This window comes from Streptomyces sp. NPDC001220, assembly GCF_053597895.1.
The window spans coordinates 1-57,671 of record NZ_JBSFJE010000022.1; the positions used below are offsets into that span (position 1 = coordinate 1).

Here is a 57,671-nt window from a genome sequence, read left to right on the forward strand (position 1 = left end):
GGCAGCTTCCGGACGGGAACATCGAGTTCCTGGGGCGGATCGACGACCAGGTCAAGATCCGCGGCTATCGGGTCGAACTCGGGGAGATCCAGACCGTGTTGACCGAACACCCCGCCGTCCGCGAGGCGTTCGTCTCCGTCCATGAACCGGTTCCCGGTGACCGCCGCCTGGTCGCGTACTGGACGGCGACGACGGGCTCCGCCGAGCCCGCCGCGGAGGAGCTGGCCGGGCACTGCGCGGTGCGCCTGCCGGACTACATGGTCCCTGCGGCCTTCGTGGCGCTGGAGGCGCTGCCGCTCAACCCCAACGGAAAGGTCGACCGCCGCGCCCTGCCCGTGCCCGACCGGGGAGCGCTGCGCACCGGCACGGACCATGTGCCGCCGCGTACGCCCACGGAGAAGGCCCTAGCCGCCATCTGGTCCGGTGTCCTCGGCGTCGACCAGATCGGCGTCCACGACCGCTTCTTCGACCTCGGCGGCCACTCGCTGCTGATGATCAAGGTCCTGGCGGCGGCCCGCGCGGCCGGACTGGCCGTATCGATCTACCGCATGTACCAGCACGACACCCTGATCGAACTGGCGGCAGCGGTCGACGCGGACGCGCGGGCGCAGGACGCGCCCGGGAGCAACCTCACCGCGGCCGGACAGGGCGTTCCGGGCGGCGGCCACGGCGGGTCGGCCGGGACGCGCGTCGGGTCGGGCGGTGAGTTTCCTGGCGGGAGCGGCGCCGACGGTCGGTCCGCCACCGTCGAGGTCCCCGCCGAACTGCTGACCCGCTTGCTGCAGCAGGCCGCGGCGGGCGATCCGGCGGCGTTGGCGACCGGGGCGCCGGCGGAGGCCGCCGCGCTGATCGCGGCGGTGACGTCGGCGCAGGGCGGCACCACGGCCGGCCCGGACGGACCGAGCGCGCACGAGGCCGGGATCGACGCCGTCATGGCCGACCACCGGGTGCCCGGCGTCGCCCTGGCCGTTCTGCGGGACGGCGCGGTCGCGGCCGTGGAAGGCCACGGCGTGCTGGCCGCGGGCGGAAGCGAGCCGGTGACGGCGCGGACCCTCTTCCAGGTCGGCTCCGTCAGCAAGCACGTGACCGCGCTGGCCGTGCTGCGCCTGGTGGACCAGGGCCTGCTCGACCTCGACTCGGACATCGAGACGTATCTGACGTCCTGGCACCTGGCCGACGCCCCCGAGGCCCCCGGACCGGTGACCCCGCGCATGCTGCTCGGGCACCGCGCCGGCCTCGCCCGGCAGCGCAGTGTCGGGTTCCGTCCCGGCGAGCCCGTGCCGGGTCTCCTCGACCTGCTGACGGGCAGGCCGCCTGCGGTCACCTCGCCGGTGCGCCGCGAACTGCCGCCCGACGCCACGTTCCGCAAGAGCAGTACGCACTACTGGGTGCTCCAGCAGGTGCTGGAGGACGTCACGGGCGAGGAGTTCGAGTCGCTCATGCGGCGTCTGGTGCTGGACCCGCTCGGCCTCGCCGACACCAGCTTCGACCAGGACCATCCGCGCACCTCCGGGCTCCCCGTGGCCCTCGGCCACGACGCCCACGGCGCTCCGCTCAAGGGCGGCTGGCGCACCCGTGCCCACCTGGCGGCGGCCGGCCTGTGGACGACCGCGGCCGACACCGCCCGGTTCGTGGTCGCCGTGCGGGACGCGCTGCTCGGAGCGCCGGGCGCCCTGGTGCCGCAGGCCCTCGCCCGAGAGCTGCTGGCGGGTGAGACCGGCACGTTCTACGGGCTCGGCACGATCGTCGACGACAGTGGCGACGACCTGGAGTTCGGCCACGGGGGCGAGCCCTCGGGCTACTGGAACATGGCGATCAGTCGGCTCCACAGCGGTACCGGTTTCGTCGCGCTGACCAACGCCGACTCCGGCAAGGCGGTGGTCAAGCACCTCACCGCCGAACTGGGCCGCGGCGACGCGGCCTTCGGCAGCGGGCGGCTGGCGTCCGAATGGCGCTCCGCCGGCTCGTCCGCCGAACTCCCCGTGGTCCTCGCCCCCGTCGTCACCGACGAGGAGCGGGCATGACCCGCACCCCGCACGTACCCTCCAGGAGGAACCCGTGGCTTCCGTACGGCATCTGATCTCCATCGACGACCTCGACGACGCCGACCTGTACGCGCTGGTCGACCGCGGTGCCGAGTTCTCGGCCGGCGCCGCCGGCCGGCCCGCCCCGCTCGCCGGTGACATCGTGGGTGTCTACTTCAGCAAGACCTCGACCCGGACGCGTACCGCTTTCTCCAGCGGCGCTCTGCGCCTGGGCGCGCGGGTCATCGCGTACGGACCCGGCGACCTCCAGCTCAACACCGGTGAAACCAGTGAGGACACCGGCCGTGTGATGTCCGGGATGCTCGACGTCCTGGTCGCCCGGACCGCGGACGACCCCGCCGAGATGCGCGCCTGGGCCGCTCAGGAGCGCATGGCCGTGATCAACGCGATGAGCGCCGACGAGCACCCCACCCAGGCGCTCACCGACCTGACCACCCTGCGGCGGCGGTTCGGCCAGGTCGAGGGACTGCGTGTGCTCTACGTCGGTGAGGGCAACAACACCGCCACCGCGCTGTCCCTCGCCCTGACCCGGTTCTCGGGCGTCGAGTTCGAACTGCGCACGCCGCCGGGGTACGGCCTGCCCTCGTACTACCGCGAGCGTGCCACCGAACAGGCCGCCCGGTACGGCGCGGTGTTCCGCGAGCGCCACGACATGACAGACCTGCCGGCCGGCCTGGACGTGGTGTACACCACGCGCTGGCAGACCACCGGCACCAGCAAGCCCGACCCCGGCTGGCGGGCGGTGTTCGCGCCGTTCCAGGTGACCGAGACGTTGTGGGAGAACAGCCCGAAGGCCGTCTTCCTGCACGACCTGCCTGCGCACCGCGGCGACGAGGTCACCGCCGAGGTGCTCGACGGCCCCGCCAGCGTCGCCTTCCAGCAGGCTGAGAACAAGATGCACAGCGCGATGGCGGTCCTCGAGTGGTGCAGGACATGACCCTTCTCGAAGGCGCCGGGAGCGGCCCGGCGGCCCGGACCCCCACCGCGCCGCTGCACCGCAACCGCGACTTCCTGCTCCTGTGGTCGGGGGCGAGCATGTCGTTCCTGGCGAACCGGGTCACAGCCGTCGCCTATCCGCTGATCGTGCTGTGGCACACCGGCTCCCCGCTGGCCATGTCCGTGGTGTCCACGGCGGCGCTGCTGCCGCTGCTGCTCGTGCAGTTGCCGGCCGGCGCCCTCGTGGACCGCTGGGACCGGCGCCGGCTGATGCTGGTGTGCGAGACCGGCCGGGTCGCCGCGGTGGGCAGCGTGGCGCTCGCCCTCGCCGCGGGCCGGATGACGGTCGCCCACCTGGCGGCCGTGGCGTTCGTGGAGGCGTCCCTCGCCGTGTTCTACCGGCTTGCCGAGCGGGGAGCCGTACGCAACATCGTGCACCCGGCGCACCTGCCCACGGCGTTCGCGCAGAACGAGGCACGAGGGCGGGCGGCGGGGCTGCTCGGCCAGCCCGGTGGCGTACTGCTGCAGTCGGCGGGCCGCTGGGTGCCGTTCGGCTTCGGCGCCCTGGGCTACCTCGTCTCCGCCGTCAGCCTGCTGCTCATCCGCAAGGACTTCCAGCAGGAACGCACCGACCCCGGCAGCCGGCGCCGCATGGCCGGCGAGGTCGCCGAGGGGATGCGCTGGCTGTGGCGACAGCGGTTCCTGCGCGCGGCGTTCGGCTATGTCGCCGGCACCAACATCCTGTTCCAGATGCTCGCCCTCGCCCTGATCCTGCGGATCAAGGAGGCGGGGATGCCCTCGGCGACCCTCGCGATCGTCCTGGGTATCGGAGGCGTCGGCGGTCTGTGCGGGGCGCTCGTGGGCGGCCGGATCCAGCGCCGGACGCGTCAGCGCACGCTGCTGATCGGCGGGGCCGTCGTATGGGCGGTGCTGATCGGAGCCATGGGATTCACCCGGGGACCCGTGCCGCTCGGCGCGCTGTACGCGGGCACCGGGTTCGTGGGCGCCGTGTTCAATGTGGCCGCCGCCGTCTACCAGGTGCGCACCACTCCGGACGAGCTCCAGGGTCGGGTCGCCGCCACCGCGGGGCTCATCGGCTCCGGGACCAACGCGCTCGGCTCGTTCGGGGGAGGGCTGCTCCTCGCCGCCTGGGGCGCCCTGCCCACGGTCCGCGCGATCGCCGCCGCCATGGCCGTACTGGCCGTGCTCGCCGCAGTGGCACCGGGCTTGAAAGGAGAGATCCCGGATGACTGGACCGACACCGACGCGGCCGGCTGACCGGCCCGTGCGCAGCGACCCGTGGCTGCGGACCTACCGCGCCGCGTCCGGCCGGGCGCCCCGGATCCGCCTCGTGTGCTTCCCGCACGCGGGCGGCAACGCCCAGCTCTTCCACGGCTGGCCGGCCCGTCTGCCGGACGACGTGGAACTGCTCGCGGTCTGCTGTCCGGGCCGTCAGGAGCGGCTGGCCGAGCCTTTCGTCGAGGACATGGCCACGCTCGCCGACGCCGTCACCGCCGCGCTGCTGCCCCACCTCGACCGGCCCATCGCCCTGTTCGGGCACAGCATGGGCGCGTCCGTCGCCTATGAGACCGCCCTCCGGCTGGAGAACCGGCACGAAGTCGTCCCGCGGCGCCTGGTGGTCTCGGCCCGCTCCGCGCCGCACCGCTCCCGGCGCACCGGGCTGCACCTGCGCCACGACGACGAACTGGTGGCCGGGGTGCGCCGGCTGGGCTCGCTGGGTTCGGAAGCCTACGACATCCCGGAGCTGCGCGAACTGCTGCTGCCCGCGCTGCGTGCCGACTACCGGCTCATCGAGGGCTACCGCCCCTCGGCACCGCCTGTGCCGACCCGGGCTCCGATCACCGCATGCCTCGGGCTCGACGACCCGGGCTGCGACCGAGACGACGTACTGGCCTGGTCCGAGCTGACCCGCGCCCAGGACTTCGCCCTGCGCACCTACCCGGGCGACCACTTCTACCTCGCCGCACGGGAGGCCGAGCTGGTCGCCGACATCACCAAGGACCTGGAGGCATGAACCATGACGCAGACGAACATCTGGACGCCCCTTGAGATCGAGTCCGAAGGCGTCGGCGGCGTCGACGAACTGACCGACCGGCTCGACGACATGGGGCCGGGGGAGCTCACCCGGATGCTCACCGAGGAGAAGGGGCTGGTGTTCCGGGGATTCGAGGTCACGCACGAGTGCCTTGACGAGGTGCTCGACCGACTGCTGCCGAACCGCCTTGCCTATGTGCACGGCAACTCGCCCCGCACCAAGGTCGGCAGCAACGTCTACACCTCCACCGAGTACCCGCAGGAGTTCACCATCTCCATGCACAACGAGATGAGCTACGCCCACTCCTGGCCGGCCCGCCTCGCCTTCTACTGCCAGGTCCAGCCGGGCGGCGGCGGCGCCACCCCGGTCGTCGACGCCGCGCTGTGGCTCGAGTCCCTGGACTCCGAGGTGCGCGAGGCCTTCGCGGCCGGGGTGCGTTATGTGCAGAACCTGCACGACGGTTATGGCCTGGGCAAGAGCTGGCAGGACACTTTCGAGACGACCAGCCGCGAGGAGGTGGAGGCGTTCCTCACCCCGACCGGCGCCGACTGGGAGTGGAAGGCCGACGGCGGCATCCGCGTCTCCTCGGTGCGTCCGGCCACTACCCGGCACCCGGTCACCGGCACCGAGGTGTGGTTCAACCAGGCCGACCAGTGGCACCCCGCCGGCCTCGGCGACGACACGGCGGCCGCCCTGGCGCAGATCATGCCCGAGGACGACCTGCCGCAGAACGTCACCTTCGCCGACGGCAGCCCCATTCCCGCCGAGTACGTCGTCCAGATCCGCGACCGCGGCCTGGACCACGCCGTCGACGTCGACTGGCACACCGGTGACCTGCTGCTCATCGACAACGTCTGGCTCGCCCACGGCCGCCGCCCGTTCACCGGCGACCGCCGGATCCTGGTCGCGATGTCGGACTGAGGCGATGAACGACGTCGCATACGCATCGCTCAGGGACGGTGGTGCGGTCCACGTCTGGCGTGGCCGGACCCCCGACGCGTTCGGGCCGGGCGACACCGCACTGGTGTCCGACGAGGAGTCGCGGAAAGTCCGGCGCCTGCCGGCCACGGCCGCGCTGCGGTACGCGGCCGCCCACACGGCCATGCGCCGGGTGCTCGCCGGATACCTCGGTGTGCCACCGCGCGACGTGGTCTTCGGCAGGCGTCCGTGTCCGCGCTGCGCCCACCCGGGGCACGGCCGACCCCGGATCGACTGGCCGCCCACCGACCTGGACTTCAGCCTCTCGCGCTCCGGCCCGCACTGGCTGCTCGCCGTGGCCGCTGGGCAACGGGTCGGCGTGGACCTGGAGAGCAGCCGTCCGCTGGACGTGGACGGTGCCTCCCGGTTCGTGATGAGCGCCTCCGAACTCGCACACGTACGGGCCGCGCGGGACGACACGGCACGCAGGCATGCCTTCTTCCGGTGCTGGACGCGGAAGGAGGCCGTGGTCAAGGCGGTCGGCGTCGGCATCGCCACCGACCTCACCGGCGTCGACACACAGCCCGCCGAGGACGACCCGGTGCTGGTCACCTGCGCCGAAGGCACCGGCCCCGGCACCTGGCTGGTGCAGGACCTGCCGGTGACCGAGGGCGTCTTCGCGGCACTCGCCCGGGGGACGGGCCGGGCCGGGCCCGTCGTGGTCCGGCACTACTCCGGCACCACGGACGGCTGGGCAGACACCGCGCATACAAGAGAGGCAGGGGTCCGATGACCGCGATCGAGTACACCGGAGAGCCGGGCACTCCGGTCCACGATTTCATTCGCACCCGCCGCGAGAAGCTGCGGACGGTGCTCGGCGAGCGCGGGGCGATTCTGCTGCGCGGCTTCGAGGTCGGAGGCGTCGACGGGTTCGACGCGGTGGTACACGCGTTCTCCGGCAGCGCTCCGCTGACCTACGCCGAGCGGTCCTCGCCGCGCTCCACGATCAAGGGGCAGGTCTACACGTCCACGGACTATCCCGCCGACGAGGAGATCTTCCTGCACAACGAGAACTCGTACCAGGCGGTCTGGCCCAACACGCTGTACTTCTACTGCATCGAGCCCGCGCACACCCAGGGCGCGACGCCGCTCGCGGACATCCGCGAGGTGTACCGGGCCATCGATCCCGGGGTGCGCGAGGAGTTCGTCCGGCGCGGTGGCTGGCGCGTGGTGCGCAACTTCCACGGGGACTTCGGCGTGCCGTGGCAGGAGGCGTTCGGCACCGGCGACCGGGACGCGGTCGTGGCGTACTGCCGGGACAAGGGCATCACGGCCGAATGGCGCCCGGACGGCGGCCTGCGCACCACGGCCGTCCGGCCCGTGGTGCGTCGCCACCCGGTCTCCGGCGAGGAGGTGTGGTTCAACCACGCCACGTTCTGGCACGTCACCTCGCTGGCACCGGAGGTGCGGGAAGGGCTGCGGGAGATCTTCGCCGACGAGGACCTGCCCACGAACACGTACTTCGGTGACGGCGGGCCCGTCCCCGACGAGACAGTGGCGCACCTGCGGGACGCCTACCGCTCGGCGACGACGCGCTTCGACTGGCAGCGCGACGACGTGCTGATCGTGGACAACATGCTCGCCGCGCACGGCCGGGAGCCGTTCACCGGCCCCCGGAAGATCGCGGTGGCGATGGCCGAACTGTCCGACGTGGCGGCCGCTGCAACGAGCTGACACAAGGACCCCGCCGCACGGCGTGGGCCCGCTCGGCACGCGGGTCCTGTTCGCACGAGACGGCCGGGCGCTCCCGAGAGGGAGCGCCCGGCCGTCTCCGTCGTCCGCCCTCTCGCGGCCGGCTGCTCCCCGAAGGACCGGCCCCTGACACATCGGACGGCCGGGACGCTCTGCCAGAGGCGTCCCGGCCGTCGGTGCTCCGCGGCGCGGGCCACGGGGGATGGATGCCGCGCGGCGCGGAGGGCCGGCGCCGGCCGGGGCGGGGGAACGTACCGTCCGGCGCCGGGTCAGCGGGTCACTCCCGGACGCCCGCCAGCTCCACCGCCCGGCGGCGCAGGGCGACCGAGGCGGGGGCGACGGACGAGACCACGGCCAGCAGCGCGCAGGCGCCCACTGCCGTGCCGATGGCCGTCCAGGGGACCTGGATCGTGGTCCACACCGACAACAGGCCCAGGGCACTCCACATGCCCGCCAGGTTGAGCACGGCGACGAGCAGTCCGAGCACTCCGCCGACCGCCACGACCATCAGCGCCTCGGCGCCCACCAACCGCAGTACCTGCCACCGGGTGGCCCCGGCCAGCCGCAGCACCGCCAGGTCGCGCACCCGGTCCGACGTCGCCATGACCATGGTGTTGGCCAGCGAGATACCGGTGTAGAGCAGCGCGATGCCGAGGACCAGCAGGAAGCCCATCCGGGTCGTCCGGTTCGTCTCGGGGTAACTGGCCTGCACCCACTGGCCCTTGGTGAAGACCTGTCCGCCGGAGGCCCGCACCGCGGAACGCAGTCCGGCGGCCACGGCCCTCGCGTCGGCGCCGTGCCGAACGGCCACGTCGACCCGGTCGACGGCCGCGCCCGGGGCGTTGCGCGGCGTGACGTAGACGCCGTTGTCACCGGTCCCGGCGGTCATCACTGCGGCGATCCGCAGTGTCTTCTGCGTACCGTCACCGAGCCACACCCGCACCCGCTGTCCGACGGTGTGCTGCTGCCACTCCTCGTTGACGATGATCGAGCCGTCGTCGAGGTCGCTCGCCCTGCCGGACGCGATCGGCAGCCGGGTGGTGGCGGTGAGCGGACCGGGGTCCGCCGCGTGGGCCTCGTCCCTGCTGAGGGACACGCCGTCCTCCAGGACGTAGACGGCACTCGACGAGGTGGGGGACACCTCGGCGCCGGGCACGGCGCGCAGCTTCCGCAGGCTCGCCGCGTCGAATCCCGCGTCGCCCGCCGGGGTGACGACGAAGGCGGCGGTTGTCTGCTCACGCGTCTCGGTGGCCTTGGCCTCGTTCAGCGTAGCGGTGGCACCGAGCAGCGAGCCCGCGAGAGCGACCGTGACCAGGACCGGCGCCGCAATCGCGGCGGTGCGCCGCACACCGGCGGCGGCGTTCTCCCGCACCAGCATGCCGTCGGCACCGGGCAACTGGGCCGGAAGCCAGGCGAGCAGCCGGGTCAGCGGGCGCACCACCACCGGCGCGAGGAGTGCCACAGCGGTGATCAGCAGCATCGGCCGGCTCACATAGGTCTTGCGGTGCAGCAGGTCACCCGGGCCGCTGAACAGCGCCAGGGCCAGGGTCACGACGGCGGTCAGCAGTAGCCCCGCGCCGAACAGCCAGCGGCCCCACGTCATCGTCCGGGTGTCCACGGACGCCTCGCGCAGCGCCTGGGTGGGCCCGGTGCGGCCCGCCCGCCAGGACGCGGCCACCACGCCGCACAGCGCGACGACCAGCCCCGTCCCGAAAGCCATGTAGTACGGCCAGGTGGCGGCGCCGATCCGGAACCAGCTCGGGGCGAGGCCGCCGTCGACCACCCATGTCGCCAGCCGGGGCGCGCCGTACGCGCCGAGCACGCACCCGGTGGCCGAGGCGAGCACACCGACCAGGAAGGCCTCGGCGAACACCATCCTGCGGATCTGCCCCGGAGTCGCCCCTGCCGTGCGCAGCAGCCCGAACTCGCGGCGCCGCTGCGCGACCGAGAACGCGAAGGTGGACGCCACCACGAAGACCGACACGAAGGTGGTGACGCCGCCCGCGGTGCCGAACATGGCGTTCATCGCGACGAGGGCCTCCCTGTCCCGGTCGGGATCCGCGTCGGCGTAGCGGCGTCCGGCACCGGTGAGAACCCGCACGCCGTCGCTGCCCTGCACCGCCGCGCGTACGGCGGCCGCGTCCGCATCCACGACCAACTGGGTACTCTTCGGCGACAGTTGGGCGGCGCGTGCATCGGCGTAGAAGAGGGCGTGCTCGAAACCTCGCGGGGCGACGGCTCCGACCACCCGCACGGTGCCCTGATCGGTCCGCACCTGCTCGCCGGGTTTCGCCCAGCCGCCGCTGACGACGACCTCGTCGGCCGAGCGGGGGGCGCGACCCGCGTCGAGCTTGTAAGGGGCGAAGGCGGCGGTGGACCAGGGGTGACCGACCAGGTCGCCCGGCCCACCCCGGGCCCGTACGGCGAACGACCGGTCCTGGACGACAGTGCCGAGTTTCCTCAGCTTCGCGACGGTCTCGGGCGGCACGGAGCGCGGCTGGGCGAGCTTCTGCACCCGCTCGCCGATCGAGGTGGACACCCGCAGGCTGTCCGCTCCCTTGACCACGACCGGTGCGGCGGCGAACCGTTCCGGCGCGCGGTCGGGCGCCTTCAGCGACGAGGCGAGGGCCAGGCCCATCACGGCGATCAGCGCGACACCGAGCGACAGCGCGACGAAGCTGCCGACGAAGGTGATCCAGCGGGTGCGCAGGGTGCGCAGGGCGACACTCAGCACGGCGCGGCCTCCAGCTTGGTCATGCGCGTGGCGATGTCGTCGGCGCTCGCCCCGACCATCTCGCCGTTGACCCGTCCGTCGACGAAGAAGACGACACGGTCGGCGTACGACGCGGCCACCGGGTCGTGCGTGACCATGATGACCGTCTGGCCCTCGCCGTCGACCATGTCGCGCAGCAGCTCCAGCACCTCGCGGCTGGTCTGTGAGTCGAGGGCACCGGTCGGTTCGTCGGCGAAAAGCACCTCGGGGCGGGTGATCAGGGCGCGGGCGAGGGCGACCCGCTGCTGCTGGCCGCCGGACAGCTCGGTCGGCCGGTGGCCCGCCCTGTCGTCCAGGCCGACCTGGTCGAGCACCTCGCGCACCCGGGCCCTGGACGGGCGGCTGCCGGCGAGCCGCAGCGGCAGCGCCACGTTCTGCTCGGCGGTCAGGGACGGCAGCAGGTTGAACGACTGGAAGACGAACCCGATGCGGTCGCGCCGCAACAGGGTCAGCTTGGTCTCGTTCAGCTTCGTCAGCTCGGTGTCGCCCACGGTGACCGACCCCGACGTGGGGCGGTCAAGGCCTGCGGCGCACTGCAGCAGGGTCGACTTGCCCGAGCCGGAGGGGCCCATGACGGCGGTGAACGTTCCCGCCGGAAAGGCGAGCGAGACCTGGTCGAGCGCTGTCACCGCGCTGTCGCCCGACCCGTATCGCCTGCTGACGGAGCGCAACTGGATCGCGTCCTTGTTCATCTGTCCCTACTGTCCCTACTTGTTCGGTTCGGTCCTCCCGCGTGTCAGGCGGGACGGATGGGCGTTCGGTACGGCGTTGTCGGGGGTCGCCCAGGGGGTCGGCCCGGCGTGGCGTGTGGCAGCCGGCTGCACGGGCAGCACGTTGTGCGAAGGGAAAGCCCCGCGGGGACCTTGGGCACCGGGGACTCACCCGGGGCCGGCGCCCCCCAGCAGGTAACCGATCAGGACGAAGGCCGGTGCCCACACCGCGCTGCTGACCACTGACCAGAGGAGATAGCGCCGCACGGGCATGCGGGTCGCCCCGCACAGGGTGGGCACGAGCGTGCGCAGCACCGCCGTGAAGCGTGCCACGAACACCGCGCAGCCGCCGTGCCGTTCGATCAGGCCGAGGGCCCGTTCGGTGTACCGGCGTCGGCGGTTGCGGTCCCGCAGGGGAGCCAGCGCCCGCGCCTGCCACCGGCGTCCGACCGCGTATCCCGCGACGTTGCCCAGGACCGCTCCGGCGACCGCGGTGAGCAGCGCCGCCTCGACGGTGACGTGGCCCCTGCACGCGAGCGCGCCGCCCAGGACCACCGCCGTCTGCCCCGGCAGCAGCGCGCCCACCATCGGCAGCGCCGCTTCCAGCGCGGGCAGCAGCAGCACCGCGGCGAGGATGCCGAAGCTCCCGTGCGCCATCATGTGCTCCGCGAGCCATCCCGTCATCAGGGCGCCGCCTCTCTCGTCCGCTCGATGACTCCACGAAACCGCGCCGGGGCACCGCGGCGCACTGCGGCAGGAGCGACACTTGGGGTAGGGCCAGGCCTACCCGCGGCACTCGGTTCAGCTCACCCTGGTCAGCCTCACGTCCGCCCGGCACTCGCGCGGACCTGCCGCGACGAGCCGCATCAGCTCGTGGAAGCGGTACAGGGGCGCGCCGTCCCCGTCGATGCCCGCCAGCTCCAGCACCGATTTCTCGACCAGCCGCTCCAGGAGTTCCTCGGCCGGCTCCTCGGGCAGGCCGAACTCCTCGGCGGCGGCCGCGCCGAACGTCCCTTCGGCCCCCGGTGCCAGGGCGCAGGCCAACTCCTGTTCGACGACCGGCAGGTGCCGTAGGGCCGAGCCGAGACTCCGGGGTACGTCCAGGTCGCCGGTACGCAACTCCTCGACGCGCACGGCCGGATCGGACAGGCGCCGGGCGAGCCGGGCCGCGGGCCAGTGGGGACGCGCGGCCAGCCGGGTCGCGGCGGCCCGCAGGGCGAGCGGCAGTCCGGCGCACGCTTGGGCGATGACACCGGCGGCGTCGGGTTCGACCAGGATGCGCGGCCTTCCGGCGACGGCCGCGAGCAGGGCGAGCGACTCCGAGGTCCCCAAGGGGTCGAGTGCGATGGTACGGAAGCCGGGCATCGTGAAGAGCCTGCTGCGGCTGGTGACGACGACGGCTGCGTCGCTCGTGGCCGGAAGCAGCGCGTCGAGACGGAACTCGTTCGTCGCGTCGTCCAGCAGGATCAGCAGTCGGCGCCCCACCGTACGGGTGCGGTAGCGGCGGATCAGGTCGTCCAGTTGCTCGGGACCTCCGCCGAGCGCCGACGTGTCGTCACAGGGTTCTCCGAGCGCTCGCAGCAACTGCCTGAGGGCGGCGGCGCAGTCCTTGACCGTGCCGTCCTCGCGACGCAGCCGGACGTGGAGCAGGCCGTCGGGAAACTCGTCGGCCACTGCGTGCGCGGCCTGTACGGCGAGCGCGGTCTTACCGACCCCCGCCATACCGGTGATCAAGATGCGGCGCGCCCGGGCAGCGGCACGAGAACGCCCGGGGGCGGGTGCCAGCCGAGCGCACAGCTCGGCCAGTTGGCTCTGCCTGCCGGTGAAGTCGGCGAGTGCGGGCGGCACCATGACCGGCGGCGCGGCGTGTGGCGACCGCAGCGACACACCCGTCGACGCGGGCTCCAGCAGCAGGCTCAACTCCCCGCTGAGCAGCGCCTGATGGGTGGTCGTCAGGTCGTGGCCGGGGTCCACACCGAGTTCCTCGGCCAGCACCTGGCGGCCCTCCTGGAACACCTGAAGCGCATCGGCCTGACGCCCGCACCGGTAGAGGGCGGTCATCAGCTGGGCCCGCAGCCGCTCCCGTACCGGGAACTGGGCCACCAGACCGGTGAGTTCGGGGACGAGCCCTTCGTGCCGGGCGAGTTCGAGATCGGCGTCGATGCGGTGCTCCAGGGCACCGGTCCGCGCCTCCTCCAGCCGCGGCAGTTCCGCCTCGGTGAGAAACGGCGTCACATTGGCCAGTGCCGGGCCGTGCCACAGATCGAGCGCGCGCCGCAGGGCATCGGCCGCCTCCTCGAACCGCCGGTCTTCCAGCGCTTTGCGGCCCAACCGCTCCAGGCGCTCGAACTCGACCACGTCGACCTGCGCGTCGGCGGCGACCAGCTGGTAACCGGGCTGCCTGCGGATCAGGTCGACGTGGGGGCCGAGGTGCTTCCTCAGCCGCGACACGTACGTGTAGATCTGGGCGTTCATCGTCGTGGGCGGACTCCATCCCCACAGCAGCCCGCTCAGTCGCTCGTCGCTCACGACCCGGCCGCGGGCGAGCAGCAGCACGGCCAGCACCGTGTGCACCTTGGAGCCCGAGAGCGGGATGCGCCGTGCTCCGTCTCTTGCCTCCACCGGTCCGAGAAGCCGGAATTCCATGAGTCATCCCCCACCTCGATGCGACCTGGGCCGCACAGGGCGACCCGGTCGGCTCGGAACGCCGAAGCGTCGTTCTCTGGCCAATGGTTGGCCCACGAACTGGCGGAATCCTGCCTTCGGGTTGGCAGCAGGCTGCGCTGGCAAGAGCCTGCGAAGAGTGCGCCGTGACCCGCGGCCCCACCCTCGAAGGTAGTGCTGGCCCTACCCTCCGGGCTCACGCTGAACCGATGGCACCGGCGGTCCGGGCCTTCTACGGTGGCGCTCATGCACCCTCGCAATGTGTGGCAGGCCATGTCCCGGCCGGGCTTCCTGCTGTCGTCGTGGCCGTGGCGTTCGGTCGGCTATCTGCTCACCGGGGTGTCGGCCGGCGTCGTCGCCCTCGTGGGGCTCCTGGGAGCTGTGGCGGTGAGCGGCGCCCTGGCGATCGTGCTGGTGGGGCTTCCTCTGCTCGTCGTCGTGGCCCTCGCCGGAATCCCCGTCGCCTGGGCGGAGCGGCACAGGCTGGCCCTGATCGACCGGGACCCGGCTCAGGACTGGCACCGCACGCCTGCCGCCAGGGGGCTGTGGTCCTGGGTGGCCACACGCCTGAGGGAACAGACGACCTGGCGGGAGCTCGGCTACGCCGTTCTCTTCGCCGGGCTGCTGTGGCCGGTCGACGCCGTCGCGATCACGGTCGGCCTGCTCGTCCCGCTGGCCTTGGTGGCGACACCGCTGCTGATGGCCACGGTCGGTGACGGCCAGGAGACCAAGGTGCTCAAGGCATGGACGGTCACCACCTGGCCAACGGCCTTCGGTATCGCCGTACTCGGGCTGCTGGCCCTGGTCCTGGGCGGCTATCTGCTGGGAGTCGCGGCCGGCGCCCGGGCCGAACTGACGCGTCTGCTGATCGCGCCGCGCGAGGGTGATCTGGGGGCCAGAGTCGTCGAACTGACGCGCTCGCGCGTCCGCCTGGTGGACGCCTTCGAGGCCGAGCGGCGGCGCATCGAGCGCGACCTGCACGACGGGGCGCAGCAGCGGCTCGTGGCGCTGACGATGACGCTCGGCCTGGCCCGCCTGGACGTCCCGCCCGGACCACTCGCCGACCAGCTCGCCAGGGCCCACGAGGAGGCGGGCAAGGCCCTCGCGGAACTGCGCGAACTCATCCACGGCATCCACCCCAAGGTGCTCACGGACTACGGCCTCGAAGCAGCGGTCGCCGACGCCGCGGACCGCTCCACGGTGCCCGTGGACGTCGACCTGGAACTGCCCGGACGGCTGCCCCTGGCGGTGGAGTCGGCCGCGTACTTCGTGGTCTGCGAAGCCCTCGCCAACATTGCCAAGCACAGCGGGGCGAGCCGAGCGGAGGTGACAGGCGGCCACCGTGAAGGGCGACTGCTCCTGCTGGTGCGGGACGACGGCCGGGGCGGCGCGGAGGCCGGAACCGGCAGTGGGCTGACCGGTCTTGCGGACCGGGTGTCGGTGCTGGATGGCAGACTTTCCCTGTCCAGTCCGCCCGGCGGACCGACCCTGTTGCGTGTGGAGTTTCCTTGCGAACGGACCGATCGCTCCGTGTAGTACTGGCCGAGGACAGCGTACTGTTGCGGGAGGGACTCATCGGCTTGCTCCGCCGCTGCGGCCACGAGGTGGTCGCGGCCGTAGGGGATGCCACGACGCTGATCGCCGCGGTCGAGGAGCACCCCCCCGACATCGTGGTGACGGACGTGCGGATGCCGCCGGGCTTCCAGGACGAGGGACTGCACGCGGCGATACGGCTGCGCGAGAAGCGGCCCACCCTGCCGGTCTTGGTCCTCAGCCAGTATGTGCAGCGGACGTACGCCTCCGAACTGCTGGACTCCGGCGACGGAACGGGCGTCGGCTATCTGCTCAAGGACCGGGTAGGACAGGTCGAGGAGTTCATCGACGCCCTGTGGGAGGTCGCGGGCGGCGGCACCGTCGTCGATCCCGAAGTCGTACGACAGCTGCTGCGCCGGCGCCGCGATCCGCTGGAGCAGCTCACCCCACGCGAGCGGGAGGTCCTGGCTCTGATCGCCGAAGGAAAGTCGAACGGGGCGATCGCCCGCGAACTGGTCGTGTCCGAGGCAGCCGTCGGCAAGCACATCAGCAGCATCCTCACCAAGCTGAACCTGCCTCCGGCGGAGGAGACCCACCGAAGGGTGCTGGCGGTCCTCGCTTACTTGAGGGCGTGACGCCGAGAGCTACCTCCGCCGCCCGACCGCTGGCCTCGGTGGTTCCCATACGATGGTCCACCCACCCCCACGGGTTTCTGCCCGTCACATCGACACAGGCCGCGCTTGCCTACGAGGAGCCGGTACAGGCCCAGAGAAGAGGGCTCGGCCGTTGGCTGCTGGTTCGAGTCCTGGGCAGGATTCGAACCTGCGCACACGGCTCCGGAGGCCATCAGGGACCGTTGCGCTTTTGGGGTGCTGACCTGCGGCGGAGGCACGGTCCTGGTCTCCGCTGATGAAGATCATTACGCCCCTATTACGTGGGCGGCCTGTCGGGCAGTGCGTCCGGCCCGTATGGTCGAAGCATGATCTCGGGCAGTAGCGGGGGACCGGACGACGGCGGCACGGAGTTCACGGCGGAGGGCTTGGAGCCCGTACTCCAGGAGGCCTGCGCGACGGCCGGACTCGACTTCCGCGGCGCCGAGTTGCTGCGGCTCGGTTCGAACGCGGTCTACCGGCTCACCTCGTTACCCGTCATAGTCCGCATCGCGCGTGATCGATCCGTCCTCGCGGACATGGACCGGGCTGTGGGTGTGGCCCGGTGGCTGGGGACACAGGACTTCCCGGCTATGCGCGTGCCGGCATCGGTTACGCAACCTCTGGTCGTCGGCGGCCTGGTGGTGACCTTCTGGGAAAGCGTCCAAGACCGCGAGGAGTACGCGACGGTCGCTGAACTGGCCGACCTCCTGCGAAGCCTCCACTGGCTTGAGGAACCTGAATCTCTCCGCCTCCCGTACTTCGCCCCGCTGGCCAAGCTGGCGGCCTCGCTGGAAGGCCTGGACGGCATCTCGGCCGAGGACCGGACGTTCCTGGACGAACGAGCGGCACGCCTCGCCAAGGACTACGACCGACTGGACTTCGTCCTCCCCTTCGGCATGATCCACGGTGACGCCAGTATCGGGAACATCCTGCGTCACCGAGCCGGGCACGCGGTGCTCATCGACCTGGACGGCTTCGCTCTCGCTGCGCGCGAGTGGGACCTGATCCAGACGGCGATGTTCTACGACCGGTACGGCTGGCACACAGAGGCGGAGTACGCGGAGTTCGTTCACCGCTACGGCTTCGACGTGATGAACTGGCCCGGATACGAGACACTCGCGGACCTGCGCGAATTGATGATGGTCGCGTGGCTCGGCCACCAGGTCACGACCAGTGAATCAGCCGCTGCGGAATTCGCTCGTCGGGTGCGGTCCCTTCGCACCGGAGACGGGCGAGATGAATGGGGTCCGTTCTGAAGGTGCGGCGCCTCGTGCTCAGACAACGACATGATCGCCCGAGGCGATCCACAGCCGGTGCTCCCTGACCTGCTCGGTGAACGTCTGCACGTCTGCGTTGCTGCTGGCCACTGCGAGGTTCTGCCGGAACTCGGCAAGGTAGCTGACGCATCGTGCCGATTTGAGCTGTTCGCCCAGGTCAAGCGCATCGAGTGCTACGCGACAGGCTTCCTCGGCGTCCCCGGCGCGTAGGTGGGCGTCGGCGAGAACCATGGTCGCGAAGAAGTCGCTCCGTACGTGGCTGCCACTCATGGCGTTTTCGGCGTGGGCGACGGACTGCCGGGCGCTGTTGACGTCACGGAAGCAGTGGGCGGCTTCTGCGGCAAGCTCGGCCTTGTCGAAATAGCTGATCCACTCGGGCTCGTCGTCGTTGTTCCGGCTCTCCAGCGCCTTCGTGGCGGCACTCAAAGCGGCTTCGCAGGCCCGAATGTCTCCGGTCCGGGCGAGCGCGCGTGCCTCCATGGCGTGGAACTGGGCGCGAAGCGTGGGAGTGGCCACGGGAGAGATGCCCATGAGAGCAGCACGGGCGAGCGTCGCGGCCTGCGTATATCGGCCGAGAAAAGTTGCCTGATGGCTCATGGCCGACAGAATGCTTCCGGCGAGTCGGCGGTCATTGGCGTCCTGGGCCAACCGGAGAGCTTGGAGGAAGTACCTCTGTGCCAAGCCGTGCCGACAGGCGTCGTAGGACATCCAACCGGCCAGGAGAGTTGCCTCCGCGACGGTCGAGAACAGGGCTCGGCCGACCTGCTCGGTGTATTGGCCGCGCAGCAGCGGCGTCACTTCGGTACTGAGGTACTGGATGGCCGCGTGCCGCGCGTGATCGCCACCGAATCGGTCGTCCAATTCGGCGAACAGGTCGGCGGTGGTCTTGATAGCGGCCACGTCTCCGAGGCCGACGCGCATTCCGTTCTGCCGTTGCCTGGGAACGGCTGGCTCGGGTGCCACCAACCACCGGAGCGAAGCTTCGTTCCAGGCAGGTTCGGAGGGCTCGGCCTGGAGCAGGGGCTCATATCGGTTGAGGTCTGCTCGCCACAGTTGACCGACGGCTTCGATGGCACCCTCGGGGCTTGCCGGGTAGCCGGCGTCCAAGAGGTCCGTGTCCCGCTGGCCTTCGTGGTTCAGCCCGAGTTCGGCGGCGTTGAGGTCGTACGCCTCGCACAGCAACGGACCGTAGAAGTCGTCCGGCGCGCTGTGCCCGTTCTCCCAACTGGCGATACGGCGCTTCACGCTCGCATCCGACGGCAGTTGGTGGCCACGGCGCGTTGCGGCCTGGCGGAGTTCGCGCACCAACCGCGGCTGACTCCAGCCTCGAACCACACGGGCTTGCCGTAATCGAACGCTGGCCGGCTCCATCGAAGACGTGACCGTTCCTTCCCCACTGGCCCGTTTGCGCGACTCTTGGGACGCGTGACTCCTCGACCTTACGACCGAATGTACGCGCTGCTCATCGCTGAGCGCTGCAAGTAATCGGAGATCGTGAGCGATTGCAACATGACGGGGGATGACGCGTGCGCGGGTGACGCGTCATCCCCCGTCACCTCTCGTCATCTGCCCTGGCCAGGGTGGTGACCCTGAGTCTGGACTCAGGGCGGCATCGCGGCCGCAACTGAGTCTGACCGAGGTGAGATGACGTGCAGAGGATGACCAGGAGGGGCATCGAGTGGCTCTCCGCGGCGGCTGACGATCCGGAGGAGTGCCGCGCCACCTGGATCGATGACCCCCGTGCACCGTACATGCTGCCGACCGGCCGCTTCTTCGACGTGGTGACGGTGGATCAGCGGGTCGGCATGGAGACCTTCGATCAGCTGTTGCGCCGGGGCCTGCCCTTCGGCCCTACCGTCCTCGATCACAAGGCGCAACGTGTGGGCTTCTTCCTGGGCTCGCGGAGCCAGGAGACTTTCCTCCACTACCTCGCACAGGAAGAGGGCACTGCACCCGCCTACCGCTACCTGAGCCGCGGCTCCGCGGTCGTCGTTCCCGGCCTCATTCCCCTGCGCGGCGACCGTTACGAGTGGCTGCGCGCCCCGACCCGGAGGCCGATGGCCAACCCGCTCCGTCCGGTGGCCCTGGCGACCATGCTCGTCGCCTCCGCCGAGTTGTTGGCTCGGGTGGATCGGTACGGCGATCGCTACCGGGCCGCGGACACCTTCGGCCTCTCCGCGATTGAGGGGGCTGCGATCGATGGGGCGGGATGATGCCACCGACCGGCACGACACTGCCACCTGGTCACCGTTGGACAGTGACGGTTGGTACGCCGCGCGTAACGCCACTACCGCCCTGCGGGACGCTCTGATCCGGGCGGGACTGGAGAAGGACTTCCCTCATCTACGGGCCGAATTGAATGCTTTCGGGCACGGCTTGGTCGAACTCGGGCGGGTGGCGCCGGCCACCGCGGAGCGACTGGCGGAGCTGCTGCGGCTGGCGCTGGGTTCGGGCTTGCAGCGGCTGGCGGAGAGCGGCGATGAGACGACCGAACCTCGTGAGGAAAGGGGCTGAACCATGACCGACCGATGGGGCGTAGTCGCCAAGCGTGCAGAAAACCTGATGCCCGGCGTCCCCTACGTCCGCGGCTGGGCACAGGCCCGACGCGGCGCCGGCACCCTGGCTGAGCAGCTGACAGCCCTGGGCTTGGAGTCGGACTTCCCCGGCCTCACGGCCGACGTGAACCTCTCGGGCGACGGCCTGGTACGCCTCGGCAGCATCCGTCCCGAGGCAGCGCTGATGCTGGCCGAACTGATCGTGTCGGGCCTCACGGCGGAGACGGCCACCCCCGTTGATACGAGGGCGGACGGGACGATGACTGCCCGTCGAACTCCGTCCGCTGCCTGATCACTGCGACTTCGAAACTCCGGCTGGTTGCGGTCCGAGAGTGCTCCTGCGACCAGTCGGCTTGCCCCGTACGTCCCGCTTCCCCCGGCGGATGACGTATGGGGCCACTTGCTACGCGCTATGCCTCTTCGCCGTCGGTCTGCCGCTCGGCCGGGACCGGCGCCCCAGCGCCGCAGCCCGGACGAACGGCAGACCAAACCGCTCGGGGACTGGCTGTGGACGGCTCGTAGCTGACCTGGATGACATGACTTCAGCTGGGGAAGCTGCCGTCTCTTGCCGCTGGGTTGTGTCCTGACCTGCCCGAACGGTGATGTGGCCGCCTCGCCGGGCGGCGCTGTTCTCACCGAGACTCCTCGCTGTTCCCTGCCAGTTCTGGTGCGCTTGTGGTGTAGGCGTTCCACCGGTCAGCTCCGTGGCGTCACAACCTCTACGATGAAGTGCGCCAATTCGCACCATTGCTTGCGCCCTCCCTGCCATCCTTGAGATCCGCGAAGGAGGGGGAAGCCGTGGCGGACGAACGACGGTCGGAAATTCTCGACCACCTCAAGGATCAGCACGGTCTTGCCCAGGTCACCATGGCTTGGGTGCGCAACCGCTATGACACCAGTTGGGACAAGCTCAGTCGGCCGAGAGCAGACGCGATTGCTGCCTGGCTCAAGTCTCAGGGGATCATCCACCAGCCAGCCGAGTTGCCATCTCGCGAAACCGAACGTGTGCTTCTTTACTCCCAGTTCACCAACATCGGCATCGTTATGGCAGCGGCGCGCGGAGAGGGCTTCTTCGAGAACAAGCCGGAGGCTGCACTACTGATGTTGCAGGGCTACGCCGCCTCCTTGGCCAAGCAAGAGTCGAACCGCGTGACAGAGGGCGCGCTCATCGAGTGATCACCTAGCCGCAGAGGACTGTGGTTTGCCTCTCTATCGAGCAAGCCCCCGGTCCTCCGCGGCTGCCGATGGCCTGGTGGCGTTGCTTGTGCCCGCATCCAACCGTCCTCTGCGATGCCCCGCTCGATCGGGCTCGGATGGGGCACAGACCTCTTCGTCCCGAAGCAACTTCGGCTTGACTATGAGTCATAAAGCTTGAAGAAGTGCCCGTGGGCCGCGAACCATCATCGGGCCGGCACGGCCTCCGCACGTGGCGAGTGCACCTGGGGGCACCGTGCCCCAACCCAGCGGCGTGGAGTGTGAGGGTCACTGATGCCAGGGCGAAAGCTGGTGGGCTGCCTGCGCAGAACATGCTGACGCATCAGCTGTGTTGTCCACCGAATCCGGAACCGATTAGTCCACGGCTCCGGTAAGGCGAGCGGTAGCCGGCCGTGCCGGGCCCACCGGAATAATTCCCCTTTTCTGCTTGAGGCGTCGGAGTATAGGAATCGCATGAATGAAGATTGGCACCTCCGTTGGGTTCGAATCCCAGAAGGAACGCATCTTTCGAACTCGAAAGATACTCCCGGCGCCGAGCGTTGCATCCTGCGTGAAGACGGTACCAATAAGTTCCTAGGGCCCACCGAATCAGTTCCGGTTGACGAGGACGCGATTTTTAGGGTTTGCGCGTGTGAAACGCATTCACCGAGATACGCGGACGTGCGGGAGCTATCGCCGGTCCAGCGAGCAATAGTGGAAGCGATAGCGGACAGGGCAGTAGAAGGGCTCGAGAGAGTCGCAAGGGAAGTTGTTGTCCCCGCTTTCAAAAAGACCGTCGCTCCAGCTGTAAAGCGGAAATGGAGCGGGATTACCAAGAGCCTCCGATCTGCAACTAGAGAGGCTAGCGGCCAAGCCGGTACCATCGAAATTTCCATTCCGACAGTAACTCCGCCTGCGGATGCCTTCAAAGAAGTGGCTGCGGTCGACGAGCCAAAAATCATTATGAGTAGTGCGGAATTTCAGCAGCGCCTTTTTTGGGCTAGAGCAGCTGAAAAGTTCGCGGCAGAGCAGAAGGGAATTCTGTGTAACGCCCGCGTCGAGGGCGATGATCTCCCTCCGGAATTGAAGAGCGCAATCGAGTTGGTGATTGAGGGGAATGCTTCCTTGCTCGACGAAGAGACACGAGCGGCAGTCATGAAGTTCTTGACGGGAGCTCGCGATGAAGGCGAGTACGTGCTGCCGAGCAGTGAAGAGACCCAATAGGTGCTACGACTGGTATCACGCACGGGGGATGACTGCGCCGGGGAGTCTGCCGATCGGGCCTCCGGCGTAACGGGTGCCGGTATGCGTTACTTCGGGATGTATACACCTCAACGCGCGGTCGGCGGAGTCTCAATGGACGTGCCAAGTTCCGGCAACCGTGATCGGTAGCCGGTCTACTGGTCACCGGTCCTGCTGACCAGCGGGACTGACGGACGGCCCAGAGACAGCCCAAGAGCCAGTCACGAGAAGCCCGCCGGTTGCTCGGCAACTCTGAGGCCACTGCATCCCAGCCGGTGAGTCAGGCTTCAGTAGCAGCTCGACACCCCTTACCGACCGTGCTGCTTCCTGTGGTACGCAAGGTAGTCACCCCCTATGAAATGCCCTGAGGCCTGCCTGAGGTGCCCGAGGGAACTTTCGGAAGAATGATCGGTGACGATCAAGTCGTCAGAAACGCTCAACATGCCGAAGTCGAAAAGGACGTGATGATTGGGGCACAGGCAAAGCACGTTAGCTGCAATATCAGGACCGGAGTGAGGATGCCCCAGGGGTCGAATATGGGCTCCTTCACTGTAGGCCCCTTTCGAAGTTATGAGTCGAGTGCCGCATATTTGGCAAGTGTGGTCATGAATCGCCTTGACATAATCCGCCACGGCAGTGCTTCGGATTATGCGCTGCGTGGTCACTTCGGCACGCGACGGGGACTCCTGCCCGGCTGGCTCGCTGGAGCGCTGAGTCGGTGAAGAGTCTTTGGGTTCTTCGAGCGCTTCCGCGGCGGGGCCGGCTTTTTGAATTTTGCGATACTCTTCCCATCCCGCTTCGGTCAGTGTCCAAATTCCCCGCGATACGCTAGCCGGAACTAGGAGCTTCGCTCGTTCCATGTTTTTCCGTTCGAACCTAGTCCGGTTCCACCATTTAGACTCATCGCCTCTTTGTGTGAGGGCCCAATCCTCCTCGGAAAGTAGCGCCCCGTAACGCTGCTCCATCACCTTGAGCGCGCGGGCCGTGGGTACGCTGCCACCTAGCTCTCCCAACATGGTCAAAAGCCACTCTCGAAGGACCAGTTGAGGGGTCAACTCTGTTGCCATGACGAGATCTTAGGGTGCAGACACTGCTTTTGTAGATCGCTCGGCGCGTCCTAGACCACAGGGATACGAGGTCGGCCACCTCAGTGGCCTCTGTCCTCGCCGGCCAACCTCGGGCCGCGCGGAGACGGACAGGGCGTCTCAGCCGCTGTGCTCACTGTTTTGCAGGGGCGGAGCTGCCGACCGACGAGCCGACCAGGTCACCACTGGCTTGACGAGAGCCCGGCTCCGCGAGGCACCTCTACTGCGACGAGCCGTCGTTGACCGTGACCGCCCGCACGATGTGGCACAGCTGTGGCACACGACTGCTTCGTCCCGAACGAATCTTGCTGGGCGCTTGACCTCGTGCTGGTGTGCCTCTCACCTGCTGCGACGGTCCCCAGACGTCCGCGGTTGTTCGCTGCTGTGTGTCGGCGTTGTCACGCAGTTAGACACTCACGTCCGCCACGAGGGCTTGCCTACATGGCGCTTAGACCTACACGCGCGTTCCGCAGCGTTCGCAGGGCCGATACCCCGCAGCTTCGGCCTCACCCACTGGAGCCCAGTGCGAGTGCTGCAAGTGCCGCCCCTTGCCGCTAATGAGTCCACATTCGGGGCCCGTGTGGTACGCCTCCCGCTGTCCCGGAAGGCTGGGCCGCAAGAGCACAGCAGAACGCCCGCAGGAGCGGGCAACGATCTGCTCTCTCCGCTCCAGCTCCTGACGACCCTGGGGTAGGGGGTCGTGTGCCAGGCGCAGCTTCATCCGTGCCTGATCGACAAGCCGGTCCCGTTCACCTGAATCTGCCTGTGCTGTGGCCTTCTCCATCAGCTCGCAAGCGGCCTTCCGATACTTCTGGGCTGCCTCCATTCGCGCCCGTTCGTACTCCTCCTGCTGGCGAACCATCCTGTCCAGATCTTCCTCCCACATGTACTCGCCTGCGTCATCCGCGTCAGAGGCGTCGTCGAACGAGAGCCAAGGTACGGTCATTGGACCCCCCAGTGCCGAAGTCTGAGCCACCGTCGCCCCACCTCGGGATCGTGAGCGGCAACGGGGAGCCTAAAGGTCTGGCACAGTCGTGGGCGTCCGTTCTGTCCGACTGACCATCGTCGGTGTGCGCTTTTTGTGACCCGTTAGCAGCGACGTTAGGCGTGCGCCTTCACAAACGTGCGGACCTGGCGACCATCACCGTCAACCGTGACACTCCTGTCGTGCCGTGCGCTGATGGAAGTGACCCCGGGCGGGGTCATAGCGCCCAGCCTCCGGGGGGAGACATGTGGGCGCCGCAGGAGCAGGCTCGTTCTCCCCCCGTGACCGGGCCTGCTCCTGCTCGCATCACTACGCACTGTCCCCACAGGTCATCGTCTCGGGTGTGCTTGTGACGCCGCCGGACTCATTGGCGGTGTATGAGATGGACCCAAGACCCAGGCTCCCGTGACGCTCGCTCGTCCCCCGTTTGAGCGGGCAGTCGCGTACGAGGGGCAGGTGATGGCTTGGCCGCGCCGCAGGCTCGTCACGAGGCGGGGGCCGGCACCGGTACCAGACGGCCAAGCTTGGCGTCCGGTCCGTGCAGGGGGCGGCCCGTCTGTCTGCGTCTCGTCGCTGGCGCACTGGCGTCAACGTCTGGTAGATCACTGCCACGAGTAAAGGTGACAGTACGTCAAGTTGCGACGTAGGCTCGGCGTTGCTTCAGACCTTGCGGGAGGGGACACAGTGTCGGGCGTTCGAACAGAGACGGAAACCGTCATTAAGCGGATTCTCCCGTATCTTGAGCGGCGGGGATATTCGATCGGGGAGGACATTGATTTTGAGACCCCCGTCACGATCGAAGAGAGTCAGAAGCGCGGTTTCGTTGACCTATTGGTCACCTGCGGCGCGAAGTCCCCAAAGTTCGTCATTGAGGCAAAAAAGCTAGCTAAGCCTCTATCGGAGCGGGATCGAGAGCAAGCTCTGCAATACGGCAGGGCACTGAAGGTTCCATTTGTCGTTTTGACGAACGGGCGAGCCATCCAGTGCCTTAATGTAAAGAATGGACAACCCATTCGATGGGATGGGCAGAGCGTAGACAAAATTCCCAGCAAAGCGCAGCTCGGCCTAGTAATTCGCACTCTTAATGCAGAGCCCAGTGCAACGGTCATCTCCCTGCAGCGGCGAGGCGATGACACTACGCTACCGTTCCGACCCGGACTGTCGCTCAAGCAACTCAACGCGCTATTTTCACGGTGCCACAATAAAATCAGAAACATAGAAAAGGATGAGGAGAATGCCTTCTCTGACTTTTCTAAGCTGCTCTTTTTGAAGCTTATTGAGGAAAAGTCGGAAGACCCGTACGAGAACTTCCCTTTGCCTTACAGCTATAGGTTCCACCGGCTGGCAGCCATGCCGGAATCTGATAGCGATCAGGTGCGTAACGCAGTCGAGAGCATGCTGGCCAGCATCCGCAAGGATAAGAGCTACGGCGATGTCATGGCTGAGCCGGTGCGTTTGCGCAACCCTCGCACCTTCCAAGAGATCGTGAAAGAGCTATCCTCGGTATCTTTCACTGATAGCGGACTGGACAGCAAGGGGGCGGCGTTTGAGTATTTCGTTCGTGCAACCCTCAAGGGTAAACGGCTAGGCCAGTACTTCACGCCTCGACCGCTCGTGGAAATCATGGGCGAGATTGCCATTGGCTCGAAAGTAGTCAACGCTTTACTGGCCTCTCAGGACGTTCGTGTCCTTGATCCGGCATGCGGCACTGGTGGCTTCTTGGTCTACTTGCTTAAGGACTCCACCGATAGGTTGCGGAAGCGCCTCGACGAGGGCGAGATACTCGATAGCACCTACAAAAAAATCGTAGAAGAGATTCGCAAGAATGTTTTCCACGGCGGGGACGCGAACGAGGGTGTCGCAGCTGCCGCCAAGATGAACATGATCATCGCTGGTGACGGTCATACGAACATCACTGCTGGCGACAGTCTGTCTTCCACGGCCGCTATTTGGTCATTTTCTGAGCCTCAATATGACCTGATACTCACGAACCCCCCGTTCGGAACCTCGGAAGCGTCAACGCTTTCGCCAGAGGATCGTGCTGCTTACCCTGTGAGCTCCACGACGCGAGGACAATACCTGTTCTTGCAGAGGATGACGCTAGCCACCAAGCCGAAGGGAATTATTGCAACCGTCATCGATGAGGGGCTTCTAAACACGGATACAGGCTCGGAATTGCGCCGCTGGCTTCTGGAGAAGAACAGAATCTTCTGCGTGCTGCGGCTCCCTGATGAGACCTTTAAGCCGAACAAGATCACAGTGCGCTCCAGTGTCCTTTTCATGCAGCGACGTGAAAGGGACGACGTGGATCTAGAGGATGATTACCCGATCACCTTTTGTGATCTCGACAGCCTTGGATACACAGGTGCCGGTGATAAAATCCGCGGATTCGATCTCCCACGCCTCAAGGCTGAACTTGCGGATAGGATCAAAAGTCACAGCTCGGACGGGATCGACCAGGGGTACCACTGGAAGGCCTACGATGTCTCGGCTTCCCTGATCGCAGCCAGCCCGTCATACCGTCTCGATTTGAAGCACTGGGACCCGCTCGCGAGGAAGCACGCGCAGGAACTGGAAGCGGCGGGTGCTCAGACGCTTGGTAGTTTGAACCTCATCGACACGCGTCGGGGGAAGAGTCCTTCGCCTGAAGGATACGTGGACGAGAGTGACGGATATGCCGTCGTAATCAAAGCAGGTTCGTGCATTACCAAGTACGGAACACTCTCATTGGCCGGTGCTGATTACGTCGAGAAAGATACATACGACGAAATGCCGGATAGGGCTAAGGTGCGGACTGGGGACGTCTTGCTGGCCTCCACTGGGGAAGGCACCTTGGGTAAGGCGACTGTCTACGATTTGGCGTCGCCGGCCGTCGCTGACGGACATGTGACTATCCTTCGTGTCAACCCGGAAATCATTGACCCGTACTACCTTGCAGATTACCTGCGATGCGGGTTCGGATCCGTCCAGATCCGGCAACTTTTCACTGGCGCAACAAACATGATTGAGCTGACGCCGGACCACGTCGTTTCGATTGTGGTGGACCTGAAATCGTCGGTGGCTCAGCAAAAAGAATATTCGGCTCGCCTTCGTGGTGCCGAGGAAACCTACTTGGCTTCTCTTGAGTCGGCAGTGAGCGGGCTAGATACCGCAAGGTCGACGTTTACTGGGAGCATGACATTTGACGCCGTGAAAGCTGACTCTGTCTCCGTCCCCCAGCAGCGCACAGCACTAACGTCGAGCCTAGATGGTTTCGAGACGCCAGAGAAGGTTCAGGGGGCATAGCGCAGCGCGTATTCCTGGGCAGTGCCAGTCTGCTCGGTGTCTGTGTGACGAGCGGGAAATACTTGGCCCCGAAGGTCGGCGGAGCGGGTTTGGCCGGTGGCCTGCCCGGTCTGGGGTCGAGCATGATCAGGGGGCCGTACGCTGGTTGGCAACTCGGGCAGGCTTTGGACCTGCCCGCAATGTGCACGAGTGGCCCCCTGGTCTTGCTCGACGCGGGACCCGGACCGGGGAGGTGGCTAAAGCCGTGGAGCCGACCGCCCCAGCCACGACGTGTTCTGACCTCGTGCACGGGGTGCCCGCTCCCGCCCGGAGGAGCGAAGCGACGACGGGTGCTTGATCATGTGAAGAAAGTCTGAGCCATCAGAGGTCTGGCTACAGCCTGAACGACAGCTCCAATTCGTCGCCCGGTAGGTGAAACTCCTCCAGGGCCAAGGGCTTGTCTGATGCCGAGAGCGTCACGCGCAGGACATGGAGTAGCGGCACCCCGTCGGCGAGTCGGAGGGCCTGGGCCTGGTCTGGCAGAGGCATACGCGTGCGGACGTACTCCGTGAAGTGGAGTTCGTGGCCCAGGTCGGCGAGGGCGGCGTAGAGTTCCGGCGCCGGCGGTGGGGCCTCCTCCTCGTAGTTGGTGTCTACGAGGACCGAGAACGGTACGTAGGTCCGGTGGAGTTGGCGGAGGTGGCCGTTGTCGGCTGTCTGTAGGGCGTCGTACGTGAACATTGGCTCGCCCGGTGGGATGCGGAGCAGGTCCGCCAGGGCCAACGGGGCGTCGGTCCGGGTGGCTACCGGCGGCTCGGCGTCGGTCCAGCGAATGCCGTCGGCCTCGATGTAGCGGCCGTCAGAGGCTCGGCGTACGCCGCGCGGGCGGGTGAGGCCGGGGCGGCTGTGGGGGGAGCGGGCAAAGGTGCCGCGGCCCATGATTGCCTCGACGAGACCGGATGCCCGTAGCTCGGCCAGACCCTGACGAACTGTGGGGCGCGTCACGCCGAACTGTTTCGCCAACGCTTCCTCGGACGGAAGCGGTTGGCCGGCCGGGAAGGTGCCGTCCAGAATGCCATCGCGCAGGTAGTCGGCGATTTGCCGGTACTTCGGCTGCGTGTTCTTCGGCGGCATGCGGGCCCTCCGTGGCCATGGCTTCTAGCGGCTGTCCGTCGCCGTGGACGGCTTGCCCACGATCGTGGGCAGTTTCTCGTATCGCTAGGTCGGTTGACAACCCGTACTACGGGTCGGCAATCTGGTCTGCGTCACCCGTACTACGGGTGGTCTAGCAACCCGCAGGATCGGCCTGCGGGTGCCAGAGATGAGGAGAGACGAACAGTGGCAAGCCTTCCGATCGACACCGCGAAGTTCACGGGGATCATCTGCGCCGTTCCCCCGGCTCCGCGGGTCGCCAACCGAGAGACCGGTCAGTTGCGGGTCGACCGCGAGACCGGCAAGACCATGTACCAGGTCGGCCTGTGCCTGATGGCCGGGGCGTCGGCCGACGTCGTGAACGTGAGCGTGGCCGGTGAGCCGGCCGGTGTGCAGCTCGGCATGCCGGTGGCTGTGCGGGACCTGGTCGCCACGCCGTGGGAGAACGAGGGGCGGCACGGGATCGCGTTCCGTGCGGCGGAGATCCGGCCCCTGAGCGCTCCGGCTCCGGCGGGCAAGGGGGCCGGGCAGTGATGAAACTGGCCTCCACCACCACATCGGCCGGTGCGACCGGGCCGAGTTGGGTGCTGCTGGTGGCCGCAGTGCTGGTGTCGGGCCTGCTTCTGGCGGGCCCGGCCCTGCGCCGTCGTCACCCCGCCGCCTGGTGGCTGTTACTCGGCTTTCCGGTCGCCGCCTTCCGCGTCATGCGGACCTGGCGGCTGCTGATGGCCGGGTGTGGGCTCGCTGTGAGCCGACGACCGGCGCTTACGGTCGTCTCCGGGCTCGTCGGCAACGGGGCGCCTCCGCCACAGCCGCGCGTGCCGCGTCGCGGTCTCATACGCCCGACCTCCGGCGGCTTCGTGTTGCTGGTCCGGCTGTTACCGGGGCAGGTGCCCGAGGACTTCGTCAAGGCGGCGCCTGCCGTGGCGGAGGACTGGGAGGTTCACGCGGTGCGGGTAACCTCCTGGAAGCCGGGGGTCGTACGGATCGTCGCGTCGGCCTCCGATCCGCTGGCTGATCCGCGGGTGCCGAAGCAGCGGGGCCCCGGCCGTCTGCTCCGGGTGGCCGTGGGTGTGCTGGAGACCGGGGCCGCGTGGGTGGTCGACCTGCGGCGAGTGCCGCACTGGCTGATCGTGGGAGCCACCCGTTCCGGCAAGTCGACACTGATCAACGCGCTCGTGGCGGGCCTTGCCCCGCAGCATGTCGCCTTGGTCGGGATCGACTGCAAGGGCGGCATGGAGCTGTCCCTCTACGGGCCACGGTTGTCCGCCCTCGCGACCAACCGTGAGCAAGCGGTCAGGCTGTTGGCCGCGCTGGTTGATCTGACCCTCGACCGCATGAGCGTGTGCCGGGCGGCTCGGGTCCGAAACGTCTGGGGGCTGCCGGACAGGGAACGCCCGGTCCCCATCGTCGTGATCGTCGACGAGATCGCGGAACTGTTCCTCATCGCGAGCCGCAGCGAGAAGGACGAAGCACAGGCGGCCGGTACGGCGCTCATCCGGCTCGCTCAGCTCGGCGCGGCACTGGGGGTGTTCCTCGTCGTCGCCGGCCAACGCGTCGGCTCCGACCTGGGGCCCGGGGTCACCGCCCTGCGGGCACAGCTCGGCGGCCGGGTCTGTCACCGCGTGGCCGACCCCGGAACAGCCGAAATGGCGCTCGGTGACCTCAACCCCGATGCCCTGAAGGCGGCGCAGGCCATCACGCCGGAACAGGCCGGCACTGCCGTCCTCGCCTCCGGCGACGGCTGGGAACGCGCCCGTTCGCATCTGATCACGGAGGCGGAGGCGGAAGCCGTCGCCGCTGAGTACGCGCACCTGACTCCAGTCCTGTCCGAGCTGCACATCGAAGCGCCGTGAAAGGGGCCTGCCGTGCTGGTGTCCATGTCCGCCGTTCTCCTGCTGGGCCTGCTGATCTGGTTCCTGCTGCGCATCCGGTACCTGCGGTGGGCCGACGCGCTGCTCTGCGGAGCCTTCGGCTTCCTGCTCTCCAAGACCGTGGCCGCGCCGTTCGCTCAGGCGCTTCTCGACGGCGTGAACGGCTTCCTCGGTCAACTCCGGTTCTGAAAGCGCCTGTTGGGAAGAGAGGGGAACTTCTTGTGTCCGAGTACGTCATCCGCTCCGGTGACTGGGCCGCGTTCATCGCCGGCCTTCGGGAGCTGACGGACTTCCTGACCGCTAATCCCGCCGTCCTCGTCCCGCGCAATGCGTCCTTCGGCGTCTTCGTCGACGCGTCCGAAGCCGTAGCTCGCAGGGAGGGCGCGGAGCATGTCGCCGCGTCCCTCGGCGTGCCCGTCGAGGACATCGGCGAGGGCTACTACGACGCACGCCGTGACTTCGGTCCGATCGCGTACAGCGTCATTGCGATCCCGCCCAAGGAACGGCAGTGATCGCCCGTACAGCGGGCTCCCGACGGGGCGCCAAGTCGCCAAACCCGACCCCGCCAGGAACCCACTCCATCCGCCACGTGAGCAGTGAAAGGAGCACTCACACTTTGTCCGCTGCGCATCATTCGCGCAAATCTCCGCTGCCCGACTGCGACCTGAAGGGAGACGATCCCGAGGTCTCGACCTGCGAGGGATCCGAACGTGTCGTCCTCGTCGGGCTCGATGACATCGAGCAGCACCTGTGCCCGGCGCACGCTGCCGCGGTCTGGCTCACGGATCCGACGTTCCGGTTCAGCGCCAAGACTCGGCCGGAAGCAATCTCGGCCGTGATGCGGCACGCGTTCGGTGGGGGCGGTGGTCGACGATGACCACGACCCTCGTACCGGGCAGCGCTGCCGCTCTGGTCGCCAGGGCCTCGGAACCCGAGTTCGCCGCCTGGCGCCGGAACATCGTCCGCCTCAGCGGTTGTACCAACCCGATTCACCTCGTCGGCACGGCGACCGTCTTCGACACGGCCACAGGTGCGGCTCTGCACTCGTACGGGTCGGACGTCTACGGCGGTCGCCTGCTCACCGCATGCGGCAACCGGCGGGCGACGGTTTGCCCGGCCTGCTCGGCGGTGTATCGGGCGGACACGTACCAACTGGTGCGGGCCGGGCTCGTCGGCGGCAAGAACGTCACGGAGGCGGTGAGCGGGCACCCGCGCGTGTTCGCCACGCTTACCGCTCCCGGCTTCGGCCCGGTTCACACTCGGCGGGAACGCGATGGGCTCGTACGGGCCTGTCGTCCCCGCCGGCCGGGCGAGTGCTGCCCGCACGGGCGGCCGGTCGGATGTCGTACGCGCCATGTGGCCGACGATCCCCACCTCGGCGAACCGCTCTGCCCACGCTGCTACGACTACGCGGGCGCCGTTCTCTGGCACGCGTTCGCGGGTCGGCTCTGGCACCGGTTTGGGCTGGAGCTGCGGCGGGAGGTCGCTCGGCGGGCCGGTCTGTCGCGTACGGAGTTCGGGGAAGTCGCCCGACTCTCATACGCGAAGGTCGCCGAGTATCAGCGGCGGGGCCTGGCCCACTTCCATGGCGTGATCCGCCTCGATGGACCGGACGGGCCCGACTCACCTCCGCCGGGCTGGGCGACTACGGCACTGCTGGCGGAGGCCGTTCCGGTGGTGGCTGGTCGGGTGCGTCTTATGGCGCCGGGCGCGGGCATCGTCGGTCCGCGGGAGCTGCGCTTCGGCGGGCAGGTCGACGTGCGGCCCGTCGATTCGTACCGCCGGGATGCGGGGGAGCGGCCAGCCTCCGCGGGAGCCGTCGCGGGCTACATCGCCAAGTACGCGACGAAGGGTGCGGAGTCCGCCGGCGCGGTGGACGGCCGGATCTACGACGCGCGGGGCATGGTCATGCTGCCCGTCCGGGCACACGTGCTGCGCATGATAGGCACGTGTTGGTGGCTGGGGGGTCTGCCGGAGTTCGAGCCGCTCGGGCTTCGTCGCTGGGCACACATGCTCGGGTACGGCGGCCACTTCTCCAGTAAGTCGCGGCGCTACTCGACCACGTTGACCGCTCTTCGGCAGGCCCGTGCCGATCACCGTGCGGAGCAGCAGCGGGCGTCCCTTGGGCTGGCCGATGTCTCGACCGTCACGGTTGGCCAGTGGCGTTATGCGGGGCGCGGCTACTCGCCGGCGGGGGAGCTCCTGGCCGCCTCGGTGCGGGAGGGCGGTGGTCGTCGTGGCGCGTGACAGCCGTGCGAGGGCGGCCGAATTGCTCACCGTTCGGCAGGTGCTCGACGAACTGGGCGGCATCTCCCGACGCACCTTCTACCGCTGGCGGGAACTGCGCATCGCACCTGCCTGCATCCGGTTGCCGAACGGGGAGCTCCGGGTTCGGCGGGACGTGCTGAACGAGTGGTTGGAGGAGCGGGCGGAGGGGGCGGCGTCGTGAAGTCGTACAAGGTCGTCATCTGGAAGCTCAGTATCAACCGCTCCGCGAAGAAACCGACGTACCTCGTTCGCTGGTCCGTGAGCGGCGAGCCGTTCCACGAGTCGCACAAGACCAAGGCGCTCGCTGATCGCTTCCGGGCGAAGCTGCTTCGGGCGGCGGACAAGGGTGAGCCCTTCGACACAGTGACCGGTCTGCCCGACTCCCTGCGCGGGGGTAAGGCTGCTCTGTCCCTGCTGGAACTGGCGCTGAAGTACATCGATGCCCGGTGGCCCGAGGCGTCGGCGAAGCAGCGGGACAGCATGACCGACGCCCTGGCAACGGTCATGCCCGCGCTGGTCAAGTCGGTCCGTGGGCGTCCTGCTCCGGCCGATCTGCGGCGGGCACTGCGCTCGTATGTCCTGCCTCCGCCTCGCAGGGAGCGCGAACGGCCCGAGGAGATCGCGGCAGCAGCGAGATGGATCGAGAAAGCGTCGCTGCCGGTGGCCGAGCTGCAGGAGATCACCCGCGTGCACGACCTGATCGATGCACTAACGCGGAAGCTCGACGGCAAGCCCGCGGCGACGCAGACGTACCGTCGGCGGCGTGCAGTGGTCTTCAACATCCTCGAATACGGGGTTGAGCTGGAGGTGCTGCCCTCGAACCCGCTGAGCCGAGTGCGGCGTAAGAGGGGGAAGCGAGCCGTGCAGGAGGTTGACCGTCGGGTCGTGGTCAACCCCCGGCAGGCTCGGGAGCTGCTGACCGCGCTCACCTACGTCGGTGGCTATGACCGGGCGAGCGGCCGGCGGTTACGGGCGTTCTTCGGCTGCTTGTACTACGCGGCCATGCGCCCTGGTGAGGCGCTCGGTCTGCGCCTCTCGGACTGCACGCTTCCGGAGAAGGGCTGGGGCCGAATCGACCTGGCCGAGACCCGTCCCACTGCCGGTAAGGCGTGGACTGATTCCGGCGAGGCGCACGACCGGCGCGGCCTGAAGCAGCGGGCCGACGGTGAGGTGCGCATCGTGCCGATACCGCCCCCGCTCGTGCGGCTGCTCCAGGACCACAGCAAGGAGTTCGGTACGGCGGATGACGGCCGGCTGTTCTCCAGCGAGCGGGGCAACGTGATCGCCGCCTCGTCGTACTCGCGCGCGTGGAAGCAAGCCCGTGCTCTTGCGTTTCCACCCGAACAGGTCGCCTCCGTCTTGGCGGCTCGCCCGTACGACCTCCGGCACGCGGGTGTCTCTCAGTGGCTCAACTCGGGGGTTCCCGCCCCGGAGGTGGCCTCTCGCGCTGGCCACTCGGTGGACGTTCTTCTGAAGATCTACGCCAAGTGCATAGATGGCCAGGAGCAGGAGATGAACGACCGGATCCTGAAGGGACTGGGGGAGGGGGACATGTAGACGCCTGGACCATTAATTGGCCTGGTCAGGCTGCCGAGGGCCCCGGAGACATCCGGGGCCCTCGGCGTTACTGCACGTCCGATGAGGCAAGCTTGACGAACTGCTCCAGAACCTCTCGCGCCTGAGAGCCGAGGGCACTCAGCTCCGTCTTGTCGGCTGCCTTGTGCAGGGCGGATGTCAGGGCGTAGGCGTCCTGCGCTATATCGATCAGTGCCCGCGCGCTTGCTATGAGCTGCACCCGGAACAACGCGTGGAGGGCAATTCCGCGGAGTCGGTAAGCCTCCGTGCGGGCTTCGGTGAAGGCGGAGCCGTCAGGATCCTCGTCCCTGCGATGCCAGCGATCTTGTTGCCCGCGCCGGAACTCTGTCAGCGCTCCGGCGAAATCGCTGTAGACGGTCATCCGGTCCGAGCGGAGCTGCTGCTGAGACGCAAATAGTTGGTCCCTAGCGGATGCGTTGCGCTGAAACGCGTAGGTGAGAGCCGAGCCCAGCAGTGTGCCTGCAATGGCGATTAAGGCCGAGATGACACCATCCACACCAGTATGAGATCACAAGATCGTTTGCGTGCCTAGGTCCATAATGAGCCTTGCGCGGCTCCTTCGAAAGGGCCCGTGACCTGCAAGGAGACCCTTCAAGATCATTACGTCATCATTACGTGATCACTGTCATGGGCCTGCGTCGAGCCGCATCCGCCTGCACAAACAACAAGACCCCGCACTCAGCCATCTGGCTGGTCACGGGGTCTGTCGGCACTTCATGCGAAGTGCCCCCGGCAGGATTCGAACCTGCGCACACGGCTCCGGAGGCCGTTGCTCTATCCCCTGAGCTACGGGGGCGTCTGGCGTTGAGCTGTTGCTCGCGGCGACGGGTAGAACACTACCAGCTTGCTCGGGGTGATCAGGAACGGGTTTCCCGGGGTCGCTCCCTCGCGCGGGGTGGAAGTCGGGAAAACCCGGACGCGGTGGCCGGTCCGGACCTACTCTCGAGTTGTGCCAGGGGCGTCGGGCCGGGTGCTTGTTGTGGACGACAACAAGGTCATCCGGCAGCTGATCAGGGTCAATCTCGAACTGGAGGGTCTCGAGGTCGTGACCGCGGCCGATGGTGCCGAGTGTCTGGATGTCGTTCATCAGGTGCGGCCCGATGTGATCACCCTCGACGTCGTCATGCCCCGGCTCGACGGTCTGCGGACCGCCGCTCTGCTCCGTGCCGACCCCCGCACCCACGACCTTCCCCTCGCCATCGTCAGTGCCTGTACCCAGTACGAGGTCGAGACCGGCCTCGACGTCGGCGTCGACGCCTTCCTCGCCAAGCCCTTCGAGCCCTCCGAACTCGTTCGGCTCGTGAGGGAGTTGATGGAGCGGCGGCGACGGCCGGAGGAGTCGGAGGAGCGGGAGCGCGGGGGAGACGGCGGTGAGGCCGGCGAGGTCGAGTTCTCCGGGGAGCGGGCCGGGGGCAATCCCGTCTGCCCGTAGCGGCCGCGGCCGTGTAGTCGGTGACTGATGTGTAGTCGGTGACTGACGTGTAGTCGGCGACCGACGTGTAGTCAGTGACCGGGCCCTGCGGGTCGCGTCCATCACGTGTAGTAGCCGTGGACCTGCCTGCCTATCTACCGTTTTCCTTTTCGGCCGTGCGTCCGTAGCCCTCTGCCGCGTCGTGCCCACCGGCCTGCCGTCGTCCATATGCCGGACCCCCTCAAACCGGGTCGCCTGCCCTGCCCCCTCCTCCCCTAGGCTTGTCCCGTGACCCCCGTCGAGCTCTCCCGTACCGTGCTGCGCGCGGTGCGTCGTGCTGTTGACGAGGGGGAGCTGAGCGTGAGCGTGCCGGAGCGGGCCGTGGTCACGCCTCCGGGGCCCGGTGGGTGTGGGGACTACGCCACCAACATCGCGCTGCAGCTCGCCCGCCCGGCCGGGCAGTCCCCGATGCGGGTCGCCGAGATCCTGGTGCCCCATCTCGCGGGCGCCGCCGGTGTCGACGACGTCGTCGTCACCGGGCCCGGGTTCCTCAACATCAGCCTCAGCCCCACCGCGTCTCCCACGGCGGCCCTGGTCGCCGAGATCCGCGCTCTCGGCCTCGGCTACGGCCACGGCGACGCCCTCGCCGGGCAGGTGGTCGCGCTGCGGGTGCCGTACGACGTCCGGGCCGAGGTCGTCGCCGACGCCGTCGTACGGATCGTCGCGACCCAGGGCGGGCGCGGTGAGGTCGGTCACGGCGAGCCCGTCAGTCTCCGGCCCGTGCCGGCGCCCGAGGACCCGGCCCCGCTTGGGCCCGACGCCGCCCAGTGGGCCCTGCTGTATCCCGCGTCCCACGACCGGCCCCGGATCACCGCCGACCACCTGGTGCAGCGGGAGTCCAACCCGCTCTTCCGGGTGCGGTACGCCCACGCCCGGGCGCGAGCCGTCGGCCGCGGTGCCGTACGGCTCGGCTTCGACGCCGAACCCGGTGACATCCCCCCAGGCACCCCTGACGTCCCAGGCACTCCTGACGTCCCCGGTACCCCTGGCGCCCCGGGCGCCTCAGGAGTTCGCGGCACCTCAGGCGTGCGCCGCACCACGGACGTCCCCGGTACCCCTGGCGCCCCGGGCGCCTCAGGAGTTCGCGGCGCCTCAGGCGTGCGCCGCACCTCAGGCGTGCGCCGCACCACGGACGCTCCCGGCACCCCGGGCGTCCCGGGCCCCCCACGTGTCCCCGGCCCCCCACGCGTCCCCGCCGCCGATCTCCCCGGCGCCCTCGTCACCGCCCTCGCCGACTACCCCCGCATCCTCACCGCCGCGGCCACCCATCGCGCTCCCGACCGGCTCGCCCGGCATCTCGTCACCGTCGCCGATGCCGCCCTGCCGTTCCTGCCGACCGTGCTGCCCCGTGGCGACGAGAAACCCTCGGCCGCCCACCGTGCCCGGCTCGCCCTCGCCGAAGCCACCGGGACGGTGCTGGCCGGCGGCCTGTCCCTGCTCGGCATCGACGCACCCGATCACCTCTGAAGAGAGCGCCAGAAGAGCAATGAGCCGTTCCGCACACCCCGCCGGGCCCCGGCACGCCGATGTCCTGCCCGAGGGCCACTACGCCGCTCCGCCCGCCGACCTGAACTCCCTCGACTCCAAGGTGTGGGCCCAGACCGTCACACGCGACGCCGACGGGGTCGTCTCCGTCGGCGGTGTCGATGTGAAGACCCTCGCCGAGGAGTTCGGCACGCCCGCCTACGTCCTCGACGAGGACGACTTCCGGGCCCGGGCGCGCGCCTGGCGCACCGCCTTCGGGCCGGACGCCGACGTGTTCTACGCCGGGAAGGCCTTCCTGTCGCGGGCCGTCGTGCGCTGGCTGCACGAGGAGGGGCTCAATCTCGACGTGTGCTCCGGCGGCGAGCTGGCCACCGCCCTCTCCGCCGGGATGCCCGCCGACCGGATCGCCTTCCACGGCAACAACAAGTCGACGGAGGAGATCGAGCGGGCGGTCGAGGCCGGCGTCGGGCGGATCGTGCTCGACTCCTTCCAGGAGATCGTGCGGGTCGCCCACATCGCCCAGTCCCGCGGCAAGCGGCAGCGCGTGCAGATCCGTATCACCGTCGGTGTCGAGGCGCACACGCACGAGTTCATCGCCACCGCGCACGAGGACCAGAAGTTCGGGATCCCGCTCGCCGGAGGGCAGGCCGCGGAGGCGGTGCGGCGGGCGCTCCAGCTGGACGGGCTGGAGCTCATCGGGATCCACTCGCACATCGGGTCGCAGATCTTCGACATGTCCGGCTTCGAGGTCGCCGCGCACCGGGTCGTCGGGCTGCTCAAGGACATCCGGGACGAGCACGGGGTCGAGCTGCCCGAGATCGACCTGGGGGGCGGGCTCGGGATCGCGTACACGAGCGACGACGACCCGCGCGAGCCGCACGAGATCGCCAAGGCGCTGACCGAGATCGTGACGCGGGAGTGCGAGGCCGCCCGGCTGCGGACGCCGCGGATCTCCGTCGAGCCGGGGCGGGCCATCGTCGGGCCGACCGCCTTCACCCTCTACGAGGTCGGCACCATCAAGCCCCTGCACGGGCTGCGCACCTACGTCTCCGTCGACGGCGGCATGTCCGACAACATCCGGACCGCGTTGTACGACGCCGAGTACAGCGTCGCTCTCGTGTCGCGGACGAGCGATGCCGAGCCGATGCTCGCCCGGGTCGTCGGCAAGCACTGCGAGAGCGGGGACATCGTCGTCAAGGACGCGTTCCTGCCGGGCGACCTGGCACCCGGTGACCTGATCGCCGTACCGGCCACCGGCGCCTACTGCCGGTCCATGGCGAGCAACTACAACCACGTGCTCCGGCCGCCCGTCGTCGCGGTGCGCGACGGCGAGTCCCGGGTCCTCGTCCGCCGGGAGACGGAGGAGGACCTCCTGCGCCTCGACGTCGGGTGACGTCCACGGCGTCCACGGCGTCGGATGGCGTCCACGGCGTCCGCGGTGCCGGATGGCGCCCGCGGCGTCCCCGGTGCCGCACGGCGTCCGCGGTGTCGATGGCGTCCACGGCGTCCCCGGTGCCGGATGGCGTCCAAGGAGCGCACGGCGCCGGATGACGTCCACAGACAAACGCACCGCGCCGGATGACCTCCACGGAACGCACGGCGTCCGATGACGCCGGACCGCTTCGGATCCGATGATCCCGCCCGACGGAATATCGACGGCATTTCCGCGGCACTTCAACGGCATTCGAGGTCATTCGGCGACATCGGACGGCATTCTCGGATGGTGTCCGACGCCCCGGATGGCGCAGGCGGAAGATCTCCTGTCTGCCACCGCCGCAAAATGAAATAGATGTCTCACGATCCGGACGAAGGGTAGAAACTCCCGTCCGGTGAGTGAGACTGGTCCAACCGTAGACGGTATGAGGAAACGAGGTCGGATGATGCGTACGCGTCCGCTGAAGGTGGCGCTGCTGGGCTGTGGGGTTGTCGGCTCAGAGGTGGCGCGCATCATGACGACGCACGCCGACGACCTCGCGCAGCGTATCGGCGCCCCGATCGAGCTGGCCGGCGTGGCCGTACGACGGCCCTCCAAGGTGCGTGAGGGCATCGACCCGAGTCTGGTCACCACGGACGCGACCGCCCTGGTCAAGCGGGGGGACATCGACGTCGTCGTCGAGGTCATCGGGGGCATCGAGCCCGCCCGTACGCTCATCACCACCGCCTTCGAGCACGGCGCCTCCGTGGTCTCCGCCAACAAGGCGCTGCTCGCCCAGGACGGTGCCGCCCTGCACGCGGTCGCCGAGCAGCACGACAAGGACCTCTACTACGAGGCCGCCGTCGCCGGTGCCATCCCGCTGATCCGGCCGCTGCGCGAGTCCCTCGCCGGTGACAAGGTCAACCGGGTGCTGGGGATCGTCAACGGGACCACCAACTTCATCCTCGACAAGATGGACTCGACGGGCGCCGGTTATCAGGAGGCCCTCGACGAGGCCACCGCGCTCGGGTACGCGGAAGCCGACCCGACCGCCGACGTCGAGGGCTTCGACGCCGCCGCCAAGGCCGCCATCCTCGCCGGGATCGCCTTCCACTCGCGGGTGCGCCTCGACGACGTCTACCGCGAGGGCATGACGGAGGTCACCGCCTCCGACTTCGCCTCCGCCAGGAACATGGGCTGCACCATCAAGCTGCTGGCCATCTGCGAGCGCGCCGAGGACGGCGGATCGGTGACGGCCCGGGTGCACCCCGCGATGATTCCGCTGACCCATCCGCTCGCCTCCGTGCGCGGCGCCTACAACGCCGTCTTCGTGGAGTCGGACGCGGCCGGCCAGCTGATGTTCTACGGTCCCGGTGCCGGTGGCGCCCCGACCGCCTCCGCGGTCCTCGGCGACCTGGTCGCCGTGTGCCGCAACCGGCTCAGCGGGGCAACGGGGCCCGGCGAGTCGGCGTACGCCGCCCTGCCCGTGTCGCCGATGGGCGATGTCGTGACGCGCTACCACATCAGCCTCGACGTCGCCGACAAACCGGGTGTTCTCGCCCAGGTCGCCACCGTGTTCGCCGAGCACGGGGTTTCCATCGATACGGTGCGGCAGACGGGCAAGGACGGCGAGGCCTCCCTCGTCGTCGTCACCCATCGGGCCTCCGACGCCTCCCTGTCCGGGACCGTCGAGGCGCTGCGCAAGCTCGACACCGTGCGGGGTGTCGCCAGCATCATGCGGGTTGAAGGAGAGTAACCAGCAATGACCCACCAGTGGCGCGGAATCATCGAGGAGTACCGGGACCGGCTGCCCGTCTCCGACACCACGCCGGTCGTGACGCTCCGCGAGGGCGGCACGCCCCTCGTGCCCGCGCAGGTGCTCTCCGAGCGCACGGGGTGCGAGGTCCACCTGAAGGTGGAGGGTGCCAACCCCACCGGGTCCTTCAAGGACCGCGGTATGACCATGGCCATCTCCAAGGCCAAGGAGGAGGGTGCCCAGGCGGTCATCTGCGCCTCCACCGGCAACACCTCCGCCTCCGCCGCGGCCTACGCCGTGCGCGCCGGCATGGTCTCGGCCGTGCTCGTGCCGCGGGGCAAGATCGCGCTCGGCAAGATGGGCCAGGCACTCGTGCACGGCGCGAAGATCCTCCAGGTCGACGGCAACTTCGACGACTGCCTCACCCTCGCCCGCAAGCTGAGCGAGAACTACCCGGTGGCACTGGTCAATTCGGTGAACCCGGTACGCATCGAGGGGCAGAAGACGGCCGCCTTCGAGATCGTGGACATGCTCGGCGACGCGCCCGACATCCACGTCCTGCCGGTCGGCAACGCGGGCAACATCACCGCGTACTGGAAGGGCTACAAGGAGTACGCCGCGGACGGGATCGCCGCCGGGACCCCCCGGATGTGGGGATTCCAGGCCTCCGGTTCCGCGCCCATCGTGCGGGGTGAGATCGTCAAGGACCCGTCGACCATCGCCACCGCGATCCGGATCGGCAACCCCGCCTCCTGGCAGTTCGCGCTCGCCGCCCGGGACGAGTCCGGGGGCTTCATCGACGAGGTGACGGACCGTGAAATCCTGCGCGCCTACCGGCTGTTGGCCGCGCAGGAGGGTGTCTTCGTGGAGCCCGCCTCCGCCGCCTCCGTCGCCGGTCTGCTCAAGGCCGCCGAGCAGGGCAAGGTCGACCCGGGGCAGCGCATCGTCTGCACCGTCACCGGCAACGGCCTGAAGGACCCGGACTGGGCCGTCGCCGGCGCCCCGCAGCCGGTCACCGTGCCCGTGGACGCCGCCGCGGCGGCCGAGCGGCTCGGGCTCGCCTAGAGAACCGCTGGAGCCTTGCCCGAGAACCGCGCGAGCGCTTCTCGGGCAACGCCCGGCCAATCCCGGCCGGGCAACCGGTGAACGGACTGAGGCGTCCTGAACAGGGGACTCCCCAAGGAGGGGGCACAAGGGGCTTACGACACGCATCGTGCGCCTCCTGTGCGCCCTATGTCGCCACAGAACCTTCCTTCGATAGGCTGTACCGAACCCGCCCGCTGCATATGCCTCCGCATATGGCGCGGTGCCGTGCCGCCTCCGCGGCCCGAGGTTCCCTCAGGTACCTATCGAGTGTCATTCGACCATCACGCAGCTCAAGGAGAGTCATCGAGCGATGGCCGGTCCAGCGTTCCGCGCCGCCGCCGTCCGGGTGCGCACCCCCGCCACCAGCGCCAACCTCGGTCCGGGCTTCGATGCCCTGGGCCTCGCACTGGGGCTCTACGACGATGTCGTCGTACGGGTGGCCGACTCCGGGCTGCACATCGACATCGCGGGTGAGGGCAGCGAGACGCTGCCGCGTGACGAGAGCCACCTCCTCGTACGCTCCCTGCGCACCGCCTTCGACCTGCTGGGCGGACAGCCCCGCGGCCTGGAGATCGTGTGCGCCAACCGCATCCCGCACGGCCGCGGCCTGGGCTCCTCCTCCGCGGCCATCTGCGCCGGCATCGTCGCCGCGCGTGCCGTGACCATAGGCGGCGAGGCCAGGCTCGACGACGCCGCGCTCCTCGAACTGGCCACCGAGATCGAGGGCCACCCCGACAACGTCGCGGCGTGTCTGCTGGGCGGCTTCACCCTCTCCTGGATGGAGTCCGGCGCCGCCCGGGCGATCAGGATGGAGCCCGCCGATTCCATCGTTCCGGTGGTTTTCGTGCCCGGGAAGCCGGTCCTGACGGAGACCGCGCGCGGACTGCTCCCGCGCACCGTGCCGCACGTCGACGCCGCCGCCAACGCGGGCCGTGCCGCCCTGCTCGTCGAGGCCCTCACCAGGCGCCCCGAGCTGCTGCTGCCCGCCACCGAGGACCGTCTGCACCAGGAGTACCGCGCCCCTGCCATGCCGGAGAGCGCGGCGCTGGTGGAGCGGCTGCGCGCGGACGGGATCCCGGCCGTGATCTCCGGCGCCGGACCCACCGTCATGGCGCTGGCCGACGCCGCGAGCGCCGACAAGATCGAAGCCCTGGCCGGCTCGGACTGGGCCGCCAACCGGCTGAACCTCGACGTCCAGGGAGCGAGCGTGCTGCCGCTCGCGCCCACCAGTGACATTTGACTGCGCACGGTTGCCGGATTTGGAGAGGGGGAATGTTTGTTGGATCCGGTAGTGTTAATCTCAAGTCTGCACCCGACCCCACCATGGCGAGGTGCTTCACGTCCCCGTCCGGGACAGACATTCTTCCGGGAGTCTCCCAAGCCACTCAGCGTTTCGTATGCCGTACCTGGGCAGTACGTCGTACGCGGACACTGGGCGGGCCGCTGGGCACGCTCCGGAATTGGTGCTACCACGCCACGTGACACCGGGTGCCACGGCTGAGGAAGCGCCGTCACCAGAAATTCTCTCCGCCGCTTTGGCGGACCACCGCCCCGGCACGGTCCACACAGCAAGGACCGCAGCCGGACAGCACAACCGGTCGCCGAGCCAGACAGGCCGACGTCCGCTCCAGGGAAGGACCCTTCGTGAGCGACACCACCGATCTGATGGGCGCACGTGTCGAGGAGACCGCTGCCGCGCCCGCCACGGACGCCTCCGCGCCTGCCACCGGTGCCGGCTCCCGGCGGCGCCGTGGTACCGGCCTTGAGGGCATGGTGCTGGCCGAGCTTCAGCAGGTCGCATCCGGCCTCGGTATCAGGGGCACGGCGCGGATGCGCAAGAGCCAGCTGATCGAGGTCATCAAGGAGGCGCAGGCCGGTGGGGGCACCGCCCCCAAGGCCACCGAGAGCGCCACCGAGACCAAGCCGAAGCGCCGGGCCACCTCCAAGGCCCGTACGGGCGACGAGGTCGCCGAGAAGAAGGCGGAGCAGGCCGCCGAGGCCCCCGCCGAGCAGGCCGTGGCCCAGCAGCAGATCGAGATTCCCGGTCAGCCCGCCGGCGGCACCCGCACGGGCGACGCCGAGCGTGGCGGAGACGACGCGCCGGCCGAGCGCCGCCGTCGCCGGGCCACCGCCGAGGCCGGCAGCCCCACCGCGAGCGGCGCCGAGACCGTCGTCGCCGAGGCGAAGAGCGAGGCGAAGGCCGAGACGCCCGCCGCGCAGCCGCAGGGCGACGCCGACGGCGAGGGCCGCGGCCGCCGTGACCGCCGTGAGCGCGGCCGCGACCGTGACCGGCGCGGCAAGGGCGACGAGCAGCAGGGCGGTGGCCAGGGCGGCCGTCAGGACCGTCAGGACCGGGACCGCCAGGACCGTCAGGACCGGGACCGGCAGCAGCAGCCGCAGCAGCAGGGCGGCGGCCGTCAGGACCGCAACGCCGGCCCGCAGGACGACGACGACTTCGACGGCGGCCGCCGTGGCCGTCGAGGCCGCTACCGGGACCGCCGGGGCCGCCGTGGCCGTGACGAGATCGGTGGCGCCGAGCCGCAGCTGGCCGACGACGACGTCCTGATCCCCGTCGCGGGCATCCTGGACATCCTCGACAACTACGCGTTCATCCGGACCTCCGGCTACCTGCCGGGCCCGAACGACGTGTACGTCTCCCTCGCCCAGGTCCGCAAGAACGGCCTGCGCAAGGGCGACCACGTCACCGGCGCGGTCCGGCAGCCGAAGGAGGGCGAGCGCCGCGAGAAGTTCAACGCGCTGGTCCGCCTCGACTCCGTCAACGGCATGGCGCCCGAACACGGCCGTGGCCGCCCGGAGTTCAACAAGCTGACCCCGCTCTACCCGCAGGACCGGCTCCGCCTGGAGACCGACCCGGGCGTGCTGACCACCCGCATCATCGACCTGGTGTCGCCGATCGGTAAGGGTCAGCGCGGTCTGATCGTGGCCCCGCCGAAGACCGGCAAGACCATGATCATGCAGGCGATCGCCAACGCGATCACCCACAACAACCCCGAGTGCCACCTGATGGTCGTCCTGGTCGACGAGCGTCCGGAAGAGGTCACCGACATGCAGCGGTCGGTCAAGGGCGAGGTCATCTCCTCGACCTTCGACCGTCCGGCCGAGGACCACACCACGGTCGCCGAGCTGGCCATCGAGCGCGCCAAGCGCCTCGTCGAGCTGGGCCACGACGTGGTCGTGCTGCTCGACTCGATCACGCGTCTGGGCCGTGCGTACAACCTGGCCGCGCCGGCCTCCGGCCGCATCCTGTCCGGTGGTGTCGACTCGACCGCCCTGTACCCGCCGAAGCGCTTCTTCGGTGCGGCCCGCAACATCGAGGACGGCGGATCTCTCACGATCCTCGCCACCGCCCTGGTGGACACCGGGTCCCGCATGGACGAGGTGATCTTCGAGGAGTTCAAGGGCACCGGCAACGCGGAGCTCAAGCTCGACCGGAAGCTCGCCGACAAGCGCATCTTCCCGGCGGTGGACGTCGACGCGTCCGGCACCCGTAAGGAAGAGATCCTGCTCGCTCCGGACGAGCTCGCCATCGTCTGGAAGCTGCGCCGGGTGCTGCACGCCCTCGACCAGCAGCAGGCGGTCGAGCTGCTCCTCGACAAGATGAAGCAGACGAAGTCGAACGCCGAGTTCCTGATGCAGATTCAGAAGACGACGCCGACGCCGGGCAACGGCGACTGACGACTGCCCTAACCGGAAGCCGTTCCCCCACCTGGGGGGACGGCTTCTGGCGTTCTCCACCCTCGGTGTAGGATCTCGCCCTTCGGTCAGTTGACCGAATCTCGAAATCCTGATCCCGAGGGGGGACTTAGGTGGGTACACCCACGTCCGGGAGCGGTCGTCACAGACGTCGGATACGGTTCGCGCTGCCCGTCGCCGCGGCCGCTGTCGCCGCGGCCACCGCCGCCGCGCTGATCTCGACCTCCGCCAGTGCGGCCACCCAGCCGACGCCCACGGTCAAGCCGGCCGTCAGCACGACGTCGCAGACCGTCCTGAACAAGCGGATCGCCCGTGCGATCACCGCCGACAGCGCGCCGACGACCACGAAGAAGCCGGCCGCCTCGAGCGGTTCGGTCTCGCCGAAGATCATCGGTGGCGGTACGACCACCATCACCTCGGCGCCGTGGATGGCGCAGCTCTGGTACTACGACGACAAGGGCACCACCAGCACCAGCGACGACGTCGGCTTCTTCTGCGGTGGTTCGGTCATCTCGCCCACGAAGATCCTCACCGCGGCGCACTGCGTCAAGGGCTACAAGTGGAGCACCACCGACTCCGCGGTCGTCACCGGCACCGCCTCGCTGCCCACGACCAACGCCGACGGCACCGCCAACCTGCACGGCGGCACCGCCACCGGCGTCCTGCGCCAGTGGAACCACCCGTCGTACACCGTGTCGTCCCACGGCGTCCCCAACAACGACGTCGCCGTGCTCACCCTGGCCGCCCCGGTCAAGGCCACGCCGATCAGGCTGACGACCAACACCGACACGGCCTCCTACAAGGCGAACACCAGCGCCAAGGTCTACGGCTGGGGCCGCACCAGCTCCACCTCGGACGACATCTCCGAGACGCTGAAGACGGCCACGCTGCCCATCCAGTCCGACACCGCCTGCACGAACGCCTACGGCAGCGACATCGTCAAGGGCCACATGGTCTGCGCCGGCAAGCCCGCCACCGGCTCCGACACCGGCACCACCTCCGCCTGCAACGGCGACTCCGGCGGCCCGCTGGTCGTCGGCGGCCGGATCGTCGGCGTGGTCTCCTGGGGCGTCGAGGACTGTGTCGCCAAGGGTGCCTACAGCGTCTTCACGAAGGTCAGCACCTACGTCGGTGCCGCCTACGCGCAGATCGCCGACACCAACCTGAGCTACACCGACGGCAAGGCGGACCTGTTCGCCCGCAAGTCGTCGTCCAAGGTCGGCTACGAACTGGACTCCAAGGGCACCTCGCTGGCCGCCCGCCAGTCCTGGGGCGACTGGAGCGGCGTCAACTTCATCCTGCAGGCCGACCTCAACCGGGACGGCTTCCAGGACCTGGTCTACCGGGTGGCCTCCACCGGTGACGTCTACTGGGACCACTTCGCGCTGAACAGCGCCCAGACCAGCGGCTCCTGGGTCACGAAGAAGCTCTTCACCAACTGGAAGACCCGCAAGGCCACCGTCATCCCCGGTGACCTCACCGGCGACTACCTGCCCGACGTGCTCTCCGAGGACTCCGGCGGCGTGCTGTGGCTGTACCCGGGCAAGGGCGACGGCACCTTCGGCTCCCGTGTCCGGATCGGCGGCGGCTGGAGCCAGTACAACCAGCTGCGCGGCGTCGGCGACTTCAACGGCGACGGCAAGGCCGACCTGCTGGCCCGCAAGAGCAGCGGCGGCGACCTCTACCTGTACAAGGGCACCGGCAAGTCCGGCACCGGCCTCTTCTCGGCCCGGGTGAAGGTCCGTTCCGGCTGGACCGGCTTCAACACCCTGGCCGCGGTCGGCGACCTGACCGGCGACGGCAAGGCCGACCTGGTGGCCCGTACGACCGGGGGCACGCTGTACCTCTACCCGGGCACGGGCAAGGCGACCAGTGAGATCTTCGGCACAAGGAAGTCGCTCGGTACCGGTTTCCAGCAGTACGACATCTTCGGCTGAAATAGCTGGTGAGCGGGGTTCGCCCCACTTGCCCGACTACACAGTGTGCCCATCGCCCCACGCGGTGGGCACACTGCGTTGTGCAACCCTTTCCCGAGTTTCGCCGTCTGACCAGGCGGAGCGACGATGGTCCGGTACGTGCCGATGATCCGGGTACGCCGGGCCTGACCCTGAAAGCAGGGGGTAACCGAGAAGTCGTCTGAGAACAGAGGAGCCCATGTCCGCCGAGAGCACGCCGGAGCCCGGCATACCCGAGGCCGGCCCGCAGGTCCCTGGCCACAACGGCAAGGGCCGCCGCCGCAAGCCCCCGGCGCGGGGCCGCAAGGCGCTGCTCGTCACGGCCTGGACCGCGGCCGGCGTCCTCGTCCTCGGCGGCACCGGCCTCGGTTACCTGTACTTCAAGCTCAACGGCAACATCAAGAGCGTCGACATCAACCAGGCGCTGGGCGCCGACCGGCCCACCAAGGTCGACAACGGCTCCGAGAACATCCTGGTGCTCGGCTCGGACACCCGCTCCGGCGTCAACAGGAAGCTCGGCGGCGGCACCGACGACGGCAGCGCCCGGTCCGACACGGCGATGATCGTCCACGTGTACAAGGGCCACAAGCGGGCCAGCGTGGTCTCCATCCCCCGGGACACCCTGATCGACCGCCCCGCCTGCAAGGACGCGCAGGGCACCGGCCACTCCGCCGCGACCGGCGTGATGTTCAACTCCGCTTACTCGACGGGTGGCGCGACCTGCGCGGTCAAGACGGTCGAGACCATCACGGGTGTCCGCATGGACCACTACCTCGAGGTCGACTTCTCCGGCTTCCAGAAGCTCATCGACGAGCTGGGCGGGGTCCAGGTCACCACGACCAAGAGCATCGACGACCCGCAGAGCCACCTCGACCTCAAGGCCGGCAGGCACCGGCTCGACGGCGAGCAGGCGCTCGGCCTGGTCCGCACCCGGCACGGCGTCGGCGACGGCTCCGACCTGGGCCGCATCCAGCTCCAGCAGGCGTTCGTCAAGGCCCTGATCGACCAGGTCAAGCAGGTGGGCGTCTTCACCAGCCCCAAGAAGCTGTACGACCTGGCGGACACCGCGACGAAGACGGTCACCGCCGACTCCGACCTGGGCTCGGTGAACTCCCTGATCGACTTCGCGAACGGCCTGAAGTCCATCGGCTCCAAGAACATGCACATGGTCACGATGCCGGTCGAGTACGACCCGTCGAACCCGAACCGGGTGATCGTGGCCAAGGCCAAGGCCAAGCAGGTCTGGACGGCCCTGAAGAACGACAGGCCGATCCCGGCGAGCGCGACGAAGGGCACGGCGACGGGGCAGGCCAAGGGGGTCGTGACGTCGTCCTGAGGGTGCAGGTGCGTGGGGGCTGGTCGCGCCCGTGCGGCGGAGCCGCACATCGATACAGCCCCGCGCCCCTTCCGGGGGCGGGGGGAACTGCGCGAGCAACCCACGACGACCCGCACCCGCGCACGACGAGCCGCGGCACCCCGGGAGGCGCACCCCGCCTCCCTCCCGGAATAAAGATCCAAGCCCCCCGGTTTGGGAAGACGCGGTCAGTCCTGGCAAACTGATACGTCGGCCCCGGTTCACGCCCCGCAGCCCGCGGTAGCGACCCGGTGCCCTCCCGAAATCTAGGAGACACCTTGAAGCGCGAGATCCACCCCGAGTACGTCGAGACGCAGGTCAGCTGCACCTGTGGCGCGTCGTTCACCACCCGCAGCACCATCCAGTCCGGCACCATCCGGGCTGAGGTCTGCTCCGAGTGCCACCCGTTCTACACGGGCAAGCAGAAGATCCTCGACACCGGTGGCCGTGTGGCCCGCTTCGAGGCCCGCTTCGGCAAGGCTGCCGCCGGCTCCAAGAAGTAGCGAGCCCCATTTCGCCGGTCCACGGCCGTGTCCCTACGAGGGCGCGCCCGGGACCGGCGTTTTTGGTCGTTCGCCTTCCCTTCCGTACGCAGTATCAGGAGCCCAAAAATGTTCGAGGCCGTCGAGGAACTCGTCGTCGAGCACGCCGACCTGGAGAAGAAGCTCGCCGACCCGTCGGTCCACGCCGACCAGGCCAACGCGCGCAAGCTGAACAAGCGCTACGCCGAACTCACCCCGATCGTCGGCACCTACCGCTCCTGGAAGCAGACCGGCGACGACATCGAGACCGCGCGTGAACTGGCCGCCGACGACCCCGACTTCGCCGCCGAGGTCAAGGAGCTCGACAAGCAGCGCGACGAGCTGACCGAGAAGCTGCGGCTGCTTCTGGTGCCCCGGGACCCGTCCGACGACAAGGACGTGATCCTGGAGATCAAGGCGGGGGCCGGCGGCGACGAGTCCGCGCTGTTCGCCGGCGACCTGCTGCGGATGTACCTGCGGTACGCCGAGCGCGTCGGCTGGAAGACCGAGATCATCGACTCCACCGAGTCCGAGCTGGGCGGCTACAAGGACGTCCAGGTCGCGGTGAAGACCAAGGGCGGCAACGGCGCGACCGAGCCCGGTCAGGGCGTCTGGGCGCGGCTGAAGTACGAGGGCGGCGTGCACCGCGTGCAGCGCGTGCCCGCGACCGAGTCGCAGGGCCGTATCCACACGTCGGCGGCGGGTGTGCTGGTGACCCCCGAGGCCGAGGAGGTCGACGTCGAGATCAATCCGAACGACCTCCGGATCGACGTCTACCGGTCCTCGGGACCCGGCGGACAGTCCGTCAACACCACCGACTCCGCGGTGCGCATCACGCACCTGCCCACCGGAGTCGTCGCCTCCTGCCAGAACGAGAAGAGCCAGCTGCAGAACAAGGAGCAGGCCTTGCGTATCCTGCGCTCCAGGCTGCTCGCCGCGGCGCAGGAGGAGGCGGAGAAGGAAGCCGCCGACGCCCGCCGCAGCCAGGTCCGCACCGTCGACCGCTCCGAGAAGATCCGCACGTACAACTTCCCGGAGAATCGCATCTCGGACCACCGCGTCGGCTTCAAGGCGTACAACTTGGACCAGGTCCTCGACGGCGACCTCGACGCGGTGATCCAGGCCTGCGTCGACGCGGACTCGGCCGCGAAGCTCGCGGCCGCGTAAGCCATGCACGACTGAGTACGACACGGAGGACCAGCGTGAACCTGCTGCTCGCCGAGGTGGCCCAGGCCACCCAGCGGCTGGCCGACGCCGGCGTGCCCTCGCCGCGCAACGACGCGGAGGAGCTCGCCGCGTTCGTGCACGGCGTGAAGCGGGGCGCGCTGCACTCCGTCAAGAACTCCGACTTCGACGCCCGCTACTGGGAGGTCATCGCCCGGCGGGAGCAGCGCGAGCCGCTCCAGCACATCACCGGGCGGGCCTACTTCCGCTACCTCGAACTCCAGGTGGGGCCGGGCGTCTTCGTCCCGCGCCCGGAGACCGAGTCCGTGGTCGGCTGGGCCATAGACGCCGTGCGCGCCATGGACGTGGTCGAGCCGTGCATCGTCGACCTGTGCACCGGCTCCGGCGCCATCGCGCTCGCCCTCGCCCAGGAGGTCCCGCGCTCGCGCGTGCACGCCGTGGAGCTGTCCGAGGAGGCGCTCCAGTGGACCCGCAAGAACGTGGCGGGCTCCAGGGTCGACCTGCGCCAGGGAGACGCCCTGGACGCCTTCCACGACCTCGACGGCCACGTCGACCTGGTCATCTCCAACCCGCCGTACATCCCGCTCACCGAGTGGGAGTACGTCGCCCCCGAGGCCCGCGACTACGACCCGGAGCTGGCCCTGTTCTCCGGCGAGGACGGTCTCGACCTCATCCGGGGCATCGAACGCACCGCGCACCGGCTGCTGCGCCCCGGCGGTGTCGTCGTCATCGAGCACGCCGACACCCAGGGCGGCCAGGTGCCGTGGATCTTCACCGAGGAGCGGGGCTGGGCCGACGCGGCCGACCATCCGGACCTCAACAACCGCCCCCGCTTCGCGACCGCCCGCAAGGCGCTGCCGTGAGCACCCCCCAGACCCGTTCCCGGACGTGCCGCAAGCCCCGGAAGGCCCGGACGCTCCGGAAGTCCCGGAAGTACGTGTACTTCGTGTACGAGGAGGCCCGCTAGACATGGCACGGCGATACGACACCAACGACGCGACCGACCGCGTGACGGGTCTGCGCGAGGCCGCGTCCGCCGTCCGCCGGGGCGAACTGGTGGTGCTGCCCACGGACACCGTGTACGGCATCGGCGCCGACGCGTTCACCGCGGAGGCGGTCTCCGACCTGCTCGACGCCAAGGGCCGGGGCCGCAACATGCCCACCCCGGTGCTGATCGGGTCCCCGAACACGCTGCACGGGCTCGTCACCGACTTCTCCGAGCTGGCCTGGGAGCTGGTCGACGCGTTCTGGCCGGGCGCCCTCACGCTGGTCGCCAAGCACCAGCCGTCTCTGCAGTGGGACCTCGGCGACACCCGGGGCACGGTCGCCGTCCGCATGCCCCTGCACCCGGTCGCCATCGAGCTGCTCACCGAGGTCGGCCCGATGGCCGTCTCCTCGGCCAACCTCACCGGCCACCCGTCCCCGGAGACCTGTGACGCCGCGCAGGAGATGCTCGGCGACTCCGTCTCCGTGTACCTCGACGGCGGTCCGACCCCGGGCAACGTGCCCTCGTCGATCGTCGACGTCAGCCGTGAGGTGCCGCTGCTGCTGCGCGCGGGCGCGATCTCGGCCGAGGAGCTGCGCAAGGTCGTACCCGACCTCGAGGTGGCGAATTGACAGCCCCTGACGCGGGGCGTGGCATAGGCAACGGGGAGCGCGCATCGGAGATCACGACCACGTTCGTGGGGCTTCCGCGCGACAGCTTCCGCATCCTCCACGTCAGCACCGGCAACGTGTGCCGCTCGCCGATCACCGAGCGGCTGACCCGCCATCTCGTCACCGACCGGCTCGGCACCTTTCTGGGCGGCGGCCTGATCGTGGAGAGCGCGGGCACCTGGGGCCATGAGGGCGCGCCCATGGAGGCCAACGCGGAGGCGGTCCTGGCCGACTTCGGCGCGGACGCGACCGGGTTCGTCGGGCGGGAGCTGCTCGACGAGCACGTCATCCGTGCCGACCTGGTGCTGACCGCCACCCGCGACCATCGCGCCCAGGTCATCTCCATGGGCCACTCGGCGGGCCTGCGCACCTTCACGCTGAAGGAGTTCACCCGCCTGGTCCGCGCGATCGACCCGGCGACGCTGCCCCCGCTGCACGAGGGCGTGGTCGTCCGCGCCCGTGCGCTGGTCCGAGCGGCGGCCGCGCTGCGCGGATGGCTGCTGGCCCCCACGGCGGAGGCGGACGAGGTCTACGACCCGTACGGCGCCCCGCTGCCGTTCTTCCGTTCCATCGGCGACGAGATACACGAGGCCCTGGACCCGGTGGTCACGGCGCTGACGGGCGTGCCGGCGCGGATGTAACCCGAGGCGCCGTACACACCGCGCACCCCACCCACCCCGGGCCTACATTGGACGTACGTCACCGTCGACCGCCCGGAGCCCGTCATGTCGGTCAGCCCTACCCTCGTCGAGGCCGATCCGCTGCGCCGGCAGGACCCCGAGCTGGCGGAGATCCTGCTGGGGGAGCTGGCCCGGCAGTCGACGTCGTTGCAGCTGATCGCCGCCGAGAACTTCACCTCCCGGGCCGTGCTGGCCGCCCTCGGCTCGCCGCTCGCCAACAAGTACGCCGAGGGGTACCCGGGCGCCCGGCACCACGGCGGCTGCGAGATCGTGGACGTCGCCGAACGGCTCGCCGTCGACCGCGCCAAGGCCCTGTTCGGCGCCGCGCACGCCAACGTGCAGTCCCACTCCGGCTCGTCCGCCGTACTGGCCGCCTACGCCGCCCTGCTGCGCCCCGGTGACACCGTTCTCGCCCTCGGCCTGCCCTACGGCGGTCATCTCACGCACGGCTCGCCGGCCAACTTCTCCGGCCGCTGGTTCGACTTCGTCGGGTACGGGGTCGACCCGGAGAGCGGGCTCATCGACCACGACCAGGTGCGGGCGCTGGCCCGCGGCCACCGGCCCAAGGCGATCGTGTGCGGGTCCATCGCCTATCCCCGGCACATCGACTACGCCTTCTTCCGTGAGGTCGCCGACGAGGTGGGCGCGTATCTGATCGCGGACGCGGCCCATCCCATCGGGCTGGTGGCCGGGGGAGCGGCGCCCAACCCGGTGCCGTACGCCGACGTGGTGTGCGCGACCACACACAAGGTGCTGCGCGGCCCGCGCGGCGGGATGCTCCTGTGCGGTTCGCCCGAGCTGGCCGAGCGCCTCGACCGGGCCGTGTTCCCCTTCACACAGGGCGGCGCGCAGATGCACACCATCGCCGCCAAGGCGGTCGCGTTCGGGGAGGCGGCAACACCGGCGTTCTCCGTGTACGCCCATCAGGTGGTCGCCAATGCGAGGGTTCTCGCGGCCGGGCTCGCCGACCAGGGGCTGCTGGTCACCACAGGTGGCACGGACACCCACCTGATCACCGCCGACCCCGCCCCGCTGGGCGTCGACGGGCGTACCGCCCGGGGCCGGCTCGTCGCCGCCGGGATCGTGCTGGACAGCTGTGCCCTGCCGCACGGGGATGCGCGCGGCCTGCGGCTGGGCACCGCCGCCGTGACCACCCAGGGCATGGGGGCGGGGGAGATGACCCGGATCGCGGCCCTGCTGGCGGAGGTGCTGCGCGGTGCGACGGACGTGGGGAGGGTGCGTGACGAGGTGCGCGAGCTCACCGGTAGATTTCCGCCGTATCCCGTCGGAGACGGGGTAGGCGCAGCGTCGTAGAGCCGTTGTACGCCCGCCTTACAGGCACACGTGCAACCATCGTCGCTACCCGGAAGTCCCCATACATATGCGACCGTCGCTAGGGTGTGGGGCTGTGATGGCCAGCGAGACCTGTGGGGAAGCCTGTGCGTGAATACCTGCTGACGCTCTGCATCACGGCCGCGGTGACGTATCTGCTGACAGGGCCGGTGCGGAAGTTCGCGATCGTGGCCGGGGCCATGCCGGAGATCCGGGCCCGTGACGTGCACCGGGAGCCCACTCCGCGGCTCGGCGGGATCGCGATGTTCTTCGGGCTGTGCGCGGGTCTGCTGGTCGCCGACCACCTGACCAACCTCAACGAGGTCTTCGAGAAGTCGAACGAGCCGCGGGCGTTGCTCTCCGGCGCCGCGCTGATCTGGCTGATCGGTGTGCTCGACGACAAGTTCGAGATCGACGCCCTGATCAAGCTGGGCGGTCAGATGATCGCCGCGGGCGTCATGGTCATGCAGGGTCTGACCATCCTGTGGCTGCCCATCCCGGGCGTCGGCACGGTCGCCCTGACCCCGTGGCAGGGCACCCTGCTGACGGTGGCCCTGGTGGTCATCACCATCAACGCGGTCAACTTCGTGGACGGCTTGGACGGCCTGGCCTCCGGCATGGTGTGCATCGCGGCCGCGGCGTTCTTCATGTACGCGTACCGGATCTGGTACTCGTACGGCATCGAGGCCGCGGCCCCGGCCACGCTGTTCTCGGCGATCCTGATGGGCATGTGCCTGGGCTTCCTGCCGCACAACCTGCATCCGGCGCGGATCTTCATGGGCGACTCCGGCTCGATGCTGATCGGCCTGGTGCTGGCCGCCGGTGCGATCTCGATCACGGGCCAGCTCGACCCGGACGTGATGAACCTGTTCGCCGGGTCCGAGCGCAACGCGGTGCACCAGATGGTGCCGGTCTACATCCCGCTGCTGCTGCCGCTGACCATCATCGCGGTGCCGGCCGCCGACCTGGTGCTGGCGATCGTGCGGCGCACCTGGCGCGGCCAGTCGCCGTTCGCGGCCGACCGCGGGCACCTGCACCACCGGCTCCTGGAGATCGGCCACTCGCACAGCCGGGCGGTGCTGATCATGTACTTCTGGTCGGCGCTGATCGGTTTCGGGGCGCTGGCGTACTCGGTGAACTCCGCCTCCATGTGGATCGTGCTCGGGGTGGTCTTCCTCAGCGCGATCGGCCTGGGGCTGCTTCTGCTGCCGCGGTTCACCCCGCGCGTGCCGGTGTGGGGCCAGCGGTTCGTGCCGCCGCGCTACCGGCGCCGCGGGCGCGCCGCGGAGGCCGCCGAGCAGGCGGCCGCGACCGCCGGGGAGAGCGTCCCCGACGTGCTGGAGAAGGCCGGGGAGCCGTGCGAGGGGCACCGCTCGCCGGTGCCCGCGGGCGTGGCCCGGGTCAACGGCGCGACCGCCGTCGGGCCCCGTTCACGCATGCTGGACCGGCAGGCTTCCGAAACCTCGCGTTGACCCCCCACTGACCTCGCACTGACCCTCGCAAGGTAAGAATCTGACTAGAGCATTGCCAAGCCGTGGGGGAGCAAAGACCCCCAATACCAGACACAACGGCTCGGTTTTCGCTCAGACGCGCATGTTCACTCTCATGTGTGACGGCAAGCACACCTACCAGGTAAAGACCTCATCAAATAGTTTGTGATACGGTTCACGAGAACCCCGGACAGAGTCGACGGACCCGACTGCGACGGCCCGTCAGCGTGAGGTCTTCGACCCTCCGACCGGGACTACGCTCGTCCATGACGACACCTGCCCCCCTGTGAAAGCGGAGTTGCCGCCATGCCGTCCAATGACGCCCGGATCCTGGCCCAGGCCGCCGTACCCACGGCCGCCGTCGGCGTGCTCGCTGCCGTCGTCAGCGCGGTGGTCGCGGGCGGCAAGGGGGCGATCGGGGCCGTCGTCGCGACGGTGATCGTGATCCTCTTCATGGGGGTCGGTCTCTATGTTCTGCAGCGCACCGCCAAATCGCTTCCGCAGCTCTTCCAGATGATGGGCCTGATGCTCTACGCGGCCCAGCTCCTGCTGCTGTTCGTCTTCATGGCCGCGTTCAAGAACACGACGCTGTTCAATCCCCGGGCCTTCGCCCTCGTGCTCGTGGTCGCCACGCTCACCTGGATCGCCGCCCAGACCCGTGCCCATATGAAGGCCAAGATCCTCTACGTCGAGCCCGACAAGACCGGGCAGCCGTCGTGAGAGGTAGGCCCGGGATAAAGGCGCGCGAGAGATGCTGCTATCGTCCGGTGCCAACTGCGGCATCGCGGGCGCGGGCATCTGAGCTGACGCCTGCTCAATCGCGAGGCGAGATGCCCCCCAGCCGCCCCCACATCCGTAACACCAGTCCCGTGCCGAACCGCGGCCATGCGCCGCGCCGACACAACGAGGTTGCCGTACCTATGCGCCACGCTGAAGGAGCCCGCGGTGAGTGCTGACCCGACGCAGACGCTCGCTTTCGACACGAGCTGCCACCTGTTCGGAAACGACGGGTGCGGATTCGACACGGTCGCTCCGGGCCTGCACTCGTTCCTGTTCAAGCCGCTCTTCGGCGACGCGGACAGCAACGTGTACTTCAACAAGACGATGCTGCTGGCGCTGCTCGGGTCGATCATCGTCGTCGGCTTCTTCTGGGCCGCCTTCGCCAGGCCGAAGGTCGTCCCGGGCAAGCTCCAGATGGTTGCCGAGGCCGGTTACGACTTCGTCCGCCGAGGTGTCGTCTACGAGACCATCGGCAAGAAGGAAGGCGAGAAGTACGTCCCGCTCGTCGTCTCGCTCTTCTTCTTCATCTGGATGATGAACCTCTGGTCGATCATCCCGATCGCCCAGTTCCCGGTGACCGCGATCATCTCGTACCCCGCCGCCCTGGCCGCGATCGTCTACATCCTGTGGGTCTCGCTGACCTTCAAGCGGCACGGCTTCGTCGGCGCCTTCAAGAACTTCACCGGCTACGACAAGTCGCTCGGCGCGGTCCTTCCGCTCTCGATGACGATCGAGCTCTTCTCGAACCTGCTCGTGCGGCCCTTCACCCACGCCGTCCGGCTCTTCGCGAACATGTTCGCCGGCCACACCCTGCTGCTGCTCTTCACGGTTGCCAGCTGGTACATGCTCAACGGCGTCGGCATCGCCTACTCCGGTGTCTCGTTCGTGATGGTCATCGTGATGACCGTCTTCGAGCTCTTCATCCAGGCTGTTCAGGCCTACGTCTTCGTACTGCTGACCTGCAGCTTCATCCAGGGCGCGCTCGCCGAGTCCCACTGAGCCCCCTGTCTGTCCGTCCATGACATCCGGTGGCCAACCCCCACCGGTCATTGAAAGAGAAGGAAGAACCGGCATGTCCGTTCTGCACGAGACCCTGGCCGCTGTCCAGATCAAGGGCAACCTCGGCTCCATCGGTTACGGCCTCGCCGCGATCGGCCCGGGCGTCGGCGTCGGCATCATCTTCGGTAACGGCACCCAGGCCCTCGCCCGCCAGCCCGAGGCGGCCGGCCTGATCCGCGCCAACCAGATCCTCGGCTTCGC

General features: G+C 69.0%; 51 protein-coding genes and 1 tRNA gene (1 of these 52 running past the window's edge). 43 read left to right on the forward strand and 9 right to left on the reverse strand.

Annotated elements, in window-relative coordinates:
• From ACWDGI_RS38180 to ACWDGI_RS38210, 7 genes are all read left to right on the forward strand, one after another.
• The coding region (locus ACWDGI_RS38180) for a serine hydrolase (RefSeq protein WP_450767187.1) at positions 1 to 2,024 on the forward strand (2,024 nt) is incomplete at its 5' end.
• 34 nt (positions 2,025 to 2,058) lie between these two features.
• Positions 2,059 to 2,982, forward strand: a complete 924-nt coding sequence (locus ACWDGI_RS38185) for an ornithine carbamoyltransferase (protein ID WP_450767189.1) — start codon at positions 2,059 to 2,061, stop codon at positions 2,980 to 2,982.
• Complete coding sequence (locus ACWDGI_RS38190) at positions 2,979 to 4,259, forward strand: MFS transporter (protein WP_450767191.1); 1,281 nt, start codon at positions 2,979 to 2,981, stop codon at positions 4,257 to 4,259. Before ACWDGI_RS38185 ends, ACWDGI_RS38190 begins: the two co-directional genes overlap by 4 nt.
• Positions 4,228 to 5,016, forward strand: a complete 789-nt coding sequence (locus ACWDGI_RS38195) for a thioesterase II family protein (RefSeq protein ID WP_450767193.1) — start codon at positions 4,228 to 4,230, stop codon at positions 5,014 to 5,016. Before ACWDGI_RS38190 ends, ACWDGI_RS38195 begins: the two co-directional genes overlap by 32 nt.
• Positions 5,017 to 5,019: 3 nt before the next feature.
• Positions 5,020 to 5,958, forward strand: a complete 939-nt coding sequence (locus ACWDGI_RS38200; protein ID WP_450767195.1) for a TauD/TfdA family dioxygenase — start codon at positions 5,020 to 5,022, stop codon at positions 5,956 to 5,958.
• A 4-nt stretch (positions 5,959 to 5,962) separates the two neighbouring features.
• Positions 5,963 to 6,748 carry a 4'-phosphopantetheinyl transferase family protein gene (locus ACWDGI_RS38205; RefSeq protein ID WP_450767197.1) on the forward strand — a complete coding sequence of 262 codons (786 nt, stop codon included), beginning with the start codon at positions 5,963 to 5,965 and terminating at the stop codon, positions 6,746 to 6,748.
• Positions 6,745 to 7,689 carry a TauD/TfdA family dioxygenase gene (locus ACWDGI_RS38210; RefSeq protein ID WP_450767199.1) on the forward strand — a complete coding sequence of 315 codons (945 nt, stop codon included), beginning with the start codon at positions 6,745 to 6,747 and terminating at the stop codon, positions 7,687 to 7,689. The genes ACWDGI_RS38205 and ACWDGI_RS38210 overlap by 4 nt, the downstream gene beginning before the upstream one ends.
• Positions 7,690 to 7,984: 295 nt before the next feature.
• Here the strand turns inward: ACWDGI_RS38210 and ACWDGI_RS38215 are convergent, their stop codons facing one another.
• The 4 genes from ACWDGI_RS38215 to ACWDGI_RS38230 form a co-directional block, all read right to left on the reverse strand.
• A complete protein-coding gene (locus tag ACWDGI_RS38215) occupies positions 7,985 to 10,441 on the reverse strand; it encodes an FtsX-like permease family protein (RefSeq protein WP_450767201.1) in 2,457 nt (818 codons plus the stop codon).
• On the reverse strand, positions 10,435 to 11,172 hold the full coding sequence (locus ACWDGI_RS38220) for an ABC transporter ATP-binding protein (protein ID WP_450767203.1): 738 nt from the start codon (positions 11,170 to 11,172) through the stop codon (positions 10,435 to 10,437). Before ACWDGI_RS38220 ends, ACWDGI_RS38215 begins: the two co-directional genes overlap by 7 nt.
• Positions 11,173 to 11,358: 186 nt before the next feature.
• The gene (locus ACWDGI_RS38225) at positions 11,359 to 11,874 is read right to left on the reverse strand and encodes a DedA family protein (protein ID WP_450767205.1); all 516 of its coding nucleotides are present in this window, start codon (positions 11,872 to 11,874) and stop codon (positions 11,359 to 11,361) included.
• Positions 11,875 to 11,991: 117 nt separating this feature from the next.
• Positions 11,992 to 13,836 carry a BTAD domain-containing putative transcriptional regulator gene (locus ACWDGI_RS38230; RefSeq protein ID WP_450767207.1) on the reverse strand — a complete coding sequence of 615 codons (1,845 nt, stop codon included), beginning with the start codon at positions 13,834 to 13,836 and terminating at the stop codon, positions 11,992 to 11,994.
• 291 nt (positions 13,837 to 14,127) lie between these two features.
• Between ACWDGI_RS38230 and ACWDGI_RS38235 the strand changes: the two genes are divergently transcribed.
• From ACWDGI_RS38235 to ACWDGI_RS38245, 3 genes are all read left to right on the forward strand, one after another.
• Positions 14,128 to 15,390, forward strand: coding sequence for a sensor histidine kinase (locus tag ACWDGI_RS38235; RefSeq protein ID WP_450767415.1), 1,263 nt, complete (start codon positions 14,128 to 14,130; stop codon positions 15,388 to 15,390).
• Positions 15,363 to 16,022 (forward strand): response regulator, encoded by a 660-nt coding sequence (locus ACWDGI_RS38240; protein WP_450767209.1) that lies wholly within the window; start codon positions 15,363 to 15,365, stop codon positions 16,020 to 16,022. The genes ACWDGI_RS38235 and ACWDGI_RS38240 overlap by 28 nt, the downstream gene beginning before the upstream one ends.
• Positions 16,023 to 16,366: 344 nt before the next feature.
• Positions 16,367 to 17,296: a phosphotransferase family protein gene (locus ACWDGI_RS38245; protein WP_450767211.1), complete on the forward strand. Its 930-nt coding sequence runs from the start codon at positions 16,367 to 16,369 to the stop codon at positions 17,294 to 17,296.
• A gap of 18 nt (positions 17,297 to 17,314) precedes the next feature.
• On the opposite strand, the gene ACWDGI_RS38250 is transcribed toward ACWDGI_RS38245, so the two are convergent.
• On the reverse strand, positions 17,315 to 18,562 hold the full coding sequence (locus ACWDGI_RS38250) for a hypothetical protein (RefSeq protein ID WP_450767213.1): 1,248 nt from the start codon (positions 18,560 to 18,562) through the stop codon (positions 17,315 to 17,317).
• 404 nt (positions 18,563 to 18,966) lie between these two features.
• On the opposite strand from ACWDGI_RS38250, the gene ACWDGI_RS38255 reads away from it, so the two are divergent.
• The 5 genes from ACWDGI_RS38255 to ACWDGI_RS38275 all read left to right on the forward strand — a co-directional run bounded on the left by ACWDGI_RS38255 (position 18,967) and on the right by ACWDGI_RS38275 (position 22,290).
• Complete coding sequence (locus tag ACWDGI_RS38255) at positions 18,967 to 19,530, forward strand: bifunctional DNA primase/polymerase (RefSeq protein WP_450767215.1); 564 nt, start codon at positions 18,967 to 18,969, stop codon at positions 19,528 to 19,530.
• Positions 19,517 to 19,831, forward strand: a complete 315-nt coding sequence (locus tag ACWDGI_RS38260; protein WP_450767217.1) for a hypothetical protein — start codon at positions 19,517 to 19,519, stop codon at positions 19,829 to 19,831. Before ACWDGI_RS38255 ends, ACWDGI_RS38260 begins: the two co-directional genes overlap by 14 nt.
• A gap of 3 nt (positions 19,832 to 19,834) precedes the next feature.
• Positions 19,835 to 20,164, forward strand: coding sequence for a hypothetical protein (locus tag ACWDGI_RS38265; protein ID WP_450767219.1), 330 nt, complete (start codon positions 19,835 to 19,837; stop codon positions 20,162 to 20,164).
• Positions 20,165 to 20,670: 506 nt separating this feature from the next.
• A complete protein-coding gene (locus tag ACWDGI_RS38270) occupies positions 20,671 to 21,048 on the forward strand; it encodes a hypothetical protein (protein ID WP_450767220.1) in 378 nt (125 codons plus the stop codon).
• 699 nt (positions 21,049 to 21,747) lie between these two features.
• Positions 21,748 to 22,290: a hypothetical protein gene (locus ACWDGI_RS38275; RefSeq protein ID WP_450767222.1), complete on the forward strand. Its 543-nt coding sequence runs from the start codon at positions 21,748 to 21,750 to the stop codon at positions 22,288 to 22,290.
• A 326-nt stretch (positions 22,291 to 22,616) separates the two neighbouring features.
• Here ACWDGI_RS38275 and ACWDGI_RS38280 read toward each other — a convergent pair whose 3' ends face one another.
• Positions 22,617 to 23,375 (reverse strand): HNH endonuclease, encoded by a 759-nt coding sequence (locus ACWDGI_RS38280; protein ID WP_450767224.1) that lies wholly within the window; start codon positions 23,373 to 23,375, stop codon positions 22,617 to 22,619.
• A 1,639-nt stretch (positions 23,376 to 25,014) separates the two neighbouring features.
• Between ACWDGI_RS38280 and ACWDGI_RS38285 the strand changes: the two genes are divergently transcribed.
• Positions 25,015 to 27,663: an N-6 DNA methylase gene (locus ACWDGI_RS38285; RefSeq protein ID WP_450767226.1), complete on the forward strand. Its 2,649-nt coding sequence runs from the start codon at positions 25,015 to 25,017 to the stop codon at positions 27,661 to 27,663.
• A gap of 372 nt (positions 27,664 to 28,035) precedes the next feature.
• On the opposite strand, the gene ACWDGI_RS38290 is transcribed toward ACWDGI_RS38285, so the two are convergent.
• Positions 28,036 to 28,776 (reverse strand): GntR family transcriptional regulator, encoded by a 741-nt coding sequence (locus tag ACWDGI_RS38290; RefSeq protein WP_450767228.1) that lies wholly within the window; start codon positions 28,774 to 28,776, stop codon positions 28,036 to 28,038.
• A 204-nt stretch (positions 28,777 to 28,980) separates the two neighbouring features.
• Here ACWDGI_RS38290 and ACWDGI_RS38295 point away from each other — a divergent pair, with 204 nt between their 5' ends.
• The 8 genes from ACWDGI_RS38295 to ACWDGI_RS38330 all read left to right on the forward strand — a co-directional run bounded on the left by ACWDGI_RS38295 (position 28,981) and on the right by ACWDGI_RS38330 (position 34,493).
• On the forward strand, positions 28,981 to 29,328 hold the full coding sequence (locus tag ACWDGI_RS38295; protein WP_360246612.1) for an SCO3933 family regulatory protein: 348 nt from the start codon (positions 28,981 to 28,983) through the stop codon (positions 29,326 to 29,328).
• Complete coding sequence (locus tag ACWDGI_RS38300) at positions 29,328 to 30,650, forward strand: FtsK/SpoIIIE domain-containing protein (RefSeq protein WP_450767230.1); 1,323 nt, start codon at positions 29,328 to 29,330, stop codon at positions 30,648 to 30,650. The genes ACWDGI_RS38295 and ACWDGI_RS38300 overlap by 1 nt, the downstream gene beginning before the upstream one ends.
• A gap of 12 nt (positions 30,651 to 30,662) precedes the next feature.
• Complete coding sequence (locus ACWDGI_RS38305) at positions 30,663 to 30,857, forward strand: hypothetical protein (protein WP_450767232.1); 195 nt, start codon at positions 30,663 to 30,665, stop codon at positions 30,855 to 30,857.
• A gap of 32 nt (positions 30,858 to 30,889) precedes the next feature.
• Positions 30,890 to 31,180 (forward strand): hypothetical protein, encoded by a 291-nt coding sequence (locus ACWDGI_RS38310; RefSeq protein ID WP_450767234.1) that lies wholly within the window; start codon positions 30,890 to 30,892, stop codon positions 31,178 to 31,180.
• 104 nt (positions 31,181 to 31,284) lie between these two features.
• A complete protein-coding gene (locus tag ACWDGI_RS38315) occupies positions 31,285 to 31,545 on the forward strand; it encodes a hypothetical protein (RefSeq protein WP_450767236.1) in 261 nt (86 codons plus the stop codon).
• Positions 31,542 to 32,915: a replication initiator gene (locus ACWDGI_RS38320; protein ID WP_450767238.1), complete on the forward strand. Its 1,374-nt coding sequence runs from the start codon at positions 31,542 to 31,544 to the stop codon at positions 32,913 to 32,915. Before ACWDGI_RS38315 ends, ACWDGI_RS38320 begins: the two co-directional genes overlap by 4 nt.
• Positions 32,905 to 33,117: a helix-turn-helix transcriptional regulator gene (locus tag ACWDGI_RS38325; RefSeq protein ID WP_450767240.1), complete on the forward strand. Its 213-nt coding sequence runs from the start codon at positions 32,905 to 32,907 to the stop codon at positions 33,115 to 33,117. The genes ACWDGI_RS38320 and ACWDGI_RS38325 overlap by 11 nt, the downstream gene beginning before the upstream one ends.
• On the forward strand, positions 33,114 to 34,493 hold the full coding sequence (locus ACWDGI_RS38330) for a tyrosine-type recombinase/integrase (RefSeq protein WP_450767242.1): 1,380 nt from the start codon (positions 33,114 to 33,116) through the stop codon (positions 34,491 to 34,493). The genes ACWDGI_RS38325 and ACWDGI_RS38330 overlap by 4 nt, the downstream gene beginning before the upstream one ends.
• A 67-nt stretch (positions 34,494 to 34,560) precedes the next feature.
• Here ACWDGI_RS38330 and ACWDGI_RS38335 read toward each other — a convergent pair whose 3' ends face one another.
• Both ACWDGI_RS38335 and ACWDGI_RS38340 read right to left on the reverse strand, forming a co-directional pair.
• Positions 34,561 to 35,028 (reverse strand): hypothetical protein, encoded by a 468-nt coding sequence (locus ACWDGI_RS38335; protein ID WP_450767244.1) that lies wholly within the window; start codon positions 35,026 to 35,028, stop codon positions 34,561 to 34,563.
• 228 nt (positions 35,029 to 35,256) lie between these two features.
• Positions 35,257 to 35,328: transfer RNA gene (locus ACWDGI_RS38340), tRNA-Arg, on the reverse strand.
• Between the two features lie 99 nt (positions 35,329 to 35,427).
• Here ACWDGI_RS38340 and ACWDGI_RS38345 point away from each other — a divergent pair.
• The 19 genes from ACWDGI_RS38345 to ACWDGI_RS38435 all read left to right on the forward strand — a co-directional run.
• A complete protein-coding gene (locus tag ACWDGI_RS38345) occupies positions 35,428 to 35,964 on the forward strand; it encodes a response regulator (protein ID WP_450767246.1) in 537 nt (178 codons plus the stop codon).
• A gap of 267 nt (positions 35,965 to 36,231) precedes the next feature.
• A complete protein-coding gene (gene nrtL / locus ACWDGI_RS38350; protein WP_450767248.1) occupies positions 36,232 to 37,470 on the forward strand; it encodes an ArgS-related anticodon-binding protein NrtL in 1,239 nt (412 codons plus the stop codon).
• 19 nt (positions 37,471 to 37,489) lie between these two features.
• Positions 37,490 to 38,881: a diaminopimelate decarboxylase gene (gene lysA / locus ACWDGI_RS38355; protein WP_450767250.1), complete on the forward strand. Its 1,392-nt coding sequence runs from the start codon at positions 37,490 to 37,492 to the stop codon at positions 38,879 to 38,881.
• A gap of 484 nt (positions 38,882 to 39,365) precedes the next feature.
• Positions 39,366 to 40,658, forward strand: coding sequence for a homoserine dehydrogenase (locus ACWDGI_RS38360; protein ID WP_450767252.1), 1,293 nt, complete (start codon positions 39,366 to 39,368; stop codon positions 40,656 to 40,658).
• A 6-nt stretch (positions 40,659 to 40,664) separates the two neighbouring features.
• A complete protein-coding gene (gene thrC, locus ACWDGI_RS38365; protein ID WP_450767254.1) occupies positions 40,665 to 41,723 on the forward strand; it encodes a threonine synthase in 1,059 nt (352 codons plus the stop codon).
• Between the two features lie 331 nt (positions 41,724 to 42,054).
• Complete coding sequence (gene thrB, locus ACWDGI_RS38370) at positions 42,055 to 42,984, forward strand: homoserine kinase (protein WP_450767256.1); 930 nt, start codon at positions 42,055 to 42,057, stop codon at positions 42,982 to 42,984.
• Between the two features lie 404 nt (positions 42,985 to 43,388).
• The gene (gene rho / locus ACWDGI_RS38375) at positions 43,389 to 45,440 is read left to right on the forward strand and encodes a transcription termination factor Rho (RefSeq protein ID WP_450767258.1); all 2,052 of its coding nucleotides are present in this window, start codon (positions 43,389 to 43,391) and stop codon (positions 45,438 to 45,440) included.
• A gap of 131 nt (positions 45,441 to 45,571) precedes the next feature.
• Positions 45,572 to 47,395, forward strand: coding sequence for a trypsin-like serine protease (locus tag ACWDGI_RS38380; protein ID WP_450767260.1), 1,824 nt, complete (start codon positions 45,572 to 45,574; stop codon positions 47,393 to 47,395).
• A 217-nt stretch (positions 47,396 to 47,612) separates the two neighbouring features.
• Entirely contained in the window at positions 47,613 to 48,749 is a 1,137-nt protein-coding gene (locus tag ACWDGI_RS38385) for an LCP family protein (protein WP_450767262.1), read from the forward strand.
• Between the two features lie 296 nt (positions 48,750 to 49,045).
• The gene (gene rpmE, locus ACWDGI_RS38390) at positions 49,046 to 49,270 is read left to right on the forward strand and encodes a 50S ribosomal protein L31 (RefSeq protein ID WP_190206740.1); all 225 of its coding nucleotides are present in this window, start codon (positions 49,046 to 49,048) and stop codon (positions 49,268 to 49,270) included.
• A 108-nt stretch (positions 49,271 to 49,378) separates the two neighbouring features.
• A complete protein-coding gene (prfA, locus tag ACWDGI_RS38395; protein ID WP_351936901.1) occupies positions 49,379 to 50,455 on the forward strand; it encodes a peptide chain release factor 1 in 1,077 nt (358 codons plus the stop codon).
• A 35-nt stretch (positions 50,456 to 50,490) separates the two neighbouring features.
• A complete protein-coding gene (gene prmC / locus ACWDGI_RS38400) occupies positions 50,491 to 51,336 on the forward strand; it encodes a peptide chain release factor N(5)-glutamine methyltransferase (protein WP_450767265.1) in 846 nt (281 codons plus the stop codon).
• Between the two features lie 106 nt (positions 51,337 to 51,442).
• The gene (locus ACWDGI_RS38405; RefSeq protein ID WP_450767267.1) at positions 51,443 to 52,090 is read left to right on the forward strand and encodes an L-threonylcarbamoyladenylate synthase; all 648 of its coding nucleotides are present in this window, start codon (positions 51,443 to 51,445) and stop codon (positions 52,088 to 52,090) included.
• Positions 52,087 to 52,770, forward strand: a complete 684-nt coding sequence (locus tag ACWDGI_RS38410) for an arsenate reductase/protein-tyrosine-phosphatase family protein (RefSeq protein ID WP_360477379.1) — start codon at positions 52,087 to 52,089, stop codon at positions 52,768 to 52,770. Before ACWDGI_RS38405 ends, ACWDGI_RS38410 begins: the two co-directional genes overlap by 4 nt.
• Before the next feature lie 84 nt (positions 52,771 to 52,854).
• Positions 52,855 to 54,123 (forward strand): serine hydroxymethyltransferase, encoded by a 1,269-nt coding sequence (locus tag ACWDGI_RS38415; RefSeq protein ID WP_450767270.1) that lies wholly within the window; start codon positions 52,855 to 52,857, stop codon positions 54,121 to 54,123.
• Positions 54,124 to 54,248: 125 nt separating this feature from the next.
• Positions 54,249 to 55,613 (forward strand): MraY family glycosyltransferase, encoded by a 1,365-nt coding sequence (locus ACWDGI_RS38420; protein WP_450767272.1) that lies wholly within the window; start codon positions 54,249 to 54,251, stop codon positions 55,611 to 55,613.
• A gap of 324 nt (positions 55,614 to 55,937) precedes the next feature.
• Positions 55,938 to 56,351: a hypothetical protein gene (locus ACWDGI_RS38425; protein ID WP_450767274.1), complete on the forward strand. Its 414-nt coding sequence runs from the start codon at positions 55,938 to 55,940 to the stop codon at positions 56,349 to 56,351.
• Between the two features lie 225 nt (positions 56,352 to 56,576).
• On the forward strand, positions 56,577 to 57,410 hold the full coding sequence (atpB, locus tag ACWDGI_RS38430; protein ID WP_450767276.1) for a F0F1 ATP synthase subunit A: 834 nt from the start codon (positions 56,577 to 56,579) through the stop codon (positions 57,408 to 57,410).
• 73 nt (positions 57,411 to 57,483) lie between these two features.
• A protein-coding gene (locus ACWDGI_RS38435) for an ATP synthase subunit c family protein (RefSeq protein WP_067003022.1) crosses the window boundary here: on the forward strand, positions 57,484 to 57,671 show its 5' portion. 61 nt of this gene lie beyond the right edge of the window; only the first 188 of its 249 coding nucleotides appear in the window; the start codon lies at positions 57,484 to 57,486; its stop codon lies beyond the right edge, outside the window.

Bases quoted from the DNA above. Each gene is read 5' to 3' on its own strand.
- thrC (WP_450767254.1), top strand. From the start codon at position 40,665: ATGACCCACCAGTGGCGCGGAATCATCGAGGAGTACCGGGACCGGCTG.
- lysA (WP_450767250.1), top strand. From the start codon at position 37,490: ATGAGCCGTTCCGCACACCCCGCCGGGCCCCGGCACGCCGATGTCCTG.
- ACWDGI_RS38230 (WP_450767207.1), bottom strand. From the start codon at position 13,836: ATGGAATTCCGGCTTCTCGGACCGGTGGAGGCAAGAGACGGAGCACGG.
- ACWDGI_RS38200 (WP_450767195.1), top strand. From the start codon at position 5,020: ATGACGCAGACGAACATCTGGACGCCCCTTGAGATCGAGTCCGAAGGC.
- ACWDGI_RS38280 (WP_450767224.1), bottom strand. From the start codon at position 23,375: ATGGCAACAGAGTTGACCCCTCAACTGGTCCTTCGAGAGTGGCTTTTG.
- ACWDGI_RS38405 (WP_450767267.1), top strand. From the start codon at position 51,443: ATGGCACGGCGATACGACACCAACGACGCGACCGACCGCGTGACGGGT.
- ACWDGI_RS38415 (WP_450767270.1), top strand. From the start codon at position 52,855: ATGTCGGTCAGCCCTACCCTCGTCGAGGCCGATCCGCTGCGCCGGCAG.
- ACWDGI_RS38300 (WP_450767230.1), top strand. From the start codon at position 29,328: ATGAAACTGGCCTCCACCACCACATCGGCCGGTGCGACCGGGCCGAGT.
- ACWDGI_RS38205 (WP_450767197.1), top strand. From the start codon at position 5,963: ATGAACGACGTCGCATACGCATCGCTCAGGGACGGTGGTGCGGTCCAC.
- thrB (WP_450767256.1), top strand. From the start codon at position 42,055: ATGGCCGGTCCAGCGTTCCGCGCCGCCGCCGTCCGGGTGCGCACCCCC.
- ACWDGI_RS38385 (WP_450767262.1), top strand. From the start codon at position 47,613: ATGTCCGCCGAGAGCACGCCGGAGCCCGGCATACCCGAGGCCGGCCCG.
- ACWDGI_RS38245 (WP_450767211.1), top strand. From the start codon at position 16,367: ATGATCTCGGGCAGTAGCGGGGGACCGGACGACGGCGGCACGGAGTTC.
- ACWDGI_RS38425 (WP_450767274.1), top strand. From the start codon at position 55,938: ATGCCGTCCAATGACGCCCGGATCCTGGCCCAGGCCGCCGTACCCACG.
- ACWDGI_RS38260 (WP_450767217.1), top strand. From the start codon at position 19,517: ATGGGGCGGGATGATGCCACCGACCGGCACGACACTGCCACCTGGTCA.
- ACWDGI_RS38220 (WP_450767203.1), bottom strand. From the start codon at position 11,172: ATGAACAAGGACGCGATCCAGTTGCGCTCCGTCAGCAGGCGATACGGG.
- ACWDGI_RS38290 (WP_450767228.1), bottom strand. From the start codon at position 28,776: ATGCCGCCGAAGAACACGCAGCCGAAGTACCGGCAAATCGCCGACTAC.
- ACWDGI_RS38265 (WP_450767219.1), top strand. From the start codon at position 19,835: ATGACCGACCGATGGGGCGTAGTCGCCAAGCGTGCAGAAAACCTGATG.
- ACWDGI_RS38320 (WP_450767238.1), top strand. From the start codon at position 31,542: ATGACCACGACCCTCGTACCGGGCAGCGCTGCCGCTCTGGTCGCCAGG.
- ACWDGI_RS38360 (WP_450767252.1), top strand. From the start codon at position 39,366: ATGATGCGTACGCGTCCGCTGAAGGTGGCGCTGCTGGGCTGTGGGGTT.
- ACWDGI_RS38210 (WP_450767199.1), top strand. From the start codon at position 6,745: ATGACCGCGATCGAGTACACCGGAGAGCCGGGCACTCCGGTCCACGAT.
- prfA (WP_351936901.1), top strand. From the start codon at position 49,379: ATGTTCGAGGCCGTCGAGGAACTCGTCGTCGAGCACGCCGACCTGGAG.
- ACWDGI_RS38225 (WP_450767205.1), bottom strand. From the start codon at position 11,874: ATGACGGGATGGCTCGCGGAGCACATGATGGCGCACGGGAGCTTCGGC.
- ACWDGI_RS38235 (WP_450767415.1), top strand. From the start codon at position 14,128: ATGTCCCGGCCGGGCTTCCTGCTGTCGTCGTGGCCGTGGCGTTCGGTC.
- ACWDGI_RS38190 (WP_450767191.1), top strand. From the start codon at position 2,979: ATGACCCTTCTCGAAGGCGCCGGGAGCGGCCCGGCGGCCCGGACCCCC.
- ACWDGI_RS38195 (WP_450767193.1), top strand. From the start codon at position 4,228: ATGACTGGACCGACACCGACGCGGCCGGCTGACCGGCCCGTGCGCAGC.